The 57,458-nt window shown below is 66.6% G+C and carries 52 protein-coding genes and 7 pseudogenes; 35 read left to right on the top strand and 24 right to left on the bottom strand.

Annotation, left to right across the window (positions count from 1 at the left end; all coding sequences use genetic code 11):
- Positions 1-383: 383 nt before the first annotated feature.
- Both ACTRO_RS17030 and ACTRO_RS51455 read left to right on the top strand, forming a co-directional pair.
- Entirely contained in the window at positions 384-6,332 is a 5,949-nt protein-coding gene (locus tag ACTRO_RS17030) for a S1 RNA-binding domain-containing protein (protein WP_034264160.1), read from the top strand.
- Between the two features lie 18 nt (positions 6,333-6,350).
- Positions 6,351-6,599: pseudogene (locus ACTRO_RS51455) on the top strand (S1 RNA-binding domain-containing protein); the annotation flags it as partial.
- A 95-nt stretch (positions 6,600-6,694) separates the two neighbouring features.
- On the opposite strand, the gene ACTRO_RS17025 reads toward ACTRO_RS51455, so the two are convergent.
- On the bottom strand, positions 6,695-7,768 hold the full coding sequence (locus ACTRO_RS17025) for an integrase core domain-containing protein (RefSeq protein ID WP_034264159.1): 1,074 nt from the start codon (positions 7,766-7,768) through the stop codon (positions 6,695-6,697).
- A 26-nt stretch (positions 7,769-7,794) separates the two neighbouring features.
- Between ACTRO_RS17025 and ACTRO_RS17020 the strand changes: the two genes are divergently transcribed.
- A complete protein-coding gene (locus ACTRO_RS17020) occupies positions 7,795-8,325 on the top strand; it encodes an acyl-CoA thioester hydrolase/BAAT C-terminal domain-containing protein (protein ID WP_211244298.1) in 531 nt (176 codons plus the stop codon).
- A gap of 702 nt (positions 8,326-9,027) precedes the next feature.
- Positions 9,028-9,306 carry a hypothetical protein gene (locus ACTRO_RS17015; protein ID WP_034264153.1) on the top strand — a complete coding sequence of 93 codons (279 nt, stop codon included), beginning with the start codon at positions 9,028-9,030 and terminating at the stop codon, positions 9,304-9,306.
- A gap of 74 nt (positions 9,307-9,380) precedes the next feature.
- On the opposite strand, the gene ACTRO_RS17010 is transcribed toward ACTRO_RS17015, so the two are convergent.
- Both ACTRO_RS17010 and ACTRO_RS17005 read right to left on the bottom strand, forming a co-directional pair.
- Complete coding sequence (locus ACTRO_RS17010; protein ID WP_034264150.1) at positions 9,381-10,466, bottom strand: integrase core domain-containing protein; 1,086 nt, start codon at positions 10,464-10,466, stop codon at positions 9,381-9,383.
- A 258-nt stretch (positions 10,467-10,724) separates the two neighbouring features.
- Positions 10,725-11,042 carry a MerR family transcriptional regulator gene (locus ACTRO_RS17005; protein ID WP_034264148.1) on the bottom strand — a complete coding sequence of 106 codons (318 nt, stop codon included), beginning with the start codon at positions 11,040-11,042 and terminating at the stop codon, positions 10,725-10,727.
- 735 nt (positions 11,043-11,777) lie between these two features.
- On the opposite strand from ACTRO_RS17005, the pseudogene ACTRO_RS45815 reads away from it, so the two are divergent.
- The 9 genes and pseudogenes from ACTRO_RS45815 to ltrA all read left to right on the top strand — a co-directional run.
- Positions 11,778-12,001, top strand: a pseudogene (locus tag ACTRO_RS45815) (hypothetical protein); the annotation flags it as partial.
- Between the two features lie 508 nt (positions 12,002-12,509).
- Positions 12,510-12,713 (top strand): cold-shock protein, encoded by a 204-nt coding sequence (locus tag ACTRO_RS17000; RefSeq protein ID WP_034275260.1) that lies wholly within the window; start codon positions 12,510-12,512, stop codon positions 12,711-12,713.
- Positions 12,714-13,055: 342 nt separating this feature from the next.
- Positions 13,056-14,552 carry a DEAD/DEAH box helicase gene (locus ACTRO_RS16995; RefSeq protein WP_034264146.1) on the top strand — a complete coding sequence of 499 codons (1,497 nt, stop codon included), beginning with the start codon at positions 13,056-13,058 and terminating at the stop codon, positions 14,550-14,552.
- Between the two features lie 116 nt (positions 14,553-14,668).
- On the top strand, positions 14,669-14,971 hold the full coding sequence (locus ACTRO_RS16990; protein ID WP_034264144.1) for an SCO5918 family protein: 303 nt from the start codon (positions 14,669-14,671) through the stop codon (positions 14,969-14,971).
- 467 nt (positions 14,972-15,438) lie between these two features.
- Complete coding sequence (locus ACTRO_RS51020; RefSeq protein ID WP_342673766.1) at positions 15,439-15,819, top strand: transposase family protein; 381 nt, start codon at positions 15,439-15,441, stop codon at positions 15,817-15,819.
- A 170-nt stretch (positions 15,820-15,989) separates the two neighbouring features.
- Positions 15,990-16,355: a transposase gene (locus tag ACTRO_RS48950; protein ID WP_051450967.1), complete on the top strand. Its 366-nt coding sequence runs from the start codon at positions 15,990-15,992 to the stop codon at positions 16,353-16,355.
- A gap of 149 nt (positions 16,356-16,504) precedes the next feature.
- Positions 16,505-17,188: a hypothetical protein gene (locus ACTRO_RS16980; protein ID WP_034264143.1), complete on the top strand. Its 684-nt coding sequence runs from the start codon at positions 16,505-16,507 to the stop codon at positions 17,186-17,188.
- Positions 17,189-17,350: 162 nt separating this feature from the next.
- Positions 17,351-17,527: pseudogene (locus tag ACTRO_RS16975) on the top strand (IS5/IS1182 family transposase); the annotation flags it as partial.
- 581 nt (positions 17,528-18,108) lie between these two features.
- Positions 18,109-19,527 carry a group II intron reverse transcriptase/maturase gene (ltrA, locus tag ACTRO_RS16970; protein ID WP_034264142.1) on the top strand — a complete coding sequence of 473 codons (1,419 nt, stop codon included), beginning with the start codon at positions 18,109-18,111 and terminating at the stop codon, positions 19,525-19,527.
- A gap of 212 nt (positions 19,528-19,739) precedes the next feature.
- Here the strand turns inward: ltrA and ACTRO_RS16965 are convergent, their stop codons facing one another.
- From ACTRO_RS16965 to ACTRO_RS48155, 4 genes and pseudogenes are all read right to left on the bottom strand, one after another.
- Positions 19,740-20,051, bottom strand: coding sequence for a hypothetical protein (locus tag ACTRO_RS16965; RefSeq protein WP_034264141.1), 312 nt, complete (start codon positions 20,049-20,051; stop codon positions 19,740-19,742).
- Between the two features lie 483 nt (positions 20,052-20,534).
- Positions 20,535-20,783, bottom strand: coding sequence for a hypothetical protein (locus tag ACTRO_RS48160; RefSeq protein ID WP_169739770.1), 249 nt, complete (start codon positions 20,781-20,783; stop codon positions 20,535-20,537).
- 44 nt (positions 20,784-20,827) lie between these two features.
- Positions 20,828-21,037 (bottom strand): annotated as a pseudogene (locus tag ACTRO_RS49705) (transposase); the annotation flags it as partial.
- 354 nt (positions 21,038-21,391) lie between these two features.
- Positions 21,392-21,817 (bottom strand): hypothetical protein, encoded by a 426-nt coding sequence (locus tag ACTRO_RS48155; protein WP_169739769.1) that lies wholly within the window; start codon positions 21,815-21,817, stop codon positions 21,392-21,394.
- Between ACTRO_RS48155 and ACTRO_RS51450 the strand changes: the two genes are divergently transcribed.
- A complete protein-coding gene (locus ACTRO_RS51450; protein WP_169739914.1) occupies positions 21,765-21,914 on the top strand; it encodes an integrase core domain-containing protein in 150 nt (49 codons plus the stop codon). The two genes, ACTRO_RS48155 and ACTRO_RS51450, sit on opposite strands and share 53 nt — an antisense overlap.
- Positions 21,915-22,028: 114 nt before the next feature.
- Here ACTRO_RS51450 and ACTRO_RS16955 read toward each other — a convergent pair whose 3' ends face one another.
- Positions 22,029-22,706 (bottom strand): TetR/AcrR family transcriptional regulator, encoded by a 678-nt coding sequence (locus ACTRO_RS16955; RefSeq protein ID WP_051450965.1) that lies wholly within the window; start codon positions 22,704-22,706, stop codon positions 22,029-22,031.
- Positions 22,707-22,823: 117 nt separating this feature from the next.
- Between ACTRO_RS16955 and ACTRO_RS16950 the strand changes: the two genes are divergently transcribed.
- The 4 genes from ACTRO_RS16950 to ACTRO_RS16935 all read left to right on the top strand — a co-directional run bounded on the left by ACTRO_RS16950 (position 22,824) and on the right by ACTRO_RS16935 (position 25,919).
- Positions 22,824-23,411 carry a TIGR03086 family metal-binding protein gene (locus ACTRO_RS16950; protein ID WP_034264137.1) on the top strand — a complete coding sequence of 196 codons (588 nt, stop codon included), beginning with the start codon at positions 22,824-22,826 and terminating at the stop codon, positions 23,409-23,411.
- A gap of 125 nt (positions 23,412-23,536) precedes the next feature.
- The gene (locus tag ACTRO_RS16945) at positions 23,537-24,160 is read left to right on the top strand and encodes an IS3 family transposase (protein WP_063628014.1); all 624 of its coding nucleotides are present in this window, start codon (positions 23,537-23,539) and stop codon (positions 24,158-24,160) included.
- A 287-nt stretch (positions 24,161-24,447) separates the two neighbouring features.
- On the top strand, positions 24,448-25,521 hold the full coding sequence (locus ACTRO_RS16940) for a hypothetical protein (RefSeq protein ID WP_157436300.1): 1,074 nt from the start codon (positions 24,448-24,450) through the stop codon (positions 25,519-25,521).
- A 125-nt stretch (positions 25,522-25,646) separates the two neighbouring features.
- Positions 25,647-25,919, top strand: a complete 273-nt coding sequence (locus ACTRO_RS16935) for a transposase (protein ID WP_211244295.1) — start codon at positions 25,647-25,649, stop codon at positions 25,917-25,919.
- 402 nt (positions 25,920-26,321) lie between these two features.
- On the opposite strand, the gene ACTRO_RS16930 is transcribed toward ACTRO_RS16935, so the two are convergent.
- Both ACTRO_RS16930 and ACTRO_RS51015 read right to left on the bottom strand, forming a co-directional pair.
- Positions 26,322-26,678 carry a hypothetical protein gene (locus ACTRO_RS16930; protein ID WP_034264132.1) on the bottom strand — a complete coding sequence of 119 codons (357 nt, stop codon included), beginning with the start codon at positions 26,676-26,678 and terminating at the stop codon, positions 26,322-26,324.
- Positions 26,679-26,932: 254 nt separating this feature from the next.
- Entirely contained in the window at positions 26,933-27,268 is a 336-nt protein-coding gene (locus ACTRO_RS51015; protein ID WP_034264130.1) for a DUF6193 family natural product biosynthesis protein, read from the bottom strand.
- Between the two features lie 476 nt (positions 27,269-27,744).
- On the opposite strand from ACTRO_RS51015, the gene ACTRO_RS16920 reads away from it, so the two are divergent.
- The 3 genes from ACTRO_RS16920 (at position 27,745) to ACTRO_RS16910 (ending at position 32,533) form a co-directional block, all read left to right on the top strand.
- Positions 27,745-29,535 (top strand): ABC transporter ATP-binding protein, encoded by a 1,791-nt coding sequence (locus tag ACTRO_RS16920; RefSeq protein ID WP_211244294.1) that lies wholly within the window; start codon positions 27,745-27,747, stop codon positions 29,533-29,535.
- A complete protein-coding gene (locus ACTRO_RS16915) occupies positions 29,532-31,322 on the top strand; it encodes an ABC transporter ATP-binding protein (protein WP_034264128.1) in 1,791 nt (596 codons plus the stop codon). The genes ACTRO_RS16920 and ACTRO_RS16915 overlap by 4 nt, the downstream gene beginning before the upstream one ends.
- Before the next feature lie 524 nt (positions 31,323-31,846).
- The gene (locus ACTRO_RS16910; RefSeq protein WP_157436299.1) at positions 31,847-32,533 is read left to right on the top strand and encodes a DUF1963 domain-containing protein; all 687 of its coding nucleotides are present in this window, start codon (positions 31,847-31,849) and stop codon (positions 32,531-32,533) included.
- On the opposite strand, the gene ACTRO_RS49700 is transcribed toward ACTRO_RS16910, so the two are convergent.
- The 3 genes from ACTRO_RS49700 to ACTRO_RS48140 all read right to left on the bottom strand — a co-directional run bounded on the left by ACTRO_RS49700 (position 32,508) and on the right by ACTRO_RS48140 (position 33,852).
- A complete protein-coding gene (locus ACTRO_RS49700) occupies positions 32,508-32,780 on the bottom strand; it encodes a transposase (protein WP_245594679.1) in 273 nt (90 codons plus the stop codon). The genes ACTRO_RS16910 and ACTRO_RS49700 overlap by 26 nt on opposite strands.
- Positions 32,762-33,004, bottom strand: a complete 243-nt coding sequence (locus ACTRO_RS49695) for a hypothetical protein (RefSeq protein ID WP_245594733.1) — start codon at positions 33,002-33,004, stop codon at positions 32,762-32,764. Before ACTRO_RS49695 ends, ACTRO_RS49700 begins: the two co-directional genes overlap by 19 nt.
- 122 nt (positions 33,005-33,126) lie before the next feature.
- Entirely contained in the window at positions 33,127-33,852 is a 726-nt protein-coding gene (locus tag ACTRO_RS48140) for a hypothetical protein (RefSeq protein WP_063628013.1), read from the bottom strand.
- A gap of 346 nt (positions 33,853-34,198) precedes the next feature.
- Here ACTRO_RS48140 and ACTRO_RS43470 point away from each other — a divergent pair, with 346 nt between their 5' ends.
- On the top strand, positions 34,199-35,014 hold the full coding sequence (locus tag ACTRO_RS43470) for an IS630 family transposase (protein WP_084316329.1): 816 nt from the start codon (positions 34,199-34,201) through the stop codon (positions 35,012-35,014).
- 169 nt (positions 35,015-35,183) lie between these two features.
- Here ACTRO_RS43470 and ACTRO_RS49690 read toward each other — a convergent pair whose 3' ends face one another.
- Positions 35,184-35,663, bottom strand: a complete 480-nt coding sequence (locus ACTRO_RS49690; protein WP_245594397.1) for a hypothetical protein — start codon at positions 35,661-35,663, stop codon at positions 35,184-35,186.
- 125 nt (positions 35,664-35,788) lie between these two features.
- A pseudogene (locus ACTRO_RS51010) lies at positions 35,789-35,944 on the bottom strand (helix-turn-helix domain-containing protein); the annotation flags it as partial.
- Positions 35,945-35,973: 29 nt separating this feature from the next.
- Between ACTRO_RS51010 and ACTRO_RS51445 the strand changes: the two are divergent.
- Positions 35,974-36,213, top strand: a complete 240-nt coding sequence (locus ACTRO_RS51445) for a transposase (RefSeq protein WP_157436839.1) — start codon at positions 35,974-35,976, stop codon at positions 36,211-36,213.
- A 198-nt stretch (positions 36,214-36,411) separates the two neighbouring features.
- On the opposite strand, the gene ACTRO_RS16880 is transcribed toward ACTRO_RS51445, so the two are convergent.
- From ACTRO_RS16880 to ACTRO_RS50345, 3 genes are all read right to left on the bottom strand, one after another.
- Positions 36,412-38,562: a LamG domain-containing protein gene (locus tag ACTRO_RS16880; protein WP_034264113.1), complete on the bottom strand. Its 2,151-nt coding sequence runs from the start codon at positions 38,560-38,562 to the stop codon at positions 36,412-36,414.
- A gap of 471 nt (positions 38,563-39,033) precedes the next feature.
- The gene (locus ACTRO_RS43465; protein ID WP_051450958.1) at positions 39,034-40,341 is read right to left on the bottom strand and encodes a hypothetical protein; all 1,308 of its coding nucleotides are present in this window, start codon (positions 40,339-40,341) and stop codon (positions 39,034-39,036) included.
- A gap of 390 nt (positions 40,342-40,731) precedes the next feature.
- Positions 40,732-40,857, bottom strand: a complete 126-nt coding sequence (locus tag ACTRO_RS50345; RefSeq protein ID WP_281177867.1) for a hypothetical protein — start codon at positions 40,855-40,857, stop codon at positions 40,732-40,734.
- A gap of 21 nt (positions 40,858-40,878) precedes the next feature.
- Here ACTRO_RS50345 and ACTRO_RS48940 point away from each other — a divergent pair, with 21 nt between their 5' ends.
- From ACTRO_RS48940 to ACTRO_RS16850, 3 genes are all read left to right on the top strand, one after another.
- Positions 40,879-41,361, top strand: a complete 483-nt coding sequence (locus tag ACTRO_RS48940; RefSeq protein WP_211244293.1) for a hypothetical protein — start codon at positions 40,879-40,881, stop codon at positions 41,359-41,361.
- A gap of 171 nt (positions 41,362-41,532) precedes the next feature.
- Complete coding sequence (locus ACTRO_RS16860) at positions 41,533-41,880, top strand: hypothetical protein (RefSeq protein WP_034264107.1); 348 nt, start codon at positions 41,533-41,535, stop codon at positions 41,878-41,880.
- Positions 41,881-42,722: 842 nt separating this feature from the next.
- A complete protein-coding gene (locus tag ACTRO_RS16850; protein ID WP_034264101.1) occupies positions 42,723-44,072 on the top strand; it encodes a DUF2079 domain-containing protein in 1,350 nt (449 codons plus the stop codon).
- 543 nt (positions 44,073-44,615) lie between these two features.
- On the opposite strand, the gene ACTRO_RS16845 is transcribed toward ACTRO_RS16850, so the two are convergent.
- Positions 44,616-45,182, bottom strand: coding sequence for a hypothetical protein (locus ACTRO_RS16845; protein WP_034264098.1), 567 nt, complete (start codon positions 45,180-45,182; stop codon positions 44,616-44,618).
- A gap of 101 nt (positions 45,183-45,283) precedes the next feature.
- Between ACTRO_RS16845 and ACTRO_RS16840 the strand changes: the two genes are divergently transcribed.
- Together ACTRO_RS16840 and ACTRO_RS16835 are read left to right on the top strand one after the other, a co-directional pair.
- The gene (locus tag ACTRO_RS16840; RefSeq protein ID WP_051450957.1) at positions 45,284-45,493 is read left to right on the top strand and encodes a hypothetical protein; all 210 of its coding nucleotides are present in this window, start codon (positions 45,284-45,286) and stop codon (positions 45,491-45,493) included.
- Between the two features lie 133 nt (positions 45,494-45,626).
- Positions 45,627-46,331 carry a hypothetical protein gene (locus ACTRO_RS16835; RefSeq protein ID WP_157436295.1) on the top strand — a complete coding sequence of 235 codons (705 nt, stop codon included), beginning with the start codon at positions 45,627-45,629 and terminating at the stop codon, positions 46,329-46,331.
- Between the two features lies 1 nt (position 46,332).
- On the opposite strand, the gene ACTRO_RS48935 is transcribed toward ACTRO_RS16835, so the two are convergent.
- Entirely contained in the window at positions 46,333-46,635 is a 303-nt protein-coding gene (locus tag ACTRO_RS48935) for a hypothetical protein (RefSeq protein ID WP_034264092.1), read from the bottom strand.
- A 719-nt stretch (positions 46,636-47,354) separates the two neighbouring features.
- Between ACTRO_RS48935 and ACTRO_RS16825 the strand changes: the two genes are divergently transcribed.
- Positions 47,355-47,879 carry a hypothetical protein gene (locus ACTRO_RS16825; RefSeq protein WP_034264089.1) on the top strand — a complete coding sequence of 175 codons (525 nt, stop codon included), beginning with the start codon at positions 47,355-47,357 and terminating at the stop codon, positions 47,877-47,879.
- Between the two features lie 51 nt (positions 47,880-47,930).
- Here the strand turns inward: ACTRO_RS16825 and ACTRO_RS45780 are convergent, their stop codons facing one another.
- Positions 47,931-48,815 (bottom strand): LysR family transcriptional regulator, encoded by an 885-nt coding sequence (locus ACTRO_RS45780; protein WP_084316326.1) that lies wholly within the window; start codon positions 48,813-48,815, stop codon positions 47,931-47,933.
- An 83-nt stretch (positions 48,816-48,898) separates the two neighbouring features.
- Between ACTRO_RS45780 and ACTRO_RS16820 the strand changes: the two genes are divergently transcribed.
- The gene (locus ACTRO_RS16820; protein WP_034264086.1) at positions 48,899-49,882 is read left to right on the top strand and encodes a threonine ammonia-lyase; all 984 of its coding nucleotides are present in this window, start codon (positions 48,899-48,901) and stop codon (positions 49,880-49,882) included.
- Positions 49,883-50,057: 175 nt separating this feature from the next.
- Positions 50,058-50,627: pseudogene (locus tag ACTRO_RS51005) on the top strand (GNAT family N-acetyltransferase).
- 781 nt (positions 50,628-51,408) lie between these two features.
- Here ACTRO_RS51005 and ACTRO_RS16810 read toward each other — a convergent pair.
- Complete coding sequence (locus ACTRO_RS16810) at positions 51,409-51,870, bottom strand: hypothetical protein (RefSeq protein ID WP_034264084.1); 462 nt, start codon at positions 51,868-51,870, stop codon at positions 51,409-51,411.
- Positions 51,871-53,259: 1,389 nt separating this feature from the next.
- Between ACTRO_RS16810 and ACTRO_RS16805 the strand changes: the two genes are divergently transcribed.
- Positions 53,260-53,721: a DUF6228 family protein gene (locus ACTRO_RS16805; RefSeq protein ID WP_051450956.1), complete on the top strand. Its 462-nt coding sequence runs from the start codon at positions 53,260-53,262 to the stop codon at positions 53,719-53,721.
- 125 nt (positions 53,722-53,846) lie between these two features.
- Positions 53,847-54,248 (top strand): hypothetical protein, encoded by a 402-nt coding sequence (locus ACTRO_RS16800; RefSeq protein ID WP_051450955.1) that lies wholly within the window; start codon positions 53,847-53,849, stop codon positions 54,246-54,248.
- 87 nt (positions 54,249-54,335) lie between these two features.
- On the opposite strand, the pseudogene ACTRO_RS45775 reads toward ACTRO_RS16800, so the two are convergent.
- A pseudogene (locus tag ACTRO_RS45775) lies at positions 54,336-54,593 on the bottom strand (ATP-binding protein); the annotation flags it as partial.
- Here ACTRO_RS45775 and ACTRO_RS48135 point away from each other — a divergent pair.
- Together ACTRO_RS48135 and ACTRO_RS16790 are read left to right on the top strand one after the other, a co-directional pair.
- Positions 54,547-54,927, top strand: coding sequence for a hypothetical protein (locus ACTRO_RS48135; protein ID WP_169739768.1), 381 nt, complete (start codon positions 54,547-54,549; stop codon positions 54,925-54,927). The pseudogene ACTRO_RS45775 and the gene ACTRO_RS48135 sit on opposite strands and share 47 nt — an antisense overlap.
- Before the next feature lie 632 nt (positions 54,928-55,559).
- A complete protein-coding gene (locus ACTRO_RS16790) occupies positions 55,560-56,396 on the top strand; it encodes a S1 RNA-binding domain-containing protein (protein WP_034264080.1) in 837 nt (278 codons plus the stop codon).
- A gap of 355 nt (positions 56,397-56,751) precedes the next feature.
- Here the strand turns inward: ACTRO_RS16790 and ACTRO_RS47275 are convergent, their stop codons facing one another.
- Positions 56,752-57,291, bottom strand: coding sequence for a hypothetical protein (locus ACTRO_RS47275; protein WP_157436294.1), 540 nt, complete (start codon positions 57,289-57,291; stop codon positions 56,752-56,754).
- Between the last annotated feature and the right edge of the window lie 167 nt (positions 57,292-57,458).

Raw genomic sequence — 57,458 nt, 5'->3', positions numbered from 1 at the left:
GAACGAGCGCCAGGCAGGCTAGATAGATCAACATGAAGGCTGCGAATGCTGACCATCCTGGCTCGCGAGCCTTTGATCCTTGTAGGCCCCTGCGGCGGCCATGCCGAGTCGTGCCCGGGTACAGTGTGGACAAATGCCGCGAGCCGGACTTCCTTCCATCTCGATCGAGCCTCCAAGTTAAGGGATGACTACTATCAAAGAGTTGGGGGTAGGTGCGCATGTAGCTCTCTGGGCGAGAGTCCTGGCGAACGGAATATGATCTTTATGCCGAGGTCACCGCCAATGATCGGTGACCGACCGTGCCAAGCGGCGTGGGGTATCGTCTGTGGTAGCGCTGTAGCCGGTGTAGGTGGGTTTGTTGAATACTGGGTGAGCCGCTCGTCATGGCGCGTGTGGCCCGGGTGGCGGGAGTCGAGTTGGCCAGGGTCGTCTCGGTGGAAGTGCCGCAAGATGCTGTGCTGGATGTGGTGCTTCTCCATGGTTTGGATGGCGATCCGAGGAAGTCTTGGACCGCTGGTAAGGACGTTTTCTGGCCGAGGTGGTTGGCCGAAGACGTGAGCGGCGTGGCCGTGTGGTCGGTCGGGTATGAGGCGTGGTCAAGTGGATGGCGCGGTCGTGCGATGCCGATGCAGGACCGGATGGTCAATGTGCTGGCATCTCTGCAGGTCAAGCATATCGGCGAGCGGCCCCTGGTATTTGTGACGCACAGCATGGGTGGGCTGATCGTCAAGGAAGCGCTTCTGCATGCGGCGTATGGCAACACCGAGTTCGCGTCGTTCGCGGCGATGACCAAGGCGGTCGTCTTCCTTGGGACGCCGCACAACGGGTCGGGGTTGACGAAGACGGTCGAGGCCCTCGGCAGGATCTATCGCGGCACTCCTGCGGTAAAGGACCTGCAAGAGAATAGCGCCCATTTACGCCACCTGTCGACAAACTACCAGAATTGGGTCTATGAATCGGCGACGGGGATTCGGCATCTCGTGTTTTTCGAGACCAGACCTACCAAGGGCGTGCAGGTCGTCGATGCTGGATCGGCCGATCCCGCGCTGCCTAAAGTACAACCAATCCCTGTAGACGCCGACCACATCCGGATCTGCAAGCCTTCTAGCCGCGAGGACATGGTCTACGGCCGGATACTCAAGCTTGTTGCGGATGTCGCAGCCTCTGTCGGTTGTAGTGACCCGGAAATCTCGGACACCAACACGTCCCAGTATCTTATGCGACTTCGGGAGGAGTGGGCTGCCCGGTTTCCAGAGAGGCTAGACATCGCCCGCTCGGCCTCGATCGACTTCGACTTCCACCTGCACTCGGCGCTGGGACAGGCGATAGCCGCGTGGCTCCGGCAACCCGGGAGCCGCGCCCCCTTCACGGAGGTGCTATCCGACATCGACTTCACCGACGAGACACGCAGACCTCTCGTTATCCAGACGAACCTGACTGGCCGTGGGGATTCAGTGCGCACCGCGCTTGAGGATCTATGGGCGGTCGCGCAGACGGCGGCGAGCTTGCGGGCCGACAGCGCGGCCGATCTGCGGTTCGAGATTCGCTGCCGCCAGCGGAGCCTGCGCACGGTCCGCTCGGCGATGGACAGATGGCAGCCGACTAATGGCGGCGACGCCGGCGAGCTGACTGAGTTCAGGGCACGGTTGCGACTGACGACCGACCCGTCGCCTCGCTCGAAGATAAGGGAGATGCTCGCCCTCGAGCCGCTCCTACGGGTTAGGGATCCGCTGGGGTGGATCGATCGCTGGACCGAGCGTCTCGCCTCCTTCGTCGCTGAAGGAGGAAGCCCTGCAGAACTTGCCGATGAGCTGTTCTCCGACCTGGTGGCGCTGCGGTTGCGTGCGCCGAAGGATCGCCTTTCCCAGGGTATTGTCGTGCTCACTGATAAATTTGTGTCGCCAAGTGTGATCACACACGGCGACTACCTTGCTGGCGATCAACCGAAGCCGTCGCATGTCGCGGATGGCTTCTTCGCGGACCGAGCCTGGCAGGTCGACCCGGCCGTCGAGAAACTCGAAATATGGCTTGACAGTATTGAGAGCACTGAGGCCGATATCGGCCGTAAGTTGCCGGTGTACTGGTTCGAGGGCCGGTCAGGCTGCGGCAAGAGCGTCCTGATGCTTCAGGCACTGGCCAAGATCCGTCAGACGAACCGTGGCATGATGCTGTGGCTGGGAAACGATGTCGAGGAACTCCCCGAAGCTGTGTCGTTCACCTTGGCCAACGCCGAGCCGGGCGATCGGGCGATCATCGTCATCGATGACGGGTTCTCTCCGGCAGCACAGGCCCGATCTGGCGAGCATTGGCGAAGTGCCATCCGTGCCTTGAATACAGCGCGCAACGAGGGTAGGCAACTGCCGGTTATCGTTAGCTGCGGCCCAACCGAGCAGAGAACTGCATTCCGGCTGGAGTTCCTCGACGATGTCGAGGTTACCTTCCGGGTGATCGACGAACGACTCGACGCCGACCATGCGCATGAGCTCGAGCGTTGGTTCACTGCTCGAACCAATCTGACGCCGCCGGCACATCTGTCCTCCTCGAATGTCCTCATGGTGCAGAGATTCTTCCAGTACGGGACTGGAGCATCGCTGGAGAGTTTCGCGCGGAGATTCAAAGCCCGGCTAGAAGGAATGGAGGAGTCGTCGCGAGTTCCGGCGTTCATCGCGAAACTGCTGGCTGTCAACCGCCTTTATGTGGGCATGCCGGCCGCGTCGCGGCGCGCGCTGACCGACGCTGAGCGCGACGTCCTTACGCAACTCACCAAAGGTGACAAGCACATCACCGTGTCTACAGACTCGAGCCGAGGAGGAGTGTGGCTAGCTCACCCCCACCTTGCAGACGCGCTGTTCCAGGGTTGGTTCGGCGAGGGGGACGCACACAAGGCGGCAGGTGCTCTGCGTGACGCGATCATCGAGTGCGGTCTGGTGGGTGAGAGCTCCGCCGAGAGGACCGCGCCGCTGACGGCGCTCAAGCTCGCTGTATCGAGGGCTCATACAGCGGCGGTCCAGGGAAGGCTCGATCCGACGCTTCTACCCGAGGCCATCGCGGATGCATACCGGTCGCTGGCCCATTCAACGACGGGGATCGGCATCGAAGACTTGCCAGCATGGATCCGTCTCGAGCAGGCTATGCCTGGCATCGTGCTGACACCGACACCATGGGCCCTTGGATCGGCTGCGATTAAGGATCTGTCGCTGGCCCCCGAAACATGGCAGCTCACTGCGCACGCGCTTCTGGACACGCTGCGCCCGGCAGATCCTGACGCGGACGAACTCCTCGAAGCGTTGCGCCGCCGTATCCGGGCCGATGACGAGTCCTCCTACGGTGCAGGCGCCGTCGCGGCTCGTGTCGCCTCGTTCACGTGCAGCCGAGAAGACCTCGACGCGCTGGCGTGCTGGTTGGAGGATCCGCAGCATTGGACGCACTCAGGGTGGGCGGTCGCTTATCGTGCGCTCGATTCCCTGACCCAGAGCGACAGTGCGGCCCGAATCGCGTTGGCCTGGCTGCAATCCGAGACGACCCTGGCCAACCCCGGATGGGGATATGTCCTGGATCAGAAGCTTTCTCGGGTCAGCGGTCGTGCCCGCGAGCGCGTACTGGAAGCCGCGGCAGCGTGGCTAGTTCGTCCAGATTCAGCGGCCAACCCCGCGTGGGGCCGCGTCGCGCAGACTTTGTTGCGAGAGACGCGGGGCGGACTGCTTGCAAAAGTCGAACGATCCTGCCTGGTATGGCTGAGCGACGAATCCTCCTGTCGTACGACCACGTGGCACCACCTGTTCCGGCGGAGGCTTGACCAGGTGCCGCCCTCGGCGAGGCGCGAGCGCTCTCAACTTATTACGCTGGGCAAACAGTGGTTGCAGTCACGAGACTCGTTCTCGCCCGGTTGGCCGATCGTCTTCGACGCGCTTTACAGCACTCTCGGCGCGGCGGAGCGCGAGGAACTTCTGGGAGCGATCGCGGACTGGGTCTTCGACGAGGCTCATTTCTCAGAGAGCAGTTGGATCAACGTCTGTACCGGCCTGATGCAGCATCTGGACGCTCGAGAGCACGCAAGGCTTGCCACATTGGCGACCACGTGGGTTCGGGAACCGATGCATCAGTTCCTCGGCCACTGGGACAGGCCGTTGGAACGCCTCATCAAGGTGGTCGACTCCACTGAACGCGATGAACTCGTCGCAATCGGGATGCAGTGGCTGCGGGAGTGGATCGGCCAGGACGATCCCCGGTGGGGATCCGTCGCGCAGATCTTGATACGGGCCACCGACGGCATGGACCAGACCGATCTTCTCGCATTGGCGAAAGAGTGGCTCGACTCCGAGGCCGCGCAGGAAGATCCACGGTGGCCTATCGTCGCCACGAAGGTCATCGAACGAACCCCTGGCGCTCAGCAGGCCTTCGTCTTCGAGATGGCGGGCCGGTGGCTGGCTTCCTCGGCCCACCGTTCGGGTCGGGGGTGGACCCAACTCCTGGAACTTCTGGTGGACGCCGACCTCGACCGCAGGATTCTCGGGACTTCCGCGACCGACAGGCTCGTCGGCCGCGGAAGATTCCAAGACATCGACGATTGGGGCGATCTCTACGCCTTGGTCATGCGCTCAGACCTGGTAATCGACCGTCATCAGCTGATCCAATCGGGATTGGAGTTCCTGCGAACCAGGCCACTCGACGACAGGATCGACAGATCACAGGTCGTGGGTGGACTCCTGTCGGTCCTGGACGGGCGCGAACGGGCCGATCTCGTCAGGCTCGAACTGCTGTGGCTGTGGAACCGGGACAACTGGAGGCTCCCCTCGTGGAATCGCGTCTTCCAGGAAGTCATGGACGCCGTACCGGAACAGAAGGGTGAGTTGCGCCAGCTCGGTCTGCAGTGGCTTAAGAACATTCCTGGGAATGCCGGGTGGGGATGGGTTCTCGACCGGGTGCATCCGCTGACCAAGGGACAGGAGAGAGAGCAACTCGCAGCATTCCTGTGGGCCTGGTTCGCCGATCCGGTGAATCGAGACGGCCCTGCGTTCTCCAAGGCGCTGGAAAGCGCAGTTGCCATGTCAGATACCGAGGCACTCGGTGCGGTTGACATCTACGCGCTCGGACTCGGCTGGCTTGCACTAGAACGCAACTTCGTGGGCCGCCGATGGAGCTTCGTGTTCCGGGCGCTGGGCAAAGAGCATTCCGCAGAACTGGTCGCCGCCGCTGTGACCTGGCTGAGCGATTCCCGCTCACGCGCGGACATAGGCTGGGCGTACGTGCTGGTCGCGGCGGCCGACCTGGCAGACCACGAGCGGCTCGCCGAACTACACCGCCTCGCAGAGACTTGGCTGGCCGACCCCATGAACTGGGGCGATCAGAGCTGGGGCCACGTCGCAGGCAGAGTCAGCGAGATGCCTGACGGCCTGTCCGATGCAGGTGTGGCTGCCGCCGGCCGATGGCTAGCACTTCCACTGAGCAGAAGGAACAGAACCTGGCGACAGTGTTGGAAGCCGGTGGCACCGCTGCTCGAGCCGGAGGCAAAGGCGGCGGCCATTGCGACGTGTCTGAACGATTCGTGGGTTAGGTCTTCGCGGTTGTGGGGCTTCCGTTATCTGGATGCTGCTGGGCACATCGACCTATCTGTCGCCACAGTAGGCGAGCAGGTCGTCGAGTGGTGTTCTCGAAAGCGCTGGTTGAAGGATCCCGTGTGGCCCCATGTCGTCGCGCTTGGCTTGAAAGCAGCCGATCCGGCCTCGCGCGCCGTCCTGACGCGCTCGGCAGAGGCTTGGCTGCTCGATCCGGGCACTACTAGCGGTCGCGCCGCCGTTGAAGAGAGTTTGCTCGACCCAATCGTTTTCGGCGAACTCGCCGTCATGCAGACTCGGCCGGCGATCGTGTCGAACCTGGTGGACTTCGGGGCGTTCGTGAACCTTGGCGGGCTGCAAGGGTTGGTTCACAAATCGGAGATGGCAAACGGCCGCATCGACCCGCGGAAGATACTCCGGATCGGTCAACGCGTGACCGTTCGCGTCCTCAGCCTCGAGGCTGAGACGGAGAAGGTCTCGCTGTCGCTTCGGCTAGAACCGCCTGTCGACCCGGGATTGGACGCAGCCCGCGAGCGGCTCCCGCCGCTGGACCTGTCTGCCTGCGCCGTTGGCGCTCAAGTGGACGGAGTGGTGATCGGAACCATCGAATACGGTGTATTCGTCGACGTTGGTGGTGTCAAGGGTCTGGTTCATAAATCGCGGATCCCGAGCCCAGCCGACCCGCTCACATCTTTCACGATCGGCCAGCTGGTTCGATGTCGGATCGTATCGATCGACGCGGCAAAGAAACGAATTGCCTTGTCCTTGAGGGAGTAGCCACTCGCCGGGCAGGACATTGCGGAGTCAGCATATTCACTGCCACGCATCTCGCTTGACGCATGTGGTGAGGGCGACCTGCTGGTGGGGATCGTGGCACATGTCGTGCCGTATGGATTGTTTATGGATGTTGGCGGCATATCCGGTCTCCTGCACAACCGTGAGATGGAAAGCAGTGGCCCCGGGAGCCGTGCGCAGGTGGCACGGCCAGGACACCGCCTGCGTGTTCGAGTGCGCCGGATCGATCGCGACAGGGGTCGGGTGGACTTTTCGCTTCGCAACGAGGGTTCTGCTGAGCACAAAATGCCCTGTACTGTGCCAAAACCCGCCATCGTCCTTGACCTGCGGGTTCTCTATATCTGTCACGCAGCTCTGTGGTACTCGTTGATGATGCCGCCGAGGCGTTGTTGGCGGCGGATCGCGGCGTCGAGCGGGATCACGAGGGCCTCGTCGTGGTCGGGCGGCCGGTTGTTACGGCCGCGGCCCTGGTGGGGCCGGTGGCTGTTGAAGTGCTCGGTGTACTGTTCCAGAACCGTGGCAGCGTGCCGCTCGTTGTAGATCAGCATCCGGTCGGTGCACTCGGCGCGGACCGAGCGCACGAATCGCTCGGCGTATCCGTTCGCGGCAGGAAGCCTCGGTGGGCTGTGCCTGACCGCGATGTCCTCGGAAGTGAACACGGCGTCGAAGCTCTCGGTGAACTGGCCACCGCGGTCGCGGATCAGGTGGGTGAATGCACCGGCGTGCTCGCCCAGGTCGGCCAGCAGGTTGCGGGCGGCTTGCGTCGTCCACGCGCCGTCCGGGTTGGCGGTGACCCCGAGGATGTGCACGTGCCTGGTGCGCACTTCCATCACGAACAGCACATACAGCCTGCGCAGATCGATCGTGTCGATGTGGAAGAAGTCCGTGGCTAGCAAGCCTTCGGCCTGGTTGCGCAGGAACGTCTTCCACGAGGGGTCGGCGCGCACCGGCGGAGGTGGCCGGCGCTGCGTGGGCGCGAGGATCCGGCGTATCGTGCCGATCCCGACCCGATGACCCAGGCCGAGAAGCTCGCCCTGGATCCGCACGTAGCCCCAGCCGCGATTCTCGGCGGCAAGACGCAAAACCAGGGCGCGGACCTCTTTGGACACCGGCGGGCGTCCGGGACGGTTCGGGTAGGTCCATTTGCGCGAGATCAGGCGCCGGTGCCAGCCCAACACCGTCGCCGGAGTGACCAGGCGGTGGCGGCGCAGCTCGCGGGGCAACAGCCGAATCAGCGCGGAGAGGATCGCGCGGTCCGGCCAGGTCAGCTTCGGCGCCTTCGCCTCCGTCCGGCGCAGCACCGCGATCTCGTGCCTCAAGACGAGTATTTCCGCGGTCTTGGCCGCATCGCCGCGCGAAAGCAGCGCAAGAGCGCCGAAGACCCGAACCAGTGCGAGATACAGCAGACGGAAGAACACGATCCAAGATCATGCCGCCATCCGGCTTGGATCACGAAACCACAGGTCATAGCCATTGCGTTGGTTCTGGCATAGAACAGGTCGCCAGTTGGACTCACCACGGACGAGAGCTGCCCTTCCTGCCCAACCGGGTCCCGCCCCGGCTGCGCGCCGCCGTCGCGGCCGGCGAGCCCATCGCCCTGCGCTGGGCCATGCCGGACCCGGACGAGCTCGACGCGGTTCCGGACGCGGTCATCCCGGTCGAACGCATCGACGCGCCGATCCTCCTGATCTCCGCAGAACACGACGAGGGCTACGGCGTGGCCCTGCACGAGATCGCAGCCCGGCGCCTGGCCGCAGCCGACCACCCCCACCCCTGGCGCCACATCGTCCATCCAGGCGCCGGCCACCTGATCGCCGCCCCACCGCACACGCCGACCACCAGCGCCACCAGCCCGGGCCCCGGCATCACCTTCCGTCACGGTGGAACCCCCGCCGCCGACGCCGCGGCGCGCGCCGCGACCTGGCACGCATTGTGCGCCTTCCTCACCGAGACTCTCGCCGACACGTCCGGGTGACACAGCTTCATCCGCCCCGTTCGAGGCATCTCGCGAGTGCAGTCTTCCCATGCCGCCGGGGCACGTCTCGGCGCCGCCTCCCTGGTCGCCGAGGCGACCCGCGCCGTGCTGTGGCGGCCCTGGCGGTCTGAGCGGTCGCGGTCTTCCGCGCGGGACAGGGCGGAATGGTGGCGGGCGCCGGGACCGAACGGGCCGGAGCGCGGGGTCGACATCCCTCGGCGAGATACCTCGTCTCGCCTGACCGCTCTCGTCGGACGGCGTATGTTTCGGGGTGAATGCCACCGTGCCCGGTTCGAGGTTCGCGAATCCGTCGACCAGCTGCAGCGGTCTCGTTCTACACCGTGGACGCGACTGCGCATGTAGGTGTGGTGGTAAAGGTTGATGACGCGCTACGAGACAGCGCGCTGTTCAAGGACACCTCGGCTGCCTCCGGCTTCTTCCGAGGCGCTCCTGCCGGTTGCTCGCACGGGCTTCCGGGTCTGGGTTGGGTGCGGTGACGTTGACGACAGATGGATGGGCCATCGCACCGGCGCGGTTGGTGGAGGTGGAGTCGAGTTTCTTCTCCGACACCGATCGGTTTCCCGTCGGAAGCGCCGAGCCTGACAGCGTCCTGCTGATGCGCGGCGTCCCGGCGCTGTGGAGAGCCCGTTCGGAGCCTGGGCCGGGCCGCAGTCGCGGGCCCGGTTCGGATAGGTTCCGGCCATGACTGATGTGGATCCGCTGGTGCGGCCGCTGGCCTGGCTCGTGGCCGAGCTGGCGTTGCGTCTGGACGGTTCCGATGAGGAGCTCGTCGATGAGCGGTGGGCGGTCAAGGCGCTGGATCGGATCGCGTTTGTCTGCGGTCAGCTTCCGCCGGATCAGCGGCAGCGGCTGGCAGAGGTCATGGCCGACCTCGCGGCCGGACCCGGTCCCGATCCGCAGCGCGTGTTCCTGGAGTCTTTCGCCGAGGATTTCGGATTGCTAGACGAGGACGACGAATAGCGTCTCGGGCGGGCCAGGCTAGGCGCGCTCCGGAGTAAGCGCCTTGAGGGTGCCGGGAAGTCTATCCATGCAGTTCAAGCGGCGATGTGGTATTCGTGGAGGATTCCGTCGATACGGTCGCGTCGGGTGATGCGGAAGTGGTCGAGGTCGACGATGTTGTCGGGTAGCGGACGCAGCGGCGCGGCATTTCCCAACGCCCGGTGCGGTCGGTGCTCGTTGTAGAACGTCTCGTACTCGGCCAGGACGCTGCGTAGGTGGGCGAGGTCCCAGACGAGGGTGCGGTCGAGCAGTTCGATGCGGACGGTGCGGTGCCGGCGTTCCTGGATCGCGTTCATCACCGGGGCTTGGATGCCGGTGGTGACGATGCGGATGTCGGAGGCGTGGAATACGGCGTCGAAGCCGGCGGTGAACTGCCGGCCGTGGTCGCGGATGGGGAACTTGAACCGCTCGGGCTGTTCGCCGAGGTCCATGAGGGCGTTGCGGGCCATCTGTGTGGTCCACTCTGCCGTGGGATGGGCGGTGGCGCCGAGGATGTGGATGCGCCGGGTGGCGTGCTCGATCATCGTCAGGATGTGCGCGGTGGTGCCGTCGAGCAGGTCGACGGTGAAGAAGTCGGTGGCGAGGATCGCCTCGGCCTGCGAGCGCAGGAAGCTCGCCCAACTCGGCCCGTTCCGCTGCGGTGCCGGTTCGATTCCGGCCTTCCTCAGGATCGCCCAGACGGTTGACGGCGCGACCTTGATGCCGAGGCCGGCCAGTTCGCCGGCGATGCGTCGGTAGCCCCACCCGGTGTTCTCACGAGCCATGCGTAGCACCAGGGCCTTGATGTTGCGGTGTGTCGGCGGTCGGCCCTTCGGCGCGGACTTGCGGGCCCAGCGGCGGCGTAGCAGGTCACGGCGCCACCGCAGGATGGCGCCGGGAGTGACGATCAACCTCATCCTGGCGTGGCGCGCTCGAGGTATCAGCCCGAGCAGCAGCGCGATCAGCGCCCGATCGGCCCAGGAGACCTTCGGTCGGGCACGCTCGCCGAGTTGGCGCTGCAAGACGGTGAGCTGGTGCTGGAGTAGCAGGATCTCCGCCGTGCGCCAGGCCGCATCTCGGCGCGAGACCCGTGCCGCAGCGAGCATCCGGGAGGTGAGCAGGAAGACGAAACGGAGACACATAAGTGGCGATCATCGTGGTCCGATCACGGCCTACGCAACCTCATGACCAGCATGGATGGACTTCGCGGCACCCTCAGGCCATAGCCCGGCTGTCGCCGACGCCGCTCTCCCGACCCTGCGCGCGCTCCGGGTACCGCGGTGTTTCGGTTCACGTTGCTGCGGAGTCTGTCGAGTGCCTCGGTCAGTAGGACTTCTGCTTCAGAGTCGCCGCGCCGCACGAGGAACCGGAGCCGGGCATCGGAGCGCCGGCGGTGTGTGTCAGGAGTGCGGGCGGTTGGCGGCGTTGAGCCGGAGGGCTTCTTCGAGTTGGTCTTCGAGGATGATGATGCGGCAGGCTGCTTCCAGGGCGGTGCCGGCGTCGAGCATCTCGCGGGCGCGGGCGGCGATGCGCAGTTGGTAGCGCGAGTAGCGGCGGTGTCCGCCGGGTGAGCGTTGCGGGGTGATCAGTCTCGCCTCGTCCAGGCTGCGCAGAAACTCCGGGGTCACCCCCAGGATCTCCGCGGCCCGCCCCATGCTGTAAGCCGGGTAGGTCTCGTCATCCAGCTTCTCGGCGGCGGTCTGCGAGTCCGGTTCCATATAAGCCTCCACACGGTAAGAGGGCCCCGGTGCGCAAGCACCGGGGCCCAGGGTTATCCGGGTAACACCATCTCTACCGTCTACCGACCCGGGGGAGTGGATCGGTGACTGCCATCCGCACATCCGATCGAGACGACCGGAGGCTGCGGGGATCGCGTAAGCGTGACCGGAGACCACCTTTCGCTACATAGGAGACCTGCGGTAAGCCGCCCGGCCGGAACAACTCGGCCATGACGGGCGATCTGACGGTGAGCCCTTCCCTTCTTCTCAGATACCTGTCTTGCACCTTCAACCAGTCCCCTGCCGGAACCCCGTTCACTTTCTCGGTCCCAGCGCGTCGGACTGCCCTGCCATACGCCGTCTGCGCGCGCCCGGAGAAATCGGGCCTTCGCATCTGGCTCCTATCGCCTTGCACCATCCGCGCGCGCCCCTGACGTGCCGGCCTTCGCGCATGGCTTACTTCTGTCGCATTCACGGGCAGTTCGTCTCTGCCACGTCCATGGGACCTCTTCTTCCGACACGAGGAACCATACCCCGGGCAGCCGGAAATATCTACATGGGCGACATGAGTTTTTCTTAGTTCACCCGTTCAGGTGTCGGCTCTGTGGCGTCCTGTGGAGATGCCATCGGCCTGCTGGAGCCGTTCCTGCCGGCGGCCCCCGGCCCGGAGGTGATGCGCGCGGTCGGCGCAGTTCGCGCTCGCCGCGCTGGAACCGGCCGACAACGCTGGGCTGACGCGACGTCGCCGGCGACGCCGGACGCATCGTCAGCCTGGAACACTACGGGCGCCTACGCCGATGATCAGCGCCTCTACACCGAGTTTCGGCATCACCGCGCAGGCGGTCGCCGCCGTAGCCCGCGACAGCATCCACGGCACCCGACAGGCGCCCCGACCCGGCGGCTACCAGCAGACCGCCGCTCCCACCGGCGCCGGCACCGGCGACCGCGCGAGCAGGTGAAGGGCAGCGCAGCATACTGAAATCGACTCTCGCGCCAGGGGCAGAGCACACCCGCGGATCGATGACGAGCGGGTCGCTTCCGCCGACCAGCACTATCTGAGCGCGGACAGCTGGGCGAGGCCGCGTCGCCGCAGACCGGAGATCAGCGAACACCGTCGGCAGCCTCGCGGCGGCGGCCGCCGGGAACGACCGCTGCCGGGAACGACCGCACTTTCCCGTTCCGCCGACGCCGAAAATCTGATGCGAGGACAGGAGAAATTACCGGTCTCAAGGAGCATATTTCCGCGGGCTGTGAAATTCGACGTCGAGAGCGCGCGCAGCCGCTCATGCCATGATACTGTTGAGTCCAGTTGCAGTTGTGGTCCCCGATACTTTCAAGCGCCTCACCGGTTCGGCCGGGCCGGTGGCGCATTAACGTGATTCCGGCGCTTTTCCGGAGGGGCAATCATCACGGCGACACCGGGCCCGCATGGTGTGGGCCCAGGGCACCGCCCCGAAGGAGATATACATGGCTACTGGCACTGTGAAGTGGTTCAACGCGGAAAAGGGTTTCGGATTCATCGAGCAGGACGGCGGCGGCGCCGACGTGTTCGCGCACTACTCGAACATCGCCGCCCAGGGCTTCCGCGAGCTGCAGGAGGGCCAGAAGGTCAGCTTCGACGTCACGCAGGGCCAGAAGGGCCCGCAGGCGGAGAACATCGTTCCGGCGTAGCGCTGCACGCCCACGTATTTCCGGGGCCCGTACCTTTCAGGCGCGGGCCCCGTTCGTCTGCTCCTCGGCACGGCGCGCCCGGCGAAGCCGGCCCTAGGGCGGTACGGGACGCGTTCCCTTCCAGCGGTCCGCCCGCGGAAATCCGCGGCGGCAAGAGACCGATTCAGACTCACCTTCAGGGCCGACCGGCCGATTTCCGCGCATCACTGCGCCCAGCGTTTGTGAGTCGGCGCATTTTTCTCGCTTCAGTGTTTTCTTTTCCCGGTTCGTATTCGTGATTCTGTATGCGGTGACACCGCTGCCGGAATTCTTTGATACGCGCCGCATCGAGGAAGGTTCTCCGTGAACCGCACGACTCGTACGAACGACCATTACTCCCGCACCGGCGACTCTGCGCGCGGCGCCGGACTTCGATCGCAGTCCCCGGGCCGCGCCGGCTCGGGTCGGGCGGATGTCGCCGGGCGCCCGGCCGGCCGCAGGCCCCGCCCCGCCGCGCCGGCGGAGTTCGCGCCTCCGATCTCTTCTACCCCCGCGTTGCCGGCCGTCGCGACGTTCGCCGATCTGGGACTGCCCGCGCCCCTGTCGGCGGCCCTGCGCGCCGAGGGCCTGGTCGTGCCGTTCCCGATCCAGGCGGCGACTCTCCCGAACTCCCTGGCCGGACGCGACGTACTGGGCCGGGGCCGGACCGGTTCGGGCAAGACCCTGGCCTTCGGTCTCGCACTGCTTTCCCGCACGGCAGGGCGCCGCGCCGAGCCACGCCAACCACTCGCCCTCGTCCTGGTGCCCACCCGGGAGTTGGCCCAGCAGGTCACCGAGGCGCTCGCGCCCTACGCACGGCCGCTGAGACTGCGCACCGCCACCGTCGTCGGCGGCATGCCGATCGGCCGGCAGACCGCCGCCCTGCGCGACGGCGCGGAGATCCTGGTCGCGACGCCGGGCCGGCTGAAGGACCTGATCGAACGCCGAGCATGCCGCCTGGACCAGGTCGCGATCACCGTCCTGGACGAGGCCGACCAGATGGCCGACATGGGCTTCATGCCGCAGGTCACCGAACTGCTCGACCAGGTCCACCCCGACGGCCAGCGGATGCTGTTCTCCGCCACCCTGGACCGCAACGTCGACCTGCTGGTGCGCCGCTACCTGACCGACCCGGTGGTGGTCTCCGTCGACCCCGCGGCAGGAGCGGTCACCACGATGGAACACCACGTGCTGCACGTTCAAGGCGCCGACAAACGAGCCACCACCATCGAGATCGGCGCCCGCGACGGCAGTGTCCTGATGTTCTTGGACACCAAGCACGCCGTCGACAGGCTGACCGCGGACCTGCTCGCAAGCGGCGTGCGCGCCGCGGCGCTGCACGGCGGCAAGTCCCAGGCGCAGCGAACCCGCACCCTCGAACACTTCAAAACCGGGCACGTCAACGTGCTGGTGGCCACAAACGTCGCGGCCCGCGGCATCCACGTGGACGACCTCGACCTCGTGGTCAACGTCGACCCGCCGAACGACCACAAGGACTACCTGCACCGCGGCGGGCGCACCGCCCGCGCCGGCAAGTCAGGCAGCGTCGTCACCCTCGTGCTGCCCGGACAACGCCGCGAGATGAACCGCCTGATGAACAACGCGGGCATCACCCCCCGCACCACGCAGGTACGCTCCGGCGAAGCCGAACTCCGCCGCATCACCGGCGCCCAAGCCCCGTCGGGCCACCCGGTCACCATCACCGCGCCGGTGACCGAACGCGCCGCGCGCCGAAGCGCCTCGGCGCGCGGCCAACGCCACCGTGCTCCCCGGGCCCAGCGGCCCGCCTCCCCAGCCCGCACATCCAGCACGGGTGCGTAAGATCCCACGCCCCGCGAATCTCCACCTCCGGGCACCGCTCTCGCAAGCCGGGCCGCTTTCCCAAAACGGCCGACCCCGACCTCCGCGGTATTACCTTCGAATTCTGTGAGGCACCCATGCGCTGCATCATCGCCCGCTTCGCCTTCGACCTCACCAAAAGCGAGGTGGAACGGGCCATGAAGGGCATCAAACCCGAGACCGTGACCGGCGATTGCGTGATCATCGGCCGCCGGACCTACCCCCTGAAGCAGGTCGGCGAGGTGGTCACCCGGCAGGATCGCCGAGATTTCTCGGCCGAGGAAGTCGCCAGAGCCCTCAGCCGCCTCGGGTTCACCTGCACCCGCGCTGCCGCCGCCCCCGCCCCGGCAGCCGCTCCCACCCCGCTCGAGAAGGCGTCCGCGCTACTCGGAGCCTTATAACCAGAGTCGCGATAGCTTGATCGAACGGCAACGGGCGATCCACGCTCGGCCCGCCTTCGTGATGGCCGTGCTGGTGTGTCTGGCGTTGACTTCACAACGGCGCAGGTTACGCCGCTACTGGCCTTGTTTCGATCGTTCCCGGCTCGACTTTCACCGCCGGTTAGCCGCGCCATCCTGGGCGCATGGTCCGGCCGCGCTCGCGGCCGGACCTGCTCGGCGGCGGCGTTTGGCGCAACCACCATGGCGGGTCATCGAGCTTAACCGTGCTGGTGGCGTGAGCCTGCGCGATGTCTGGTAGATCAGGATCTTGCTGGAGATGAGGCGCCCGTGGCGCTCTGTGATCATTCGAGTTGCGACGCTTGAATTCTCACCGGGAGGCCACGGGCTTGACCAACGATGCGACACGTCTGCTCGGCCTCGACGGGGTAGCGGTCGTCGCCGTCGAACTCGACGAGCACCACAACCCAGTGCTGGCGCTGGTCACGGAGGGCCAAGCGACCAGGTGCTGTCCAGACTGCGGGGTGCACTCCGCGCGTCCGCACTCGTGGGTGCGCACCCGGCCCAGGGATCTCCCGGTCGCCGGTCGCCAGACTTTGTTGACCTGGACCAAACGGCGTTGGCGCTGCGTCGAGCCATCGTGTCCGAGGGCGACGTTCACCGAGCACGTCCCGCAGATCCCGCCGCGCCATCGACTCACGAGCCCGGTTGCGCGAGGCGGCCCGGGCCGGGGTGGGCGACGGCGGGCGTACCGTGCTCCAGTCCGCCCCCGACCACGCCGTGTCCTGGCCGATCGTGAACCCTGCGGTGCACGCCCATGCCGTGCGCGCCCTGCCGGAGAAGGACCCTGAGGTCGGCTGCCTGGGCATCGACGAGACTCGGCGCGGCGGGGCGCGTTGGTCGCTGGGACGAGCCCACGGGCGCGTGGAACGCAGTGGTAGGCCGCTGGCATATCGGCTTTGTTGATCCGACTGGTGGAAACGGCCTGCTCGGGCAGGTCGAGGGCCGCACCGCCGCGTCAGTGCCCGCGTGGACAGAGGGACACGACGAGCCCACCCACCCGAGCCGCGAGCAGATCTACCGTCGGCTCGAACGGTTCTACGCCTCCTGTACCGCCTCCGGCCTGCCCGAGATGCGGCGGTTGGCCACCACCGTCAGCACCTGGCGCAACGAGATCATCGCCGGAATCGTCTCGGGCGTGAGCAACGCCGGATCCGAAGGCCACAACCGGGCGATCAAGACCGACGCCCGCTGCGCCTACGGCTACCGCAACCCAGTCACCCAGCGCTTACGCGCCCGTCTGGCCACCACCCGACGCGGCCGAGGACACCTCGCAACCCGCACCAGCGCCCGACACAGCCAGCCCCGTCAACGCTCGAAACGCTAACAAGTCACGACCTCCGAACAGCTATCAATCGACGCTGCCGTCTCTTGGTAATACGCGCAGCCGCTACACCCGGTTCCCTATTCGGACTGTGATATTCCTCCGAGTCATCGAGACTTCCGACCCACAGTTGACCTGGGCATACTCCAGCCGTGACTGATTCCGCGGATTTCGAATGGGACCCCTTCGGCACCCTGCACGCCGCACTGTGGATCGGCGGCGCGCAGTGGGCCGGCAAGTCCACCGTCTCCAACATCCTCGCCACCCGACACGGCCTGACGGCATACCACTACGACTACCACGACGCCCGCGGCCACCTGGAACGCCGAGCCGCGCGCCGAGCCCGGGCCGGTTCGCCCGACGGCGAGTATCCCGGCCCGGACTGGGCGGGCTCGACGCCGGACGCACTGGCCGAGGAGAGCCTTGCCATCTTCGCCGATCGGCTCGAGTTCGTCTTCGACGACCTGCGCGCGCTCGTGAGCCCGCATCCGCTGCTGGCCGAGGGCTTCGGCCTGCGCCCCGAGGCGCTCGCACCCATGCTCGACGCACCCGACCGCATGATCATCATGGTGCCGACCGAGGAGTTCCGGCAACACCAGATCCGCACACTGCCACGCGCCAGCACGGTGACCGTCGATGTGGGCGACCCCGAGCTCGCCCAGGCGAACCGCGTCGAGCGCGACCGCCTACTCGCCGAACACGCCGCACGCGCGGCACGGGAACACGGCGTGCACGTCCTGGAGATCGACGGCTCCCGCGACGCCGAAGCAATAGCCGACGACGTCGCGAGACACTTCGCCGCCCATCTGCCACCACGCACCTGGCAGCACGGCTAAGTTCCAAGAGCCACCATGGCACGCCGACCGCGCTCACCCAGGGGCGCGTCAGCCCCTCGGTGACCTACCGATGCTCAACAGTCTGAACCGCGCGTGGCCTTGAGGACGTCGCGATTGGCCATGTCGTGGGGATCCGAGCGCGATCTCCCAGGTCGACTCAGCCGCCAGGTCCGCGAGCTCGGCATCACCCCGGTCGTCGCCCGCCGGGGCACCGAGCATGGCTCCGGGCTGGGCATCTACCGCTGGGTGGCCGAAGCCGCATTCGCGCTCCTGCACTGGTTCCGGCGTCTGCGCATCCGCTGGGAGATCCGCGTGCGCCACGAGGCGCTGTGTGTTTAACCGAGCGGGGGTGAAAGGACCCCGCCGCCCGATTGTCGCAGCATTCGGGTTGAAGCTGAGGGCAGTCTGACCCGGGAGACGCTGGGGAGGGCGGGAAGCAGCCCTGACAACGACGGGACGCATTGGTACTGCCAGACGGTGCGGGTCCGGCAAGCGAGACGAGAAGGTGTACGAGAGGAACCAGTGTTAATGCCCCGTAAGCCCAGTACCGGCTCCAACCTGGTGGATATGGGCCGGGTTTGCAGTGGCGTGGCCGCCGTGTGGTCGGGTGGCCAACTCCGAAGCCGGACAGCGGATGCCGGTGGGGAGGCCACGGTGAAGGTCTGCGGCGTAACCGTGGCGATGCTGCCGGGGCTCAGCTGGGCACCTCACTCGTCGATTGGCACACAGCGAACGTGGGAACCGTCTGCGGTCGCCCTACCGTCCGGGCAGCCAGTCCGGTCGGGGGCGGGCCCGTCGTCGGCTGACGGCCGCAGGTGGGACGGAGGCCTCGTAGTAGTCCGAGCGGAGGAAAGCTCCGTACATGGCGAAGGGGGCCAGCAAGTCAGCAGTAAGGACACTGGAATGCCTGGAGGCCGTTGGTGAATACCGATGAACTGGACGAAGCCGTGTTTCGGGCGGAGCGCCGGGTACAGGAGATCCAGACCAAGCTGCACCGTTGGGCGACCGACGATCCCGATCGCCGGTTCGATGACCTGTACAACCTGGTGTGTGACCCGGGCTTCCTGCTGGTGGCCTGGGCTCGCGTGCGGGGCAATAAGGGAGCGCGCACGGCCGGGGTAGATGGTGTGACAGCCTTCTACATCGAGGCCGTGCAAGGGGTCGAGGCGTTCCTCGACCGGCTGCGGGCCGAGGTGAAGGACCGCAGTTTCCACCCGGTCCCCGTGCGGGAACGGATGATCCCGAAACCGGGGACGACCAAGCGTCGTCGCCTCGGGATCCCGGCCCTGCGCGACCGGGTGGTCCAAGGCGCTCTCAAGCTGGTTCTGGAGCCTGTGTTCGAGGCGGATTTCCTCCCGTGTTCCTACGGGTTCCGCCCCAAACGCCGGGCCCATGACGCCGTGGCCGAGGTGCACTACTTCACCTCCCGCTCTTATGAATGGGTTGTGGAGGGGGACATCAAGGCGTGCTTCGACGAGATCTCGCATTCGGCCCTGATGGGACGCATTCGCAAACGAATCGGAGACAAACGGGTCCTGGCCCTGGTCAAGGCGTTCCTCAAGGCGGGCATCCTCACCGAGGACGGCACGCTCGCGGTAACCAGGTCCGGTACCCCGCAAGGTGGGATTCTCTCCCCCGTGATCGCCAATGTGGCGCTGTCGGTCCTCGATGAACACTTCGCCGAGTACCGGCTCGATAGAAGCGCGCTGGCCAAACGGCGCCGCCATGGTCTCCCGAACTGCCGCCTGGTCAGGTATGCCGATGACTGGGTACTGGCGGTGTCGGGGAACCGGAACCACGCCCAGGCCCTGATGGCGGAAGCGGAGGAGGTCCTGTCCACGATGGGCCTGCGCCTGTCGCCGGAGAAGACCTTGATTACCCACATCAACCAGGGCCTCGACTTTCTCGGGTGGCGCATCCAACGTCACCGCAAGCGAGGCACGACCCGGCACTACGTCTACGTCTATCCGGCCAAGAAGGCGCTGGCCGCCGTTACGGCCAAGATCAAGGCACTGTGCCGGCAGGGCAAGAACCTGCCACTGGAAGCCCTGCTGCGTCAGCTCAACTCGATGCTGCGTGGCTGGACCGCCTACTTCCGGTACGGCTGCTCCAGCAAGACCTTCGCCTACGTGAGGGCCTACCTGTGGCGCCGGGTCTTCGGATGGCTGCGACGCAAACACCCGAAGACCACCTGGAAGGAACTGCGCCGCCGCTTCACGAACGACGGCTGGTGGCCCGCCGACGGAGAGGTGGTCTTGTTCAACCCGGCGAAGGTAGGCACCAGACGCTACCTCTACCGGGGAACCAAGATCCCCGCTCCCTGGCCCAGAGGTGCATAAGGGAAGACATCCCGCCCAACGGGGCTTGTGGAGAGCCGGATGCTCGGTGACGGGCACGTCCGGTTCGGAGGGCGGGCCGGGGAAACGGGCTGGTGGGAACACCAGCGCCGCGCCCCGGTCCGACCCTACGACGACATCCACGAAGCCTTCCTCGCCCTCGGCTGCGCGATCATCTGCTGGCGACGACTGCGCAGCAACCTTTGATAGGAGTCCTAAGCCGCAGGGCCCACGACGACGGCCGCGATGGGCAGGTCCGGATGCCCGGACCGTGCCGTGAGGAGGCTCATGCCCATCGTGGGCAGCCGGATCTCCGCCTCCTCCTCGACGTACTCCAGCCCTTGTTCGTCGAGAACGCGCAGGCACTCGGAGTACGTCGTCTCCAGCAGCAGCGGCACCGGTAGCCCAGCGACGACCGGACCGGCTTGATTGACCACCACTCTCGTCGAGCATCCAGCTTCGTCGTACTCGACGACGATGCCCTGGAAGAAGACGTCGACGTCTCGCCCGTAGAGGCCGACCGCCATCCCTTCACGATCGAACCCTGGTCCCCCACCGGCTCGGCGCCGAAGAACTCGGGCTGCGGGTCGCCGCCGACCACGGACGCCGAGACGGACTGCAACGGCTCGTTCATTCCGTCAAAGCCACGCAGAGCGACAGACAGACCTATTTCAGGGAAGTACTGCGGGTCAGACCCTTCTGCGGCTGCGCCGAGGGCAGGGCGCAATTCCTCGAGAACCTCGCCCGCGGGCCCGCCCAGGAGTTCGACCCCGCGCACGACCACGCGAGCAGGATCGAACAACTCCACCGCGGCCAGCAGCCCTTCGGAGTCGTAAGCGAAGGACAGCCCGGCCGAGATGTACATGTCGGTCAACTGGGAGTTCCAGTTCGGCTGCCGCACAGCGTCCTCGGGCTCGCCATAGAGCTTTCGGACGTCGGATCGCGCAGTGCCGAAGCGGATGTCGCCCACGCCTACGAACGGCAGGACCTCGCGATCCGTTGCCATGCCATCACCTCAACGTCCCCGTGTATTTGCCGGCCTTCGTGATGGCGGCGATGTAATCCGGGATCGCTGCGACCATCTCGTTGATCGCCCCATCGTACTTAGTCCCGAAGAGTTGCCTGATGTTGGCGATGTCCATGTCGAGCGCCTCCGTCAACCTGCCTTGCCGCAGCAGGTACATCTGGTGGGCCCGGTGCATCCGGCCCTTGGCGTAGGAACCCCAGCTTTCCGTCTTCGCGTGGTCGGCCTCGTCCATCTGGATGGCGAGCCCTTGCCCCTCTGGGATACCGAACACCTCGGAACTCCGGCCTCGTTCCAGTCTCGCAGCCGCCGCCAGCAGGTCATCGCCGAGCCGTAGCCCAGCTCCTGGGGCAGGAACTCCCAGCGGATCCCGGTGCAGAGCACGAACAGGATGCCGTTGAGAACCTTGCGATCATCCAGCCGCGGGCGGCCGGGGTACCTGGGATTACGCTTGACCTGCGGCAACAGCGGCGCGATCCGCTCCCACAAGCCGTCGTCGACCTCCCATGGCCGACGCGTGGTCTTCTTCGTCTCGGCTGTCTCACACCTCCGGCCATGTCAACGAAGCCTGATACCTGCATATTCCAGCAGCTCAGCACCCTAAATTTTGTTAGGAGTCCTTAGAGCGGCTGCTGTGCGCGGGTTGCGCGCCTCACGGACGGCCGGATCGGCCGCGTTTCAACGATCGGGCAACGAGTGGATGCAACACGAATCATGGCAACTGTTCGGGATGAAGTGGACAGCGGCGGCGGGTGTCGGTGCACGTCGTGGCGTGGATCGGCGACAGGGGGACATGCTTGGGCACCATTGATATTCGTGGTCTGGTACCTGGCGGATAAAAGGTCAGGGGTTCATGGCTCTTCCGGCGGACGTATAGTCATCCTTGTCCGGGTCTCGGTTTGCGGGCCGGTAGGGCGGCGGCGATGGGTGCGGCGCGCGGAACGGATGCGAACCGATGGCTTTCGGTCTCCTGGTGCAGCGCGCGCGGTCCTGGGCAGCGGGGCTGGTTGAGGGTTCGTCTGTATTCTCTTTGCGGTTGGCGAGTTGGTCGGCGATGGCGATGGCGGCTTCGCGTTTGGCTTCGGTGGCGACGTCGCCGTCTACCGCAACGCGCTCAGGCGCCTGGATATCCGGCAGAGCAGCAGTCGCACGGGATCGTGTCTCGACGGCGCCGCGGCCGAGTCCTTCTTCGCGACGGTCAAGGCTGAGATCGGCGTTGAGGTCTGGCCCGACCGGGCCAGCGCGCGGGGACATCGAGAACTGGATCAAGGGCTACAACGAGCGGCGGCTGCACTCCGCCCTCGGCTACCAGACCCCGGCCGAAACCCGAACTGCCTGGCAGCAACGCATGTCCACCGCCGCATAACCCAAAGCGGTGTCCAAAACCGCGTCCACTCCAATGTCGACTCCACCACGCCTGACTCGCGATCAGGACCCCCCTCTGGGCTGGCCTGAGCCGGCGCGCCGGGAAGGCCGCTTGTCATTTCGGGATCCAGCGCGCGCCGAGTTCGGCGGTCGTTGGCGGCGGCCCGGGCAGTTGGGTCCGTGTGGCTTGCGGGCGCAGCGCGTCGAGGTGCAAGGCGAGGTATCGGCGCCGCAGTGTCGTGGTTCGCTCGAGATCCTCGAGGCGGACCGCGGTCAACTGCTCGAGGAGCATCGCGATGTCGCTCGGCTCGAAGTCGGCACGGATGACCTGTGCGGCCTTCGCTCGATTCAGGAGCGTTTCGGCCAGTCGTGAGGCCTCGACGGCCTGTGCCTGCATCTGCGGCGTGGGTGTGAACGAGCCCGCCAGGTTCGTCGTGAGGGAGTGCACGTCGGCATCGACGACGCCGGTGAGGAATTCGGTGAAGGCGCGCCATGGGTCGTGCACCTCGAGCGAGGACCGGGCGATCGTGATGTAGGTCGCCAGACCGTTCGCGCACAGTGTCTGTAGCAACTCCTCCTTGCTGGTGTAGCGGCGGTACAGGGCGCTGATGCCGACGCCGGCCTCTTTGGCCACGGCGGAGATCGGGGCCGACGGGTCGGCGATGAAGACTCTTCGGGCGGCGTCGAGGATCACCGTGTCATTGCGGTTGGCCTCTGCCATGCGGCCACTCAACGGGCCGGTCCGCCCAACCGCAGGGGTGACGGCGGAGGCATCGGCGGCAGGCTTCGTCATGGCTCCAGGATAACACTTGAACAGAATGATCCGTTCCGCTAGAATGGAGCTCGAACGGATCGGATCGTTCCGCTCCGGAAACCCACCGCGGCACCGCCGCAGACGAAGGGGCCTGACATGACGAACACCGGCTGGACGATCCTCGACGCCGCCCACACTGCGCTGCGCACGGTCGTCGCTCCGCTGACGGAGGCGGACCTGGCGAAGCCGACGCCGTGCGAGCAGTGGACTGTCGCTCAGGTGCTCCAGCACGCCGCCGGAGACCAGCTCGCCTACGTCGCCGCGATCACCGGCGAGGGCGGCCCGACCGACAACCCCTTCGCGCCCTCCGGCACTCTCGACCGCTCCGCCGCCGAGCTCGCCGAGGCCGCGATCTCGGCCTCGGCCGCCGCCTGGGCCACGGTGCCCCAGAGCGCTGAGACCGTGCCCTCTCCGCTGCCTCAGGGCGCGCTGGCCCCGCAGCTCGCCGTCGGCTATTGCTCGCTCGACGCAGCCGTCCACGCCTGGGACATCGCCGTGGCCACCGGCCAGCCTTCCCCGCTGACGCCGGAGCTTGCCAAGCGGCTGATGACGGCAGCGACCGAACTGACCGAACCACTGCGCGGATGGGGGGCCTACGCTACGGCCATTGCGCCCGAGAACGGCGACGACGAGGCCGCGGCCCTTCTGCGCTACCTCGGCCGCCGGCCCGAGTGGACCGCGTGATCCGATCTGTGACGGCGGCCATGTCGTCGGGGCGGGCGAAAGGCTCGGGTTCGCGGCGCCGGTCGGTCCGGCGCCGCGAACTACGACGCCCGCACGGGGCCGATCTGCATTCCCGGGCGGCACCGGTGCACGGTGAGGTATGCCACGCCGACGCGGGGATTACGCGGCGCAAGCGCCGGAATCTGACCAAGCCCGACCGGGCTGCCGGCGTTGTTCCGGATCTGATCCGGCGAGAGTTCAGCGCGCCGTTGCCCGGGCTGAAGCTCGTCGGAGACATCAGCTGCTTTCCGACGGGCGGGGGCTGGGTCTACCTCGCGACGGTCCTGGACCTGTGCAGCGAGGAGTTGATCGGGTTCGCAGTGGCGCCGCACATGTGGGCGAGTCTCGCGCTCGAGGCGATCAGCACGGCGCATCGAGCCGGGCTGGTCGCCGGCAACGCGATGATGCACACCGATAGGGGATCGCAGTATCACTCGAAGCTCTACCGCAACGCGCTGCGGCGCCTGGAGATCCGGCACAGTACGAGCCGCACGGGTTCGTGCCTGGACGGCGCCGCGACCGAGTCGTTCTTCGCCACGATCAAGGCGGAGATCGGCGTCTCGTCTTGGCCCGATCGGGCCGGCGCCGGCCGCGACATCGAGAACTGGATCAGGTCCTACAACGAGCGGCGCCTGGCCTCCGCGCTCGGCTATCTCACCCCGAGCGAGACGCGGCGCGCCTGGCAGGAGCGCATCGCAATGCCGGCATAAGCGAAGAGAGTGTCCTGAAGCGCGTCGACTCCACAACATCGCCCACGCCCGACGCCACTACACGCACCAGCCCGAGCGCGTCCTCGACCTCTACGAACTATGACGCAGGAGCCTCAAGCAGGCATAAATGCCGAAACCGGAAGTCGCCGGGGCCGTGCTGCCCGGACGTTTCCCGCGATGAAAAGAATCAGGTACTGTAAATTCGTTACATTTTTTCAGGAGCACGTCGCCCACATGTTCGGTAGTATCCGCACGGCATCATCGACATCGATTTGGGGAGTTTCTGCATGACCGGGAGCAGGGTCCTTCGTACCTTCAAAGCCGGCTGTACGGCCGCAGCTTTGACGCTTGCCGGAGCCTGCGCCAGTAGCACCGGCCCAACGAAGGCGAACAGTAGCGACACGCTCGGTTCGAGCGGCGCGGCCGGGTCTATAACCATTGCACAGGCGCTGAGCTCTATCCCGGATACCGGTTGGGACGAGGGCCTCATCGCGTTCGGTGCGACGGTTCGCATGACCGCCCTCGATGGCTCCAACGACCCCGGGCCGTATTCGACGGTTTACGGTCTCGTCGACGAACTCATCCCGCTCTACGGGGGCCCGCAGGGCGAACCGCAGGAGGTCGCGACGCTGGGGTTCGATCCGCAGAAGGCGCCGTTCACCGTCACCGTCATGGGCGGTAGCAGATCGGTGAGTTCCGCCACGACGCTCTTCGGCTCTTTCGACATGACAACAATCGCAGCGAAGCTCGCCGCGACTGGGTTCACTCGAACTGGATCGAGCAGTGGGGCCACGACCTGGGCTTACAAGTCCAGTGGCAACGGACTCGAGTTTCCGATGACGGCCGATAACGACAGTGTCCCAGGAGCGATCAGTATCTCGCCGTCCCGGCTCGTCTTCAGTCCCACCGCGTCCCCCGTCAGCTCGATCTCCGCTTCCGCCACCAAACCACTCATTCAGAACCCCACGGTCGACGCCCTCGCCACATGCCTCGGCCCGGCCACGGCCGGGCTCGTCGGCAGGCTCTACCAGCAACCAAACGTACCTGGGGCAACTCACGCCGCTCTGGGCATCACGGCCGGATCCGGCAGCACCACCACCGTGGAAGTCTGTGTCGCCGCTGACAGTCCGTCCGTAGCTCAAGGCATGAAGACACGCTGGATTACGGGCGTGCGCACTGGAAAAGACAGCGAAAGCGCCAGCCCGTGGTCCTCCATGCTCACCAACCCGCAGGCCGCAGATGAGGGTACGAGCGTCGTGCGCCTCAGTGCCGAACTGACATCTAAGGTCACGCCCTCCCTGATCCTCGACCAATACCTCAGCGGCCGCATCTCAACCCTCATCCTCCCGCCTTCATCCTGACACCCAACCTGCGGGGTGTGCGATCCTGCTGGTTGACTCGTCGGGTGCTCTTGTGGCTGGTCGTGGGCTTGCGGGAGGCTGTGTTCCGGTGCTGCGATGGTCGTGGCGGGGTTGGGGCGGATGCGATGTCGATGCGGCCGATGCCGTGGCCGGATGTGCCTGAGCAGACCCGTGTAGTGGCGCGGGCGGCATTCCCGAAGGGAAGCCCGGCGATGCGGCTGCGGGACCAGCTCGGGCCGGTATTTGCGGACACTGATTTCATCGGCGTGTTCGGTGCCCGCGGCAGGCCCGGGATCTCTCCGGCCGTGTTGATGCTGGTCACGATCCTGCAGTTCGTCGAGCACCTGACCGACCGGCAGGCGGCGGTGGCGGTGGCGGTGGCGGGGCGGATCGACTGAAATACGCCCTCGGCCTCGAACTGGAAGACCCAGGCTTTGACAACAGCGTCCTGAGCGAGTACCGCGGCCGGCTGGTCGAGCACGAACTCTCGCGCCTGTGCTTCGACAGGGTGCTGGACCGGTGCCGCGAGCTCGGGCTGGTCAAGGCCGGTGGCAAGCAGCGTACGGATTCCACCCACGTGGTCGCTGCGGTGCGGGGGCGCCGGCATAGACGAGGGACGGCAGATCATTCTGAATGCTGTGCCGTGCCCGTTGTGTGCCCGATGGGAGGCAGCCGAGCGGTGAGCCACGGGGACTCACGGGAGATCAACTCAACCACGAGCCTTTGACCAGCGCGCAGGTCAGCGAGGGTGCACGTACTCTGCTTCCCAAGCTGATAGCCCACTCACTGAGTGAACCGCATCAGTCCGGAAAAACTACGTGCCCGTCGGGATCGATGTAGGGCAGATCGGCGGGCGAGTAGTCGACGGCTTGCCACACCGCGTAGGCGGCAGCGAGCTTGACTGCTGGCGGCGTGGTGTCGGCGGGTGCATCGATGATCTCTGTGATGTGGGCTCGGGCTGCGCCTGCCGACTCCGGAATGTGGTGGAGCGCGTAGCGGGCGCCGTCTTCGGCAGCCGCGCACAGCTCAACATCTGCGGGTCCGCCCCATTGTGCGTGGGGTCCGTAGACCTTGTGGCGCCAAGCGAAGACTCGGGCGTCTACCGAGACCTCGTGCTCGTCCGCTGGTTTTACGAGCACGGCGACTTCAGCCATCATCGCCCACCTACTCGTCTGCCGTCGCAAGCGGAATCTACCTTCCATGATTGCTGAGTCTGGCAGAGATCAACCGACTCGCGTCACTGCAGCCGGTCCTGACAACAACTGCTGACACCAACCGCTAGGGACGGCGGCGAATCGGCGCAGCTCACCAGGATTGGTCGTTGGTGTCGTCACGCGCGTGGGCCCAGGTCAGCGCGTTTGCCCAGCCAGCTGGCAGACAAGTGTCCGCCATGGCCGGAGCTCCTGGAAGCTTAGTGATCCGCCTGCACGCCAACATCAGGCGGCAAGTTGGCCACGAGCAGCGCGACTCCCTCTTCCGGCGTGGCAGCCTCTCCGAGCAATTCCGCGTAGCCGGCGGTGCAGACGCTGTATGGCGGGCCGCCCTCGAGGATGAACGGAAGATCTGGCTCCCCGAGATCGCGCGGCCATGGTGGAGGGACGGTCGTGAGGAAGTGCAGGGCGCCGTGTGAGTAGAAGGGGTACAGCGCGCGGAGCCTGGGCTGTCCGTAAGCAGCTTGGGCCATGAGAAGAGTGCCATGGCGGGTGTGAGGGGTCTGCTCAAGCTCATTGCGCCAGGCAGCTGCGATGTCGGGTGCCTCGGGCGTGGGGCAATCCTGACATGAATGCCGGCTCGACGGGACTCAATTTCTTAGCTGCTTGAGATGATCGGGCGGCTGTCACGACAGTGTTCAGATACGCGCTGGGGGCGGCCGAGCGCGAGAACCGGGTGGACGCCGGCCTGCTGGCGAATGGAGCCCGTGTTTGGAGTCGACACGAGCACCATCGCGCCCGGATATCCGTTGACGAGGACCGGATCATCGCCGTAGCCTCCAGGGGCTGCTTTCGGCGAATCCTGCGAAAGTTTCGGAGTTGCTGCATGGCGCTGCCCGTACCCCGATCACCGCACCCCGGGTCCGAACCCACTCCCCCTGTCGGCACGACGGTCCCTGAAGCAGTGCCCGGGCCGGCGCGGTGGGCGGCGCTGAGGGAGGCGTGCCGACGGCAACTGCTGTTGGCGGCGTGCTGGCGGGCGGTGCCCGCGTGGGCGCGGTGGGTCTGCGGCGTGGCGCTCGCCCTGCGCAGCGCCATGACGGCAGGGATGGCCCTGATCACCGGCGCCTTGGTCGGACAGGTCGTGCAGGCGGCGCAGCACCGCCCCGACCATGTGGCCGGCGTGGTGGTCGGATACGTCGCGGTGCTGATAGTCGGCCAGATGATGAACCTGACGGACGAACCCCTGCGGTACCTGGTGCTGCGGGCGGTCGACGGGGCACACCGACGCGCGGTCTCGCGCTGGGCCGGGTCGCCGGACGGCGTGGCGCACCTGGAGGACTCGGCGCGTCAGGACGATCTGCTGCTGGCCGCGTCGGATCCGGACAACTGGACCGAGGGCACAGTGGGCCAGGCGACGTGGGCGCAGGCGATCCTGCTGAACCGATGGGTCGGCGGCCTGACCGGCCTGGCGGTGATCGGGCGCGACGACCCGCTGGTGTGCGTGCTGCTGCTGGCGGGGCTCGTGTTCTTCCGGGCGGGTCAACGCAGCGGCTTCCTGGGCATCGTACGCGTCTGGGCGGCGCAGATGGTGCACCGGCGGCGCGCGGACTACTGGACCTCCCTGCTGACGGCGCCTCAGCCGGCCAAGGAGGTCCGGATATTCGGGCTCGGCGACTGGATCGGCGAACGGCACGCGGAGGAGGCGGAGGCGCATCTGGCTCCGTCGCGTCGCGCGAAGATGGCCGACATGCGCCGCCAGTGGCTCTGGTGGGCGATCGCCACCGTCATAATGACCGCCGCCGGATACGCGGTCGGCCTCCGCGCGCTCGATGGGGACGTGCCGATCGGACGGCTCAGCGGGGATCTGACCGCCGTCGTACTGCTGTTCCCGCTGTTCGCGGCTGGCGACATGGTTCTCGCGATGGAGGCCGGTCTGCCCAGGCTGCTCGCTCTTGACCGTCTGCGGCGCGCCGTTCCGGGCACCGGGCAGCCGCTCCCGGCGGCGCCCGACGCGGCGCGCGAGGTTCCGCCGGCGGTCCGGTTCGAGGGCGTGTCCTTCGCTTATCCAGGCACCGAGCGGCGGGTGCTCGACGGGATCGACCTGGAGATCAGGCCGGGCGAGGTGCTCGCCGTCGTCGGACTCAACGGTGCCGGCAAAAGCACGTTGATCAAGTTGCTGGCCGCGATGTACCCTCCGGACGCGGGCCGGATCAGCCTGGACGGCACGGACCTGTACTCGGTGGGTGCGGTCCGCTGGCGCAGGCAGTTGTCCGTGGTGTTCCAGGACTTCATCCGCTACGAGTTCTCCGCGCGTGACAACATCGCCGCCGGGGACGCGGACCACGCGGACGCCGAGGACGTCGCCTTCGCGGCGGAGCAGGCCGGGATACGCGAGCTGATCGAAGCGCTGCCGGCCGGCTGGGAGACGTCGCTGACGGCGGGAGTACGCGGCGGCGTAGACCTCTCCGGCGGGCAGTGGCAGCGCGTCGCGCTGGCCCGCGCCCTGCTCGCGGTGCGCACCGGCGCACGGGTCCTGGTGCTGGACGAGCCGACCGCGCACCTGGACGTGCACACCGAGTTCGAGGTCTTCCATCAACTGATCGAGGCGGCGCGCGGGGTCTCGGTGGTGCTGATCTCCCATCGGCTCTCCACCGTGCGCGAGGCCGATCGGATCGTGCTGATCGAGGGCGGCAAGGTGATCGAGTCCGGCTCGCACCAGGAGCTGATCGCGGCCGGCGGCGAGTACGCGCGGCTGTTCCGGCTCCAGGCCGAGCAGTTCGAGGACGCCGCGACTGAGGAAGGCGACACGGCGTCGAGCGAAGAAGAAGGCGTGTCACACGAGGCGGGAGTACGACGGTGACGAGTGCGGCACGCGCCCTGTGGCGCGAGGTGATGATCCGCTCCTGGCGGGTGGATCGGCGGATGACGGCGGGTGTCCTGCTGCTGATATTCGGCCAGCTGATCGCGGCCGCGGCTATCGGTCTGGCGCTGCGGCAGGTGATCTCGAGCGTGACCGAGCACTCGCGGGGCATGCTGCTGGCGTCGGTCACGGTGGTGGGCGCGGGCGTGGCCATGCGCTGGATCGGCTTGTACGCCACCATAATGCTGCGCGGTGATCTGGCCGACCGGGTCGGGTTCCAACAGCTCGACCCGGAGATCCAGTCCGCCGCCGCAGGGCTCGGCGGCGTCGCCCACCTGGAGCGGCCGGAGTACCTGGACCGGCTCAACCTCGTGGTGGGCAAGGGCCAGGTGCTGGCCGACGCGTGCTGGGGTGTGAACAACACCATCGCCATCGTGGGCCAGGCGGTGCTCTCGCTCGCCCTGCTCGCCGTGGTCAACCCGTGGCTGCTGCTGCTCGGTTTGTTCGCGCTGCCCGCCGTGCGGCGTGGAAGCGCCGGCCTGGTCAGCGGCGCCGCCATGGCCGCCGCCGGTGACAACCGGCTCGAGCGCCACCTGCACGCGGTGACCACGCGTGCCTCCAGTGGCCGGGAGATCCGCGTCACCGGAGCCCAGGAGTTCCTGCTGGCGAAGGCGGACGGTGCCTGGCAGCGCGCCACCGAGGTCCAACTGCAGGCCCGTTGGAAAGCCGCCGTCCGCTCCGCGCCCGGATCCCTCGTCTTCCTCATCGGCTTGGGCGCCGCCCTGCTCTTCACCGCGCACCTCGTGTCCACCGGCCAACGAAGCGTCGCCGACTTCGTCCTGGTCGCCTCGCTCGCCGGGCAGCTGCAGGGGAGTGTCGCGCAGTCCGCGAGGGACTACCGTCAGACGCAGAGCGGCATGGCCCTGGCCGAACCGCTCGCCTGGCTGCGCGAGTACTGCGCCGGCCACCTGAGCACCAACACCGCGCAGCCGCCAGAGCGCCTGGTGAACGGCATCACCCTGACCGACGTCGAGTTCGGATACGCCGAGGGCTCGACGGTACTCGGTCCGATCAGCATCCACCTACAGGCCGGCACCATGGTCGCCCTCGTCGGAACGCACGGGTGCGGCAAGACCACCCTCGTCAAGCTCCTGCACGGGTTCTACCCGCCGACCGCCGGCGAGATCCGCGTCGACGGCGTGTCACTGGCGGACCTCGACATCGACGCCTGGCACGCGCGCAGCACCGCCGCGTTCCAAGACTTCCACCGCTACCAGGTCAAGCTGCGCCACGCCGTCGGCTTCGGTGACCTCGAGGCCTGTGACGACGACGCTCGCCTATTCACCGCCATCGAGCACGCCAACGGCGATTCCCTCTACCGCACGCTCGCACACGGGCTCGACACGCAGTTGGGGAGTCTGTTCGAGGGCGGGCGCGAGCTGTCCGAGGGCCAATGGCAAAAGATCGCGCTCGCCCGCGCCTGCATGCGCACCGATCCCCTGCTCGCGGTGCTCGATGAGCCCACCGCGTCGCTCGACCCGCCGAGTGAGCACGCCGTCTTCCAGCGCCACGCCGCCCTCGCCCGCGAACTCGGCGCGTCCCACGGCACCGTCACCATCATCGTCTCCCACCGCTTCTCCACCGTCCGCATGGCCGACCTCATCCTCGTGATGGAAGACGGGCGCATCGTTGAACAGGGCAATCACAGTGCGCTGATGGAGATGGACGGGCGCTACGCCCGGCTGTACCGCATGCAGGAGCAGGCCTACAGCCTGGAGGCGCTATGAAGCTACTCCCTGTTCCCAAGCATCGCCTCCAAGGCGCGGTGCGGGGGATCATTAGAGGGATGGACTTCAGTCCGGGTGGCGATGGGTGTGAGTCGTGATCCGCAGTAGCGTTTGCCGGTCGTCGAGTCAGTGCGGTCGAACTCGACACAGCTGAGCCGGTGGTCATTGCTCTTACGCCAGTGGATCGCGGCAGACGCGTTCGCGGCGCGTGCGCACCTCAAGGCGATGCCGTCTGTCATGGAAACGAGCGAGGCGTTAGCATCCCGTCATCGTCATGCTGTTGAGTCACCTGGAGTTCGCCTGTGACCCGTACTACGCCCCCGAGGCCGGTTGATGTCGAAGCCAGGTTTCCCGAGCTGCGGCGGTTGGCGCGCTCTGCTACTCGGTTGCACCCTCGGCGGGGCAATCCGACGGTGGATCAGAGCTCGATCGGTGGTCCGCTCTTGTGGCCTGTGGCAGAACCGTGGCCCGTGTGCTCCCACTCGGAGCACGAGGCCGTTTTCCATCAGGAGGCGATTCCCGGGGTGTCCGCGCTGACTCCGGCGCTCCAGCTCTACGTGCGTGACGTGCCGGGTCTGCCCCACCCCGAGGGCGCCGACCTGCTTCAGATCCTTTGGTGCCCGGTGGATGAGGAGCACGCGTTCATGGAGCAGCCCGCTGTGCGGTGGCGTGACGCGGCGTCCGTCACAGAGCGGCTGGTGGCTGCGCCGGCGGTGCACCCGCAGGCGTGGGCCGAGCTCATTGCGCAGCCGTGCACGATCGATCCGGAAGTCGTCACCGACTACCCGTATGAGGACGCGCCCAGCGAGTTGCTCGAGTGTTTCCTTGAGCACGACGAGCCGTTCGTCGAGGAGGTCGCGGTCGGCTGGAGCATGCGGGATCTTCTGATCGTGCTCGGCTGCAAAGTGGGCGGTTACCCCACCTGGACGCAGCCGCCGGAGTGGCCGACGTGTCCGAGCTGTCGGCTACGGATGGACCACCTTTTGACGCTGCTCGGCGACGAGGGCGGCCGCAACTGGATCCCGTTGGAGGAGTGGTCCGCCGCCGGGTACGACGGTGGTGTCGAGGAGACTGAGGCGGCCCTCACCGAGGCGGCTTCGGCCAATCGGCATCCGCTGGACATGACGTTCGGCGACAACGGCGGTTTCTATGTCTTCTCCTGTGCGACCTGCCCCGATATGCCGCTTAGCAGCTGGTTCGACTGCGGCTGACGTCGACTGCCAGGCGGGGTCGGCCGGCGACGCGAGAAAGTTGATCAGTCTGGCAGCGCAGGGTAAGCGACCGCCACGAAGCAGGTGCCCCGGCCACCTGCTTCTCGCCGGTCGCGGCGTCGTCGTGCTGCCAGGCCGCTCCGAACACCTTCTTCCCGCGCCGCTCGAACAGCGTGTCATCGATCGCCACCGTCACCGCCGCCCCGGGCGACAGCAGGGTTCGAACGATCAGGTGGGCCAACACGATTCCGAGGATCTCGGCGTTCCACCTCGCGCGGGAGAAGAACGCGTGGGCCCGATCGTGCGACCAGACCCGGCCAGACCGGCGCCGGTGAGCATCCCGGTCACCGCGCCCTTCGCGCTCTGCGCGATCAAGCCGGTGACCGTGGCGGCGAAGGTGGCGAACGTCGGCGCCGCGAACGAACCATGCAGATTCTCCAGCACCGCGAGCAGCGATGCCGGCAACGTCAACTCTGGAAGCATCGGCGGATCCCCTCACCCGAGGTGATATGAACAGCGCCGATGCTTCTCGCCGTTCCCGGTGGATCAGCCCGTAACCGGGGCCACCCATCCCATCGGGCGACCCGGCGCGACTACCGACGAGTCCACAACCCCCGACGCCGCGGCTGCTCGGGGAAAGCAAGGGCGAAATCGAAGCCGTCCTCGCCCACTGCGTGCCGCAGCCTGCGCACGATCGCCTCGGTATCGTCGTACGGGCCGTTGATGTAGAGGGGTTTTCCATCTTTGCCGAAGCCGATCGGGCACGGCCCGGCCGGCTCACCCAGCAGCGCGGCGGCGGCATCGAAGTCCGCCTCGGGATCGAACCCGAGCCCACGGGCGTAGTCAGCAGCCCCGAACACCAAGGCACGGGCAACCTCGGCGGGTACCTGCACATGCCCCTCGAAGGCCCCGAAGTAGGCGTGCCGGTGCTCCGCCAGCCGAGACGCAGTCATCGGCTCCGGCCGCAGTGCGTTCTTCACCCCCAGACACCACACATCCAGCAGAAACCCTGCGACCTGAGCCTTGGCCGAACGCGCGCTGTCCGCGGCGACGAGCACGGCAACCAGGCCGCGCGCCTTGTCGGCATCGCCGGCCCCGGGGTCCAACCCCGCCCACTGCGGCGCTCCCTCGAGATCCACGCTACGGCTCCAGCCGGCGTTCACCCAGCACCGCGGCTCACCACTGTCCGATACCAGCACGGTGCCGTTGAGCACGCCGACGACGTCCGCAACGCTCACCCCGACAGTCCTCGCGATCGCCTTCGCCGACTGACCCTGCTGACGCAGGTTTCTCACCTGCACTACAAGCCGCTCATCCACGGTTCTACCATACGGCCGTATCTGAGGCCGCCGGGCTCAAACGCCAGCAATCACACCCGCCAGAGCGACCCCTGCCAAAACAGCGAAACTCGCGATGTCGTCGATGGACGATTGGACACGCTGGTATGCGCAACGGGCGGCGTCCGAGAGGTCGGTTTCGGGCGCTGGCGGTGGGCATGGGGGTCGGCCGGTGCCTGGTGGCGTGCGTGTCTGTGTTCGACGCGTGGTCCATGCTGATAAGCGCGGGTTGGTTACCGCAGGACGGGCTGTTCGGCGGGAGCGGTTGCGCGGGTCTCATGCGGGTTGTTGATTGATTGGGCTGCTGGCAGCGGGTTACCCGGAGTTTATGGGTTCTTCGATGTCGCCGGGTGCTCGGGAGCGGGCGTTCCGGGAGAAGCGGCGGCTGCGGGCTGCGGAGCTGTTCGAGCAGGGTGTGCCGAATGTGCTGATCGCCGATCAGCTGGGGGTGACCGACTCGGCGGTCGATCTGTGGAAGGCCAGGTGGGAGGAGGGCGGCGCCGAGGCGTTGCGTTCGACCGGTCGGCCCGGCTATCCGTCTTTGCTCTCTGATGAGCAGATCCTTGTCTTGACGGCCGAGTTGGACCGCGGTGCGCTCGCCCACGGGCACGAGCAGGACCGATGGATGCTCAAGTGGGTCAACGATCTGATCGAGGAGCTGTTCGGCGTGCGCTACGGCGATGACGCCGCGGTTTGGTGGTTTCTGCGCCGTATCGGCTACTCCCGTCACCGCCCGGGACGCCGGGCGATGCAGCGCGATGAGCAGGCGATCACCAGGTGGCGCGAGGTAACCTGGCCGCAGATCCTCGAGCGCGCCCGGCGCACCAGGGCGTGGATCGTGTTCGAGGACGAGTCCGGGGCGATGCTCACCCCGCCGATCCGCGGTACCTGGGCTCGGCGCGGGCGACGGGTGTGGCTGCGCCACTCCTACGCCCCGCAGCGCAAGGTCTCGATGGCCGCGTTCGCCTGCTACCGGACCGGCCGCCTGCCAAAGCTCTTCTATAGCCTCGCCCCGGACGCTTCGTTCACCCAGGACGAATTCGGCCCTTTGCTCACCGACCTGCACCAGGCGCTCGGCGCCCGCGTGATCGTGGTGGCTACTCACCCGAGCTCAACCCGGTCGAACAATGCTGGGCGTGGGTGAAAAACGGGCCGCTGGCCCACTACTGCGCCCCCACTCTCGTCGACCTCACCGACGCAGCCGGCCGCGCACTCGACGGACCGCGCAAACGACCAGAACTACTCACGCCCTTCCTGCGACATACCGGACTCGACTGGGCATGAACAGCCAGTAAGTAGATCGACAATCGGCATTAGTCCTCGGCCGGCGTCTCGGTGAGATCGATCAGGACGATCACGGGAAGCGCGCTTTCCGGCGCGTCCAGGTCGATCTGGTCCAGTGCGGCGCACAGCAACGGGTGCAGCCTACCCAATTCGGGCCGCCCCCGAGACGCGCGGCCTTTGAGGATATGTGCCGCGCCGAGCAGGTTCACCGCATACGTTCCGGATAAATCAACCTCGATCAACCCGACTCCGAGATCCTTCGGCTGTACCTCGAGGTCCTTCGGCTGTGCCGACGGGCCTCCGATCAGCTTGGCGATCAGGGGCCAAGCGTCCTGGCTGCAGCGCAGAGTCAGCGACGAGAGCCGACTGGCGCGCTCATACCTCGCCTGTCGCTCCTCGTAGCGTTGCTTCTGAGCCGCGAGCCGCGCCTCCCACCCGGCCACTCGTTCGGCCTTCGACGCGGCGCGCCGCTCAGAGCCCGGCAGGAAGGAAGGGCGTTTGAACGGCATGGCGACACTCCAGGTTGATGACAGTCCTCTGCGAAGAGGGTACGCCGTCCCGGAGGTGGCGGCCATCCATCGCTCCGACTGCCCGGTCCAACTCCCTGGACGGTCGAACGCGACGCCTCGGCGCCGCCCTCCTCCCACCTGGCCTTCCACAGATCGACCGCCGAGTCGGTCACCCCCAGCTGATCGGCGATCAGCACATTCGGCACACCCTGCTCGAACAGCTCCGCAGCCCGCAGCCGCCGCTTCTCCCGGAACGCCCGCTCCCGAGCACCCGGCGACATCGAAGAACCCATAAACTCCGGGTAACCCGCTGCCAGCAGCCCAATCAATCAACGCCGGCCAGCTCGCCGCCAACGCCTCCTGGCTCACCGTCGAGCCGCTACCCGGGTACGCACCCGAACTCAACCCCGTCGAACAGTGCTGGGCCTGGGCCAAGAACAAGCCACCGGCCCACTACTGCGCCACCGACCTCGCCGACCTGAGCGACGCCGCCGGCCACGCACTCGACCGGCTCCGCAAACGACCCGAACTGCTCACACCCTTCCTATGACATACCGGCTTTGACTGGCCGTGAGCAGCAACCCCGCCGATCTTCAAACGGCATTAACTGGGTGTGAGCACCCAGGCAGCAGATCGACAAGCGGCATTGGTCGGCTGGTTTCTCCCACTGCCACTCACGCCTGAGCAGGACGGCCCGGGGCCGGCCCCGTAGTTGGGGACGGCCCCGGGCCGTGCGTCGTGCTACCTGTTACGGGAGGTGCTTGGCCTGACTGGCGGTCAGGGTCGTGTCGAAGGTGACCACGCGTGCGATCTCACCTGGGAAGTAGTTGCCGAGTGCTCTGCCGACCTGGTTCGCACCTAGGACGAAGGCGCCGACGACCGTTACCCCACCGTTGACGTTTACGGTATCCGCGCGCACGCCGTCAACGAACAGGAGGAGGCGGCCGGTCGAAGCGTTATAGGTGAGGACCACGTGCGACCATGTCCCGGCGGTCCATGACCCGGCGTCGCCTTGCGCGTAGGTCGCTGCGGTAGTGCCCGCGGTGTTGATACCGAACTGCCATGTCCCGTCGTCGGCGGCGGACAGGAAGACGGAGGAGTCGTTCGTCCCTTCCTGCGCGAGCACGGTGCCCGGCCCGGACGGGTTCACCCACGCGCCGACGCTGAACGACGAGCCCGGCTGGATCACTGCGCCGGTCGAGGGCTGGGTGGGGGCGTTCGTCTCCAGATATCCGGTCGTGCCGTCGAACTTGGCTGCGGCGCCGAGTGTCGGGTCCGTTGTCCAGGTCGCGCCGGCGTTGGTGTTCCGGAGCGTGTAAGCGGTGTCGCTGCCGGTGTCGAAGGCCTGGCTCGCGGAGCCGGAGGACAGGTCGTTCAGCTCCCACTCGTGCGCGGGGGTGACCAGGCTCTGCCGGGCACCCTTCGTCAGCTTGGCCGTTGAACCCTTGATCTTCGCCGTGTACGGGACGGCCGTCGCTGTCGCCGTGTCGACCGCCCAGAGGTCGGGAGTGCCGTCGCTGTTGAAGTCCGCGGTCTGCAGTTCCAGATTCGCACTCTCGTTCCAGGTCGAGGTGCCGGTGCCGGAGGCGATCACGTACTGGGTGTAGGTCAGGGTCGTGTCGTTGCTCCACACGCCGTCGTTCGCCGCGTCGTTCGCGATGATGTTGGTCCACAACACCAGTTCGCCGGTCGCCGGGTTCCACAGGTACATATCGATGTCGCCGTCGGACAACGGGTAGCCGAGCACCTTCCAGGAGTCCCAGTCGAGGGTTCCGTCCGGCGAGAGCGTGTCGCTGAGCACGGCACAGTCGCCGAAGCCGCAGAGGTCGCCGCCGAACTCCTCGTCGGTCGAGTAGGAGCCCGGCTCGGCAGCAGGAGTCAGGACCAGCTCATTGTCGAGCACGGCGATCACGTCCGGGATCCCGGTGCCGAGCTGAGTCAGATTTCCAGCATCGACAAGCTCGGCCGGGTTCACGCCGCTGGCGTCGCTGAGCACGCCGCTGAAGAGGCTGACCTCACCCGAGTAGTAGTTGCCTTCGTTGCGCACGACGTTGCTGTCGCCGTCGCCGTCGCCACAGAAGACGAAGCCGCCGCCGGCGTTCTCGGTCGGAGCCACCGTCGGCGGGTAGTACACCAGCGTGGAGGTCTCACCGCCGCCGCACCAGTCCCCTGGGATGACCTCGGCGCCGACGAAGCTGAGCGGGCCTCCGGTCTCGCTGGTTCCCAGGTTGTAGGCCTCCGACAGGTTCTGGGCGTTGGCTGAGACGGTACCGCCGGTCCCGCCCTTTGCGAACCAGAAGCCGTTCGCCAGTGCGTCGCCGGATTCCTGCGGAGCGGCCAGCAGGTCGGGCGTGCCGTCGCCGTCATCGTCGCCGAAGGTCTGCGGAGTACCGGAGCCGACGGGCTCCTGGCCCCGGAGGTACTCCTGTGTGGTTGGGCCGATCTGGCCGTCTGTACCGACGGCGTTGACGGTCAGGCTTCCGTAGGAGTCGTTGACCACGATCGTGATGGTGGCGACGCCCGTGGCCGTGTCGAAGCTGTTTCCGTTGCCCGGGTCAGCGGCGGTGATGAGCTCTGGATGGCCTTCATTCAGCGGGTAAGACACCTCATACTCGGTCGGCACGGTGGTGTCCGCCGGGTTCGGGCTGAGTGTGAAGGAGCAGATGGTGCCCATCGCGACCGTCGACCCCGAGCCGCCGGTCTGCACCGGGCAAGCCGCGGTTCCGGCCGGGGGCTGCGCGGTGGCCGAGATGACCGGCGCTCCGGGCGTGGCGTCGGCAGATGCGCTGGACGCCGCGGCGAGCTGAACGCCGAGCAGCGCGGTGGCGAGCGCAGCGGCAGCCAGGCCGCGTGCGCCACGGCACGTCTGCGGCAGGGCCGCCAGCTGTCCTCGACGCACCGCGGATTCCCATCCCTGATACAAAGAAGTTTCACCCCTCGTCATTGCATGCCTGCTCACACAGCGCGCCTTGGATGACGGCCGGCGAAGCCACCGGACCGGCGGGACAACAACCTGCCGTCCCCCTTGCCGGAGACAGTAGCGATGTTCGGGCGTCCAGACCACCGAAAATCACGCCCTTGAGACCTTGTTGATTACATCGCGACCGCGTCGACCGCCCAGCGTGCTGCGCACGGCCCCGGCTGGCGATCCCGCGGTTCATAGCGAGCGCGGTATAGCGGCTCAGTCACAGCCCGAGGTTCGAATCCCCTTGGTTTCACTGAGATCACCGCCGGTAACCAGTTGATGATTATCGGCCCTGATGCTTTAGCGCCGCCGAGTCGACTGTCTCGACGGCGCATGTACTGCGTCGGCCGTCGAGCGGCCCCGACCGCAGAGATCGCCGGTCGGGGCCGCTTGCCGGGGATTGGGTCAGGAGGCCGGGAGGTAGACGACCGAGCTTGTGGCGCTCTCGAATTGCTTGCCGCCCGAGAACGTGGCTCGCCAGAATCCGGCCGTGCTGCTGGGGATCGTGATCGAGAAGCCGTATCCGGGGCCGTCGAACCACGCGTTGGGAACCGTCGCCACGGTCGTCCAGCCGCCCTTGCCGGTGGCGGAGAACTGGATGTCCACCGGGATGGTTCCAGGGGTGTCGAAGCTGAATCCCAGGTCGCCGGTGGCGGTCACGGTCGACGCGTCGGTTCGGGTTGGGGTGAAGGAAACGAAGGTCGACGGCTGTACGACGGTGATGGCGCTGCTCGCCTGTGCGTCAGCCAGGAAGACGTCGTCGCTGTCCCAGCCTGCCGAGATCGTGGCGTCGTTCCACAGCGCGGGCGTGGCCGGGAACACCGCGTTGCCGTTCGCATCCGTGGTCTCCTGGAGGAAGCTCCCGAAGGAGTTCGACCCGAGGGTCTTTCCCACGAGCGGCGCCCATCCCGAGGGCGAGTCCCACAGCAGGGTCGCGCTGGTGGAGCTCACCGCGCCCTGGAACGGGACGCTGCGCGCGCTGGGGGTCAGGAACAGCTTTGTCGCCGTCTGCTTGATCTTGACCCCGATGGAGCGGGAAAGCGACGAGTCGTAGAAGCGGCTGTTCGGGTCGGACGAGACGTAGCCGGAGTCGTAGGCGAACTCGGCCTGGATCGAGCTCTGATACTCGCTGGTGAACGGGATCGTCACCGACCAGCTTCCATCTGCGGCCGTGATCGCCGACCCGTACTGGGAGTAGGAGGATACGTCGACTTCTTCGTCGGCCAGCGGGGTGACGTCGCCCGTGGCGGGCCACTTGCCCATCAGGTGGCCGCTCATGGTGACGCTGCGGTCCTGATAGTCGACCGTGGTGCGGTCGACGGTGGCGTCGTCGAGATTGGTCTGCACGTCGTAGTCGAAGTAGCCGGAGCCGGTGGTGGACAGGGTGTCGCCGTCCGCGTCGATGGCCGAAACGTCTATGCGATAGGTGTCGAGCGCGGGCAGTTGGATGCGGGTCTTCGGCTGCCACACGCCGTCCATCGCTGTGCCGGACACCAGCTTGAAATTGGTCACCGTGGCCACCGTCTGCTGCGTGGTCTCGGAGAAGAGGCTGACCTGGAGGCTGGTCACATCGCTCGGCGCGGAGAGCGAGACGTCCAGCTTGCCGTTGTTGGAGGAGTCGGTCACCGCGAACAGAACGCTGATGCCCGTGGTGGCGTGTGCGGCGACTGCCCCGCCCAGAGCGACGCTCCCGACGACGAACGTCGAGACCACGCTTCTCATTGTGCCGCGATGCGTCATGGAAGGCTCCTGAAATCGTGCGATGCGACATCGATGACTGATATCTGAACGTTAGCACCGCGGATGCCACCAGCTTAAGGGTTTTCACGCAGACCAGGGCACGATGGCCGCGCCTCGAGCTGCGGGCCGCCGCTTAGAACCCGCAGCTCTCATGGAGTTCCGAGGAGTGTCGGCGGTGGGCTACTCGCCTTCTCCGGGCTCCCCGCTCGGCTTCGCTTCGGCAACACTTGCTCGCGACTGCATGACCTGCGGCAGCCTGCGCGAACATGACACCACAAGCTCCACGGAGATCATGGACGGTAAGCCACTGATGATACTGTTCCTGATTATCGTTGTGCTTGCCGATGACGCCGTCGGTGCAGGTCAGGCTGCTTCGTGGTACTCGTGGATGATGCCGCCGATTCGGGTGTGTTTTCGGGTGCGGAAGGTGTCGAGGTCGACGACTTCTGCCGGTAGGGGCTTGTCCGGTGCGGCGCCGGCCAATGCCATGTGGGGCCGGTGGGTGTTGTGGTGGGTTTCGTAATCGCGCAGAAGAACGCGAACACTGTGCTCTCAGCCGCTCGAGCGCTCGTTGAGCATGGCTTCGCGCATCTGAAAAACTGGCACATCCTGACCGCGCCGCTGCCTGCCGCGGAGCCCGGACTTACTCAAGAGCCGCGGCATCGTGCGTGGCGCCATGCCGGCGGTGCTATCGCAGTGCTCATCTACTGTGTGCCGATCATGCTGCTTCCGGAGAACGTGCCCGGGCGGGTCGTGGGGCTACTCGCACTCCTGCTCTTTGCGTCGGCGCTTCCACACGTGTCATACCGAAAGCGCGACTTCCTACTCCTGCTGATTCCGTTCTGGGGGTTCGCCTACGCGTGGCGGTTCGGCTGGCGCTTAGCGCTTCTGCCCTACCGTGACTGGCGGCCGCGTGAGGGCGAGATGGCCACCGCGCGCAGCACCGCCAACGCCCCGCTGTGGACACGTGTTGGGCGAGGCCAGTCCGACTGACACCAACAGCTGACACCAACCGCGGCGGACGGCGGCGAATATCTGCAGGTCAGCAGGACCATGTATTGGCGCCAGGGGGCACATCGGTGCAGGTCGGCGCATTCGCACAGGCAGCTGGCAGGCAAAACCTCATCGGCAGAGCCGCCCGTCGGAACCGGGAGAATTCTGAGCATGGATGCATTGGAGATCTTGCGGTCTGAGTTCGGCTCAGAGCCGGGCTCGTTCATGCTCACTGCGCGGATAGAGCGTAGGTGGGATCGCGCGGCTTTCCAGCAACTCCAGCGGGCCATGCTTGAGGTCTGTCGAGAGGTGGCCGGCCGCGAGTCCATCGAGCGATGGATCGCGGAGGGGTTCTGGTTCGTCGAGGGCTTCGTGCGCGACGACTGCAACCATCCGGACTTTCATCGGCCTGAACCCGCCTACTACGACGCGGCCCGAGAGCGTACCTTCGCGCTGTCATTCTGGCTGTTCACCGGTGAGTCGCTGTACACACCCGGCTATGGATGGCCGGATGTCTGAGCACGGAGCGGACATCTGGTCTCAATAGGTGGAGTCAACACCGAGTCGGCAAAACCTGCGACAGCCGCCGACAACAAAGGACAGCGAACGGCGACCGACCAGCAGGAGAGGAGGACCAGCCGGTACCAGCGGACATCGCCCACGACCCCGGTACGGCCCTCTCAAGTCAGCGATTGAGGTCGCACTGCGGGTTGATCTGATTCAGGAAGCGTGCGTAACCGCAGTCTGACCGGATCATGGATGACGTCTAGATCAACTGACGCCCGCGGGTGACACCAACGATGGTGGCAGCAGCGGCGGCTGGTGCAGCGGGACGGCATGAACCAGAACTCCGGCAGCGATCGCCAGGCCGCTCACGCCCTGTTGCAGTCCTATAGCCCGACGGACACAACACCGGAACTCATCGACCCGCACGTCAAAGGTACGATGCGACCATGTGGTGACAGAAACTGTGTCGAGGCCATGTCGTCGCTCAGCACGACCTGCCCACCCTGATTCGCGATCTTGTGCAGGGCCCGGTCCAGGCGCGGGGCCTTCGCGGCGAGCAGCGCGATGATCTCATCACGCCAGCGGCGCATCGTGGTCTCGGAGGCCCGGTTGCCGTGGCCGGCGGGCGCTGGATCCCGGGGACGGTCAGCGCGATCACGGCCAGTCGGCGGGCTCTGGCGGCACGGCCGGCTTCTGAGAGCGACTTGGCGTCTAAGAGCACTGGTTCGAGCGAATGCCTGCTACCACTAGGATATGTTGATCTGTTGCGCGTGGGAGACGCGTAACGCTTGGAAGGGGAGGGGCCTGTGCGATCTCGGCTGAGTGCATGCCGACACGTCATAGGAGTCGGGGGGATGGCCATCGCCGCTTGCGTCGTCTACGCAACCTATGCCTACCTCAGGTGGCGCTCCCAGTCCTTCTGGGGTTGGGATCTCGGCATATTCGACCAGATCGTGCGCGACTACGCGCATTTCCGGGCGCCGGACGTCACGACCAAGCGGCATATCTCGGCGACCGACATGGGCATGTTCGCGTGGGCGGACCACTTCAGCCCCATCCTGGTGCTCCTCGCCCCGCTCTACTGGATCGACAACAGTGCCTACAACCTGCTGTTCGCCCAGGCCGTGCTGCTCTCCGCGGCGGTCGTACCGATCTGGATCTATACCCGGCGCAGGCTCGGTCTGCCCGCGGCCTACCTGGTCGGCGGGGCGTACCTGGTGTACTGGCCGCTGCAGTCGGCGGCCGCCTTCGAGTTCCACGAGGTGGCCTTCGCTCCGCTGATCCTCGCCACTCTCATCGAGCGCGTGGATGCGGGCAAGTGGCGCCATGCGGCGATAGCGGCGGGCCTGCTCCTCCTGGTCAAGGAGGACATGGGCCTGATCATCGTGATGGTCGGGATCTGGATCATGATCAAGGGCCAGCGCAGAATCGGCGCCTACTTCGCCGCGGCCGGCGCGGCCGTGATCGGCACCGTCATCTGGGTCGTGATGCCGGCCGTCGGCGGCAGCAGCAAACGCGACTGGTACTACGGCCAGCTCGGCGCCACCTTCGGCCAAGTCGCGCACAAGCTGCTGACGCATCCGAGCCTCATGGTGACCGAACTCGTCGACCCCCACGTCAAACTGCACACGGCGTTCTGGCTGCTGGCACCGCTGCTGTTCCTCAGCCTTCGCTCCTGGATCTGCATCCTGGCGATCCCGCAGATCCTCGAGCGCTTCTTCTCCGAAGTCCACTACCACTGGGAACAGCCCTACCAGTACAACGCCTACCTCGCCGCGATCCTCGTCCTTGCCGCGGTGGACGGGGCGGCCAAGTTCAACCTTGCCTGGCTGCGCACGGCCTGGGCCGCCACGGCATTCGGGGTCGGACTCGCGCTCATCCCGGCCTATCCGCTCTGGCAGTTGACCGACAGCGCCACGTGGACCACGGTCGCGCCGAGGGTCGCGCAACTGCACCTACTCGAGATGCTTCCGCAGGGCACTGACGTACTCATGGAGTTCCCACTCGACGCCACCGCCGACGAATGGGTGCACCCGATCAGCGAGGACTACACAGATGTCGCCCCCGAGTGGATGCTCACCCAGAACGTGACGGCCTTCCAGCAGAAGCTGGACGACAACCTCACCGCCAACGGCCACCCGCCCGCCTCCTACGCGCCCTACGCGGTCTACGACGGATGGACACTCGCCAAGCTCGATCGCTGACTCGAGCTGCGGGAACCCCCCTCTCCCCGAGTCCATCGGGGCCTCGGCCGGTAGATCGGGCCGCGGCTGATCGTCGAGGCCGATAGTCGCAGCGGATGGTCTCGGCTCATGGTCGCAGCTGATGTTCCGGGGCGAGCGTTGCGGGATAGCCATGCCGCCGCGATCGATCCCTTGGCTGCCGAAGGCCTGATCAAATCTGTCGATTCGAGCAGGGCATTCCTATCCACACTCCTGACGGCCTGCGGATGTGTCAGCACCTTTCGGGACCTCAAGAGGCAGTTCGCGGCTTCCACGTCCTTCCGTAGGGCTGCGTTGCACGACATGCTCCTGGCGGCAATCTACACATGGCCGCAGCTGGGAATGGACGACGTGCTGCGCTCCGCTGTCCGTCCATGGCTGCGGCTGAATATGGAGCATTCGCCATCTTGAACGTGCAGGCCAGGGCGTCTGGCGTGGCGGGATGTTGTTGTACTCGTACTGGCCGTGAGCGGCTGCCTGTTCTCTTGATCATCGTCAGGTGATGACCTCAGAAGTCCGGGTCGGTCAGCTTGCCCGGCGCGATCGCGCCCTTGCCCATTTCCGCCACGTGGGTTCGGACGCGGTGGTCGGGCCCCGCTTCGCTCCGGCTTCTATTCGGCTTCGATGCTGGCTGGCTAGGGCGACGGCTGAACGGCGCTCGCGCTCTTCGAGTGTCTCCACGGGAAGGTGCGTCTGGTCGAGGAACCAGTCGGCGAAGAAGTCCCCGAGAACCTCCACCGACTCACCCTCGGCCGTCTCGTATGACGCCCATGAGAGGTCTGCCCCGCGCAGATCGTCCGGACAGTGGCCGTTGAGCGTGCCGCAGGAGACTGAGGCCCCGCTGAACACGGCGCCGAGCGTGACTCCGCCGCCTCCGGTCTGGCGCAGCAGGTCACACCAGATGAGCATGGGTTTTCCCATCCAGGCCCCTTCCCCCTCCCGGCGTGACCAGATCGCGCAGACCGCACAGTCCTCGAACCGCCCACCCTCGATTCCGGCCTGGTCGGTGCGTTGTGCGAGCCGTTCGACCGCCGGACGCCAGCGGGGATCGAGTTCCTCCCAGTCCTCGAGATACTCCTCGAATATGTTCACGGCGTGAGGTTATCCCTGTTGCGGCCTTGAGAGGGAGCGTCCTGCGGGATGATTGACTGAATCCGGCCCAGGGCGCCGACATTCGTTCCAGGCTCGGACGTGTGACGGATCCCGGGGGCATGCAGCGGATCACCGCGCGCCGCGCCGAGTTGGACGTGCTCGAAGAGCAGTTGGCGGGTCAGTTGGCCGAGGTGCGTGCCGAGCGCGACGAGCTCGCCGTGGCCGAGAAGGTCTTGGCCCGGTTCGATCGGCTGGTCCCGCCCGAATCGCCCGTGCGCACCCCTGGTGAGCGCGCCGGCCGGCGTCCGTGAGATCGAGGGCTACGCCCCCGTTGTGCTTCGGCACGGCGGGGGCGTAGCCGTCTTTCCAGGTAGAGTGCGGGGCCGAATCATCTGACAAGTGACATCGGGGGAGTGGGTTATGCGGGGCATGGCGGTTGCGGCCGTGGCGGCGGTACTTCTGGTCGGGGTGGCGGGCTGCGGCGGCGGATCGGCGGCCCGGCCGGCGGCTTCGTCCGGCACCGCGGCGTCCTCGAGCCCGGCGGCGGCCACGGCGCGGGCGGTGAGCGCGGCATCGATCGACCAACTGCTGGTTCCGGTGAACGAGATGGGGGCCGGCTGGACGAGCCGGTCGATTCCCGGCGGCGACCAGGTCCAGGGGCAGGTCACGCTCGACATGTGCGGTGATCACTTCCCGAGCGAGAATCTGCGGATCGCGAGGCGCCAGATTGTGCTTTCCACGACCGGCGCGGATTCGGACATGTCGCCGATCTCGCAGGAAGTGGTCCTCTACCGTCCCGGCGGTGCGCAGCAGGCCAGGCAGGAACTGCTCGACGCGGTACGAACCTGCCCGACCGGCCCGGTGCTGGGGGCCGTGCAGGGCGAGGGCCTGATGACCTTCAAGCTCACGCTCCTGCCCGAATCGCAACGGCTGACCGAATCGGAGTGGCTTCCGGACACTGTCGCGATCCACGGCATAGTCACCGAGTCCACCGGTCAGATCGAGGACGAGGCGTTGATCTACCAGTTCCGCGGGGACGTGATGAGCGCCGTCTACGGCCCGGTGACGACGGGTCAGCCCAGTCCGGCGGAGTTCCTGGCCTCCACGTTGGCCGCGGCGGAGTTGAAGAGCCTGCCGTCCGGCTCGTAGCTCACCGGGGATAGCCGCCGGGCTGCGGCGGGTGCTGCGGCTGCCAGGGCGGGTATTGCTGAGGTTGCGGCGGGTTCTGCTGAGGATTCTGCGGATACCGCTGCTGACCCTGCGGATTCTGCGCCGGGTACGGGTACCCAGGCTGCTGCGGATAGGGCGAGGGCTGGCCCTTCTGCGGGTACTGCGGCGGCTGCGGACTTCCCGTCGGCGCGGCGCCGGCCACCGCCGAGCACACGGCGGTGGCCTCGCCCTCAACCGCTACGCAGATCCCGAAGACGCGGTCATGGCTCGTCCAGCCGTTCACCCGCCCACGATTATCACTGATCTGCACGCGATTCCGAGTCGGGTCTAGAGACGAGACCAGGTGTAGATACACCGTACCCGAGACCCAGGCGAGGACGATGTCCCCGACCTCGAGTTTCGCGGGATCGACCGGCGCCAGCACCACCGACTGTCGGCTGCGTATCAGGGAACCATGGAGGAGCCGCTCGGCTTGAACTCGACTGTCGCGCCACCCGCAACCCTGCCCGCCACTGCATCCAACGTGCCCATGACCACATCGTCGTGGGTCAGCTGACGGCGCTGAACTGAGTCCGACCCATGCCAGGCCCGCAGGCGATGGCAGACCATGTACGAACAGCCGGGTCAGCTCCGTCTCGGCGCGGTCAGCTGCTCGGCGACCTGGTTGATCGGACGTCCCGACTCGACGTGGTCAAGAACCTTGTGTCGGATTCGGGTGGATAGGAACGCGGCATCGAACCCTCTCAGGAGACTGGATCAACAAGTGCCCAGCATCCTGACTCCACCAAACCCGGGGCACATCAGAGTCTGGATCAACTCCGGACCAGTTCGCCACCCCTTCCGGGCCTGCGCTCAACCCACCCGGCATCACGGCAGACAGTACACTGACAGTGAGCATGGAATCGCTGACCGCGGCCGTCGTTCTAGACGCCGGGGTTACCGACCCCCCATACCTCCTGCGAAGATCACATAGCCGAGGCGCGCGAACGAAAGGGCTGTTCCATGACCATTCCGCCAAGCCCGCCGCCGGCATCGCACAGAGTCACCGAGGCGTTCGCAGGCTTTGCTCAGTCCACGGCCGCGAAAGAGGGCATCGCGCCGCCGACCTTTTCCTACCAGGCCGCCGCGAGCGCAAGCCTGCCCGACGGCGCCATCGCGACCCTCTGGGTGGGTACGGCCGAGGGAGTCAGATCCCGTTGCTACCACGTGGATGTGATCGGGCCGGATGGCCAGAGTGCCGCCGGGTTCGGCGCGTGCGCCGCGCCCGGCAACCACATCTCCCTGGGGCGCGCCGGCAGCCTCGTCATCGGATCGGTGGGTACCCACACCGCGGCCTCGGTGCGGGTGGTCACCGAGCACGGCGAAGCAGTCGTGCCCGTCACCGAAGGCTATTTCATGGTCCCGCCCCACCTCACGTCCAACCACCGCGTGCTCCACGCCGTGCACATGATCGGACCGGCCGGAGAGCACCTTGGTGCCGTCTCCGACCTGATCGCTCCGGGCAGCGGCCAGCCCATCACGGCTTAGAAGCCTGATACCCGAGATCGACACGGCCTGAATATCATATCTTTGCCAAAGCTATAGTGACGACAATGCTGACGCCGCACTACGTCGGAGAGACGACAGGAGTGCAGCCGTAGCGGGTGGATCAGATGGCTCCCCGTAGACTGCGGCGCTGATCCGCCGTTCGTCACCGCGTAGACGCACTGTCTTGACCGCAGGGTGGCGCCCGGTCGCCAGAGCGAGAGCTGGAAGCGTTGTGACGCCGAGCCCTGCCGCGACCAGCGCCTGCACTGCGATGTAGTCGTCCGTGGTGTAGCTGATGTCGGGGGTGAATCCGGCAGATGCGCACGAGCGCTGTAGATGTGCGCGACAGCGTTCGCAGCCGCTGATCCATCGCCGCCCGGCATGGTCGGAGAGCCGATCGCCGGAGACGTCGGCGGGGGTGAGGAGGTAGATGGGTTCGGCCAGCAGCGGGGTGTGGCGCATGTGGTCTTCGGCAGGCAGGTCACTGTAGTCGAAGATCACTGCAATATCTGTCTCACCCGTGCGCAGCAGCCTGATGGCCTCGGGAGGCTCTGCCGCGGTGAGGGCCAGTTCTACACCGGGATGGGCGGCTGTGAAGGCGGCCATGGCCCTTGGAACGAAGGTGCCCAGTGCTGATGGGAATGCGGCCAGTCGGACGCGTCCGGCGCGGAGTCCGGTATACGCGGCCAGTTCGGCCTCCGCCGAGTCTAGGCGGCAGAGGATTTCCTCAGCGCGCTCGGCCAGCATGCGACCTGCGTCGGTCAGCCGGATGCCGCGTCCCACGCGCTGGACCAGCTTGCTACCGGTCTCTGCTTCGAGGCGGGCAACGTGATGGCTGATCGATGGCTGTGCGTACCCCAGTGCGCGTGCCGCCGCTGTGATCGAGCCGTGCCTGGCTATCGCCGCAAGTATGCGAAGTCTCGTAACGTCCAGCATGCCCCGATCATATAGATGTCTTCGATCGATGTATAAGATATTTGGCATTTGACCTTTGGAATCGCTGGCCTGATGATCGTTGCATGGAAACTGATCCGACGTACGCTGACATCGTTGCCGCTCGGGATATCCTGGCTCGGCACCTCCCGGAAACGCCGATGTGGTCCTATCCCGCGCTGAATGACGCGGTAGGCGCGACGATCTATGTCAAACACGAGAATACGCAACCGACCGGTGCATTCAAGGTACGCGGCGGCCTGACGTTGCTCGCCACGATGCCCGCACGGCAACGCGCCCGCGGCCTGATCACCTACTCGACCGGGAACCATGCGCAGGCGTTGGCGTACGCGAGCGCCGTATTCGACACCTTGTGTACCGTGGTGATGCCGGCTGCCGCGAATGAATACAAGGTGCGTGCTGTGCGCGCGCTCGGCAGCGAGGTCGTCTTACATGGCGCCGACCTGGCTGCCGCTCAAACATATGCAGAGAGCCTGGCGGCCGAACGAGAACTTGCCCTGATCAGTGTCGGAGACAATCCGTCGCAAGTGGCCGGCGTGGGAACCCTCCACCTGGAGATCGTCTCCGCTCAGCCCGACCTGGACGCCGTCATCGTCCCAGTCGGAAGCGGCACAAGCGCGTCGGCTGCCTGCCTCGTGGCGGCTGAACTCGCCCCGCGATGCCGAGTGATCGCGGTCCAGTCGTCAGCCTCACCGGCGGGCCATGACTCGTGGCATTCTGGTTCCCTTGTCCAGCGGGCGAACCAGACGGTCGTGGAAGGTCTCGCGACGGGCAGGGGCTTCGATCTGCCACAACGCATCATGCGCCGGTGTCTTTCCGATTTCTGCCTGGTCTCGGATGCTCAGATCGCCGAGGCGCAGCTGCTTCTGGCAACCCATGCACACACCTTGGCCGAAGGTGCCGGCGCGGCCGCGCTTGCCGCGGTGTTGGCTGTGCCAAGCACGTTTTCGGGTCAGCGCGTTGCTGTTGTGTGCAGCGGTGGTAACGCCAACGGGGCTGAACTCGCAGCACTGGGGCGGAATGGATCACTCGCGAAATCGCAGCTCTGAACCAGCTGCTCCAAATCGGCCACCGAGCCGGCCTGGCCGACACGGCGGCTATCCCGGACATGGAGAGCCCCTGGTCCTCGCCGCCCGCAGATACTCTTGAAACGCGTGGTCGCCCGGCCGTCGTGATGCGACAACCAGTCCGCGCCTTGATCCACATCTGTGTCCCGGAGGTCCGATGGACATCGCCTCGCTGCTGCCGATGACCACGTCCCGGTTGTCGCTGTGTCTGTTCGCTCCTGGCGACGCCGAGGAACTGTACGCCTACCGGAGCCTGCCGAGCGTGGCGCGCTACTTGTACCGGCCGGCGTACACCCGTGAGCGCAGCGACCAGGTCGCTGCCGAGCGCGCGGGGCAGACGGTCTGGCGCTCCGGCAGGGACAAGCTCTCGCTCGCCGTCTGCTGACGCGGTGAGCCCGGCCATCTCGGCGAGGTGAGCCTCAAACCGGCCGATGCCCGCGCCGCCCAGGCCGAGATCGGCTGGACTCTCGACCAGGGTCACGAAGGGCACGGCTACGCGACCGAGGCGGCCGCGGCGCTGGCCCGGCTCGCCTTCGACACCCTCGGCGTGCACCGACTCTACGCACGCCTGGATGTGGAGAACACCGGATCCGTGCGGGTCCGTGAGCGCCTCGGGATGCGCAGAGAGGCGCATCTGGTCGAGAACGACCTCGACGGCGATCGCTGGGGCAGTGAGTACATCTACGCGGCGCTGGCTGCGGATCTCGGGAGTCGACCAGGCGGTTGAGGCCGGGAACGCGACCGGCCACCGTTCGGACCTCCGCCGCGCTACGCGGTACGCTCAATGGTCTGACATGGGCGCCGAGGTCCGAAAACAGACAATGCCATCTCCCGGGAGTGGCACCTACCGGCGGCCTCGTACCGGTCCTATGCTCGATCGCTGGGCTTGTGCCGCAACTGCCCGCACGAGTTTCCGCGGCCGCGCCCGATACCGTGACGACCGAGATCACGGACGACGGCCCGAGAACCCCGACTCAGGAGCGTGAGCGCGTCTTCGACCGCTCATGACAGAGGTCTCCGGCGGTGGGCACGCCATCCGCTGCAGCTCCTCGAGCGCCTCCAACGGAGGATACATCGGCGGTGTCAGTGGCTCCTCGAACGCTGAGAACCGACAGGTTCGTCGACTTCATCGTCAACGTGCCCACCTCCCACAGCTACACCATGAAGGTGCGCTACGCCAACGGCGGAACCGCCACTTCCACCCAGGGCCGCGCCTACGACGGCGGCGCATTCAGAACCCTGTCCTACCCCGTTGACCGGGGCGTGGGGTCAGTTCTTTACGGTGAGTACCACGGTCGCACTCACGGCCGGATACAACGTGATCAGGCTCGCCGAGGGCCAGGGGTCGGTCGCTCCGCTTGACTGTGATGACGGCCGTGGTCAACCACGGATCGTGGAATGTTGCGGGCATCGACCTCTTCTCGGGGAGCCGCGTTGTGGTGCATCGGGGAAAGAGGCGGCCTGCAGCGACGGTACTCCGGGGCGAAAACCATCGTCAGGTAGATCGCCTAGGTGTCGTACCTCCCGTTCCACGGCGCGCAGAATCCGAGACGTCCGGGGTAGAACTCAGCCCAGTCGAGTTCTTCATGGCCGGCGGGGTACTCGCCGTGGCATTCGGGGACCAGGCCGAAGACGATGCCGTCGACCTCGATCTGGAACGGGCGGTTGGCGATGTCGCCGAAGGCGCGCCCTGGGAGTGCGGCAAGCCATTCGTCAAGCCGTTCCTGCTGACCGTGGCGGATGCCGTCGCCGGGGCACCAGATGTCCGATGTGACGTGGCGCCCGTCGTGGTCGAACCGGTGCAGGATCGCGTACCAGCGCTGGTGGGCGGCCCAGTTCGCGTCGGGCTTGTACTCCGGTGCGAACGCGCCGCTGATCCAGCCGAAGAACAGGCCGCCGTCGTACCGGCCGATCGTGTCGGTGCGGTAGGTCGGCTCGTGCCGGATGGGGATGAGATCGGGGATCGCCACGCCGCCACCATAACCGGGGCGCGGCGTGGAGAGACCCGTGATCGCGCCTTCGATTCGGCCGGCGCGCCCGGCACTGCCTGGCCCACGGGCGTGAGCCGGAGCGGCCTTCCGGCGACCCCCGATCGCATTTCCCAGAGACCGGGCTCGCCGGCGCAGGGCGGCATCGACGGTGGATACGACGTGTGGCCGCGACGCTCTACGCCCTAATCGATCCACTTCAGCGCGGTCAGCGAGTTCTGGGTCCCGGCGGGGATCGAGGAGTCCTCGGCCCGTCAGGACCCGAGGGTCTTACCGGTCGGGAAGGGAGCGGCGGCCCGGCGGGTGAGGCCGGCGGCCGAGTCCCGCCCGGTCACTCTTCCTGGACCAGGACCTTGAGAACCTCAGCCGTGTGGGTGTGAGGACCTTGCGGTGGCGCTGGCTGCGCAGGCGGCCGGGATTCTTTGTCTGGATGCGGTTGTCGGGCTGCTGACCTGGGTGGTGCACCGGGGGCGGCGACCGTCGTGCACGCGGGTTTGTGATCCATGCACGTGCGTGTACGGCGGTCGCCGCGTGTTTAGTGTCGCGCTCGTCTCATCGGACCGTGTTCCCGCCACGGGTACCAGTTGGGTTCGCCAGGGCGTGCTCGGCAGCTCGTACGGGCGCGGACCGGCGCTGTCCGCGTCGGCCGGTGCGCGGTCGCGCGCTCGGGTCCGGCGGAAGCTCGGTGGGAAGCCGATCGCGCGCGGTCGAGAGCGCGGGCGGAGCTTGCCGGTCTGCAGACAAGAGCGTGCGCGGGCCGCGGCCGGCGCGAGGGCTGCGGCAGGTGGACCAGCGGGCGAACAGCCGTGCTGCCGCACGTCCGACGGTGCGGCGGGCGCTCGACTACGTGGCTCCGTAGATGCGGCTGCCCAGCCTGCGAGGAAGGCTTGAACCATGTGCGCCCCGAAGTGCAAGCGCTAGAGGCCGGCTGTCGCGTGTCCCGTGTCCTGATGGTCGGTGGTTCGCTTCCCTTGACCGAGATCCTTTGGCGTTGGGGACCATTCGGGGACCACGCGTCATCCGCGGCCGCGCACGACTCGCGCAGCCACGGTCGCAACAGACAGATCATCGAACCCGCATACCGCGCCTGACGTGCGGCAACGGCTCCCGCGCCCTGCTGGGGGGAGTAGCTCGTCGAGTTCTCCCTCGGATCGATCGTCGTCCTCCCATATCCACGGCACGGTGAGCGGGAACGGCGCCGACAAGACACGTGTCGGCCGGCCGCTGTCAACGTCTCGTGAAAACTGACCCCGTGCGGGTTGTTCCTGCGACCAGGCACTTTCGTACGGTTGGGCCTCTACCTCATTCTCATGGCGCGGCGCCGGGTATACGAGGCGACAGCCCGAACCCCGATGACATACCGTACTGAGGATGAAAAGCCTGGACACCACCGACGCGCCCGCCGTGGTCATCCGCTGCATCGACAGCGACACCGTCGTGCGCCTGTGCGACCGGTGGCGCCTGGATGCAGACAGCATCCACTACGCCGTCGAAGCCAGTGCACCGGGCCTGTCCGCCCGAGTCGACGAGGCGGTATCCGCGGTCTGGGAACGAGCGCCGGACCTGCCCGCGTTCCTCACCGGACTGGCCGAGGATTTCCGCGGCTGGTCGGGCGAGCGGTCATGGCATTCTCTCGAACGCGATCTCACCATCACAGCGGAGTTCCGCTCCGGCGGGCACGTCGGCCTCACCTGGACGTTGCGGCCCTGGCCCGCGAAACACGGCGGCTGGAGCACCGCCGTCACCACCTGGCAGGAGGCAGGCGAACAGATGACCGCTCTGGCCGCTGACGTCGACGCCTTCCTCCACGAGGCACCAGGCATCGATGGCTGAACTTCGCCCGAGGTGCCGCAAGGACGAGCGATGCCGAAGCTCGGGGTCTGGCGGCGTCGCTATAGCGTGAGCCCGAACAGGACGTAAGAGGGGGCGGCGTGGGTTCGGAGCACACCCGACGACCGATGACGAGCATCGAACTGCCGGAGGGATCGTGGTGGGACTGGGACATCGTGAGCTGCGACGCCGGCCAGCTTCGCCTGGGTGCGGGGCACGACCTCACGTATCACCACGGCCTGGAGCTGATCTTCCACGGGCCGGCAATCGTCAACTGCCCGATCGGTTTTCAGGACCCTGTCTTCCGTGCTCCGACGCCACAAGAGCTGCAGGCCATCACCAGCCGAGTCGGCGAGCTTCCATCGCTGCTGGTCGCATTCGAGGCGGATGCCGGCGGGCGGGAGCTCACAACGTGCCTGATCGCCGCCGAAAGCGTAGAGGTCAAGCTCGGCACGGTCTTCAGGTACTGGCGCGAGAACTTGACCCCGGGTGAAGGCCTCGCGCCGTGGGTACAGCCACCGGATCGGTAACTGGCCGCGCTGCTGATCTCAACGAACACGCGAACCCGTGACATCTTCGCGCCACCTTGCATGCCTTCGCGCGAACATGTGCGCTTCTCCGAAGGGCAGATTACTCGTAACCATCACCGAGCCGAGCTCATACCTGGACGCTATGAGCTGGAAGAACAGGTTCGCGGCATCCTGATCGAACGGGATGTAGCCTTCTTCATCGATGATGATCAACCGGTAGCGGCGGATCTTTTTCAGCTCCGCGTCCAGCCGTCCGGCCTGGTGCGCGCCGGCCAGGCGGGCGATCCAGTTGCTGGCGGTGTCGAACAGCACCGAGTGTCCGGCGTGCGCGGCCTTGACCCCGAAGGTTCCATACGAGTGTGCGGTCGAGCAGTTCGGTGCGGACCGTGCGGTGCCGGCGTTCCCGGATCGCGTTCATGACTGGGGCCTGGATGCCGGTGGTGACGATGCGGATGTCGGAGGCGTGGAATACGGCGTCGAAGCCGGTGGTGAACTGTGCGCCGTGATCGCGGATGGGGAACTTGAACCGCTTGGGCTGCGCGCTGAGGTCCATGAGCATGTTGCGGGCCGTCTGCGTGGTCCACTCGGCGGTGGGGTGCACGGTTGCGCCGAGGATGTGGATGCGGCGGGTGGCGTGCTCGATCATCGTCAGGACGTGGGCTGTGGTGCCGTCGAGTAGGTTGACGGTGAAGAAGTCGGTGGCGAGGATCGCCTCTGCTTGGGAGCGTGGGAAGCTCGCCAACTCGGGCCGCTTCGTCGCGGTGCTGGGTCGATCCCGGCCTTCTTCGGGATCGCCCAGACGGTCGAGGGTGCGATCTTGATGCCGATGCCGGCGAGTTCTCCGGCGATGCGCCTGTGTCCCCATCCGTCGTTCTCGCGGGCCATCCGAAGCACCAGGGCTTTGATGTTGCGGCGTGTCGGTGATCAGCCTTTCGGCGGGGACTTGTGAGCCCAGCGGCGGCTTAGCAGGTCACGGCGCCATCGCAGAATCGTGCCCGGAGTTACGATCAACCTCATCCGGGCATGACGAGTTCGGGGTATCAGCCCGAACAGCAGCGCGATCAGCGCTCTGCCGGCCTATGAGACCTTCGGTCGGGCGTGGTCGCCGAGCTGGCGCTGCAGGATGGTGAGTTGGTGCCGGAGTAGCAGGATCTCCGCCGTGCGCCAGGCCGCATCTCGGCGCGAGACGCGTGCCGCAGTGAGCATCTGGGAGGCAAGTAGGAAGACGAAACGGAGGCACAGACCCCGCGTAGCGACGGCTGATGAACGGCACAGGGTTAGCGAACTGTCGTTCGTGAGAGGCTGGATGGCATGCGTGGGACATCGGACGATCAGACTTCCCGGGATTTTCTGGTAGCACTGAACGTCGGTGACGTCTGCCACGGAACCGCAACGGAGGTCACTCGATCTCACGGGGTCGCCGTGACTCTGGACGGGTTCCCCGCGCGCCCGCTGGGGACGGTCGGACCCTTGGACGTGTCCTGGCGTCAGAGTCCTTCTTCCGCCGTGCAAGCCGGTCAGAGGATCACCGCCGAAGTGGTCGCCGTCGACCAGGAGGAAGGGCAGGTCCGGATGTCGATGGCTGCCACCGAGAACCCCGGACTCTGGAGGTTTCTGGCGTCACTTCAACGCGGCGAGATCCTTTCCGGGACGGTCGCAGCGATCGAGCGGTTCGGCGTGTTCGTGAAGCTGGACGACGGTCCCGACCACCCGGTCTATCCGGGCGTCGGATTCATCACGATCCCCGAACTGTCGTGGCGTCGCTATGAGACAGCCTCGGAGGTCGTTCAGGTCGGACAGAGCCTCTCGTGTGCGTTCCTCCAGTTCGACACCTGTAACGGCGAGGCGAGGCTGTCCCTGCGAGCGGCGCGGCCGGATCCCTTCCAGGCCATCGCGGACGGCATCGTGGTGGGCCAGACCGTGTTGCATGGGCGAGTGACGAAGCTGGTCCCGTTCGGCGTGTTCGTTCAGGTTGCCGACGGGATCGAGGGGCTGATTCATCTTCGAGAGCTCACGACGACACCCGTAGAAGCCCCCGAAGAGGTCGTCCAGGTCGGCGACGAGGTCTCGGTCCTCGTCATCGAACTCGACCGAGAGCAGCGCAAGCTGACCCTCTCCAGGCGACAGGTCTCGCCAGAAGTCCGTTGATCCCGGCGGGCTGCTCACCCGATGCCGACGACCAGTCAGCGCGGGACGACAGCGAGCATCCTCGACCGTTCTGCGACGGGGGTGCTCGGGTGGCTGCCGCTGGTTCAGCGGTTCACCACGATGCCGCGGTGGTCTTGCAGTCCTCCACGAGGCGCCCGCGGACACGGCGGAACGCTCCGTCGCTTCTTGTCTGCCCGCGCAAGCAGCGGCCATCTGGGCCACCCGTCGGCGCCCCCGCGTGCGGGTGTACCGACGAAACGGCCACGACCCGCGGTTGGCCGGACGCCAGGACTCGGGATCCCCGCCTTCAAGAGGATTGTTTCCCGCGAGAAGTCGCTGTTCGGTGGCCCGCCGGTCAGAGCACGATGTCGCTGCGGACGGGGTGGTCGGGGTCGGCGGAGCACACGAAGATCCGCATGCGCTGGTAGTTGCCGACTTGCACGCAGGTCGGTCCATTGTTGCGGCGCCCGCCGAAGTTCGTCGTTGTGAGCTCGATGTCTTGGAGCGGAGCCCAGCTGGCTGTGCCCGCGTCCCACTCGCAGCTGGGGATGGTGCAGAGGAATAGCATCGGCGCTCCGCACGGGCACAGGATCGCGGTGGCTGGAAATCCGAAGCTCCAGTCCGGGTGGCCGCCGAGTTTCCATCCCGGGGCTGTCGCGAAGAGTTGGCCGTAGTTTCCCATGTCGCCCTCGGCGTTTCCGTATTCGTCGCGAGCCCACTGCTCGACGCGTTGGGCGAGGCTGTCGTTCAGGGCGGGGGGTTGGGGATACTCGGTGACCGGCTCGGGATGCAGCACACAGGGTTCGGGCACGAACCAGTCGTACTCGATCAGTTGGGGTCTTGGCGGCGTGAGGAGGGTCAGCGGATCGATATCGAGGTGGAACTGCACGCTCACCCAGGGGGCACCGTCTCCGTTAGGGGGTGAGCTGGGGCGATGGTGGAGCAGAGGGCACCACAGGATCTGCAGGAGTTCCGCCTGAAACGGCATCTCGAACCAGGGCACGTCTGGGGCGTGGATCTGGAGTATCGGGAGCAGGGGGAAATCGAGTCCGGTCGGCGGGT

Origin of the sequence: Actinospica robiniae DSM 44927 (assembly GCF_000504285.1) — a bacterium.
Lineage (GTDB): Bacteria > Actinomycetota > Actinomycetes > Streptomycetales > Catenulisporaceae > Actinospica > Actinospica robiniae.
Note: the sequence above shows the minus strand (reverse complement) of the source record. Positions and strands in the feature narration are given on the sequence as shown.

Coding starts and splice junctions, on each gene's coding strand:
- ACTRO_RS17030 (WP_034264160.1), top strand. CDS start 384: ATGGCGCGTGTGGCCCGGGTGGCGGGAGTCGAGTTGGCCAGGGTCGTC.
- ACTRO_RS17015 (WP_034264153.1), top strand. CDS start 9,028: ATGACTGATGTGGATCCGCTGGTGCGGCCGCTGGCCTGGCTCGTGGCC.
- ACTRO_RS17010 (WP_034264150.1), bottom strand. CDS start 10,466: ATGTGTCTCCGTTTCGTCTTCCTGCTCACCTCCCGGATGCTCGCTGCG.
- ACTRO_RS17005 (WP_034264148.1), bottom strand. CDS start 11,042: ATGGAACCGGACTCGCAGACCGCCGCCGAGAAGCTGGATGACGAGACC.
- ACTRO_RS17000 (WP_034275260.1), top strand. CDS start 12,510: ATGGCTACTGGCACTGTGAAGTGGTTCAACGCGGAAAAGGGTTTCGGA.
- ACTRO_RS16990 (WP_034264144.1), top strand. CDS start 14,669: ATGCGCTGCATCATCGCCCGCTTCGCCTTCGACCTCACCAAAAGCGAG.
- ACTRO_RS16965 (WP_034264141.1), bottom strand. CDS start 20,051: ATGGCGGTCGGCCTCTACGGGCGAGACGTCGACGTCTTCTTCCAGGGC.
- ACTRO_RS48160 (WP_169739770.1), bottom strand. CDS start 20,783: ATGGACGAGGCCGACCACGCGAAGACGGAAAGCTGGGGTTCCTACGCC.
- ACTRO_RS16955 (WP_051450965.1), bottom strand. CDS start 22,706: ATGACGAAGCCTGCCGCCGATGCCTCCGCCGTCACCCCTGCGGTTGGG.
- ACTRO_RS16950 (WP_034264137.1), top strand. CDS start 22,824: ATGACGAACACCGGCTGGACGATCCTCGACGCCGCCCACACTGCGCTG.
- ACTRO_RS16940 (WP_157436300.1), top strand. CDS start 24,448: ATGACCGGGAGCAGGGTCCTTCGTACCTTCAAAGCCGGCTGTACGGCC.
- ACTRO_RS16935 (WP_211244295.1), top strand. CDS start 25,647: ATGTCGATGCGGCCGATGCCGTGGCCGGATGTGCCTGAGCAGACCCGT.
- ACTRO_RS16930 (WP_034264132.1), bottom strand. CDS start 26,678: ATGATGGCTGAAGTCGCCGTGCTCGTAAAACCAGCGGACGAGCACGAG.
- ACTRO_RS43470 (WP_084316329.1), top strand. CDS start 34,199: ATGGGTTCTTCGATGTCGCCGGGTGCTCGGGAGCGGGCGTTCCGGGAG.
- ACTRO_RS49690 (WP_245594397.1), bottom strand. CDS start 35,663: ATGCCGTTCAAACGCCCTTCCTTCCTGCCGGGCTCTGAGCGGCGCGCC.
- ACTRO_RS50345 (WP_281177867.1), bottom strand. CDS start 40,857: ATGGCATTGGCCGGCGCCGCACCGGACAAGCCCCTACCGGCAGAAGTC.
- ACTRO_RS16860 (WP_034264107.1), top strand. CDS start 41,533: ATGGATGCATTGGAGATCTTGCGGTCTGAGTTCGGCTCAGAGCCGGGC.
- ACTRO_RS16850 (WP_034264101.1), top strand. CDS start 42,723: ATGGCCATCGCCGCTTGCGTCGTCTACGCAACCTATGCCTACCTCAGG.
- ACTRO_RS16825 (WP_034264089.1), top strand. CDS start 47,355: ATGACCATTCCGCCAAGCCCGCCGCCGGCATCGCACAGAGTCACCGAG.
- ACTRO_RS45780 (WP_084316326.1), bottom strand. CDS start 48,815: ATGCTGGACGTTACGAGACTTCGCATACTTGCGGCGATAGCCAGGCAC.
- ACTRO_RS16820 (WP_034264086.1), top strand. CDS start 48,899: ATGGAAACTGATCCGACGTACGCTGACATCGTTGCCGCTCGGGATATC.
- ACTRO_RS16805 (WP_051450956.1), top strand. CDS start 53,260: ATGAAAAGCCTGGACACCACCGACGCGCCCGCCGTGGTCATCCGCTGC.
- ACTRO_RS16800 (WP_051450955.1), top strand. CDS start 53,847: ATGACGAGCATCGAACTGCCGGAGGGATCGTGGTGGGACTGGGACATC.
- ACTRO_RS16790 (WP_034264080.1), top strand. CDS start 55,560: ATGCGTGGGACATCGGACGATCAGACTTCCCGGGATTTTCTGGTAGCA.